The organism is Roseovarius sp. (assembly GCF_027019125.1).
Classification (GTDB): Bacteria; Pseudomonadota; Alphaproteobacteria; order Rhodobacterales; family Rhodobacteraceae; genus Roseovarius.
On record NZ_JALUXE010000027.1, the window covers coordinates 56,233 to 112,302 of the forward strand.

The following is a 56,070-nucleotide window of genomic DNA, read 5'->3' on the forward strand; positions in this document are numbered from 1 at the left end:
GTCTCATCCTGCGTGTCTATATGGCGCTGTTCTTTGTCTACATGTTCTTGCCGCTCGGGATTATGGTCGTGGCAGGGTTCAATGCCTATTCACCGCCGTCGGTCACGGTCTGGCAGGGGTTCAGCCTGCAGTGGTTTGGTGAATTATGGGCGGATGAGCGGATGCGGTCGGGCTTGCGCAATTCGCTGATCATCGCCGGGTCCGTGATCGCCCTTGCCCTGCCGATGGGATTGGCGGGCGCGCTGCTGCTGGGGCGGTTGGGGGCACGGGCTGCGGGGTTGCTTTACACGTTGATGGTGTCGCCGCTTTTGACGCCGGGGATCATTCTGGGCATCTCAACGGTCATTTTCTGGCGCAACTTCGATGTCGCCGGGGGGCTGTTTACCGCGATCCTTGCACAGACGACATTTGTCGCCTCTTACGCGATGCTCATGTTCATGGCGCGGTTGCAGCGGCAGGATGCAACGCTGGAAGAGGCGGCGCGGGATCTGGGGGCCACGCCCCTGCAGGCGTTTCGCCGGATCACCTTGCCGTTCCTGCGGCCAACCATTGCCACGGCGGCGGTGATCGCGTTCCTGCAGAGTTTCGAGAATTACAATACCACCATGTTTGCCATCGGTGGTCAGCATACGCTGGTGACGGAAATCGGATCACGCATGCGGTTTGGTCTCTCGCCGGTGGTCAATGTCATCGGTATCCTCTTCATCATTGCCACGATCACCTGCGCGGTGGTCTGGGCCATCCTCAAAGAGCGCGAACGCGGCGCCGCAAACGGAGCATCGGCATGATCGACGTATTCTCTGCCCCAGGACGGTTCTGGCGCGGCAATCTGCATACACATTCGACCCGTTCGGACGGGGTGCTGCCCCCCGAGGAAGTCTGTCGTCGCTATGCCGCCGAGGGCTATGATTTCATGGCGTTGACCGATCATTTCGTCGGGCGCTATGACTATCCGATCACCGACACTCGCGCCTATCGCAGCAACCGCTTTACCACACTGCTAGGGGCCGAGTTGCATTCGGGCGCGCTTTCCAACGGGGAGCTTTGGCATATCCTCGCGGTGGGTCTGCCCGATGATTTTACCCCCTCGAATTCCCCCGAGTTCAAGCCGGTGCCGGATCAGGAAACCGGCCCCGAGATTGCTGCGCGGGCGGTCGCCGCCGGGGCGTTTGTCGCTGTGGCACATCCGCAATGGTCTGGATTGACGCTGGCGGATGCGCGTAGCCTCAGCGCAGCGCATGCGGTCGAAATCTACAATCACGGCTGCCATATGGGCTGTGACCGGGGTGACGGATTCGGCATTGCCGATCTCTTGCTCAGTGAGGGGCGGCGCCTGTCGCTGATTGCCACCGATGACGCACATTTTTCTGAGCCCGATCATTTCGGCGGTTGGGTCATGGTCAAGTCCGAGGAAAACTCTCCCGAAGCGTTGCTTGCGGCGCTCAAGGCCGGCCTCTTTTACTCCAGTCAGGGGCCGGAAATTCGCGCGCTCCACGTGGAAGACGGGGCGATCGAGGTGCAATGTTCTGCCGCATCGGCGGTCATGGTGCTGGGCCACGGATCGGCCGGGGTGGCCGTGCATGGCCACTCGATGACACGCGCGCGCATCCCGTTTGATCCCCGTTGTGCCGCCTCACCGTGGCTGCGGGTCACGGTGGTGGATGCGGCTGGCAAACGCGCCTGGTCCAATCCGATCTGGAAGGGCTGAGCCGTGCTCAGCCCGCCGCGCGATCCTCAAGGATCATATCCGAGGCTTTCTCGCCGATCATGATGGCCGGGGCGTTGGTGTTGCCCGAAACGATCTCGGGCATGATCGAGCAATCCGCCACGCGCAGCCCGTCAATGCCATGCACGCGCAGCCGCGCATCCACCACGGTATCTGGTCCCTGTCCCATCTTGCAGGTGCCGGTCGGATGATAGATCGTCGTCGAATAGCGCCGCGCCCAATCCAGTGTGCCCTCGTAATCCTCAAGGTCAAGCGTGCGGTCGGGGCGGAACTCCTCTGAGATCTTTGACGTTAACGGCGCGCAGCGCGCGATGCGTCGGGCGATCTTGATCCCTTCCACGATGGTTCGGCAATCGGTTTCGGTCGAGAGGTAGTTGGGGATAATCTTCGGATATTGGCGCGGATCTCCCGACGCGAGCCGGATTTCTCCTCGGCTTTCTGGCCGCAACTGACAGACCGACATGGTAAAAGCCGAGAAGCGATGCACGCCCTCGCCGGGGCTGTCGGCGGACCAGGGTTGCACATGGAACTGCACATCGGGCGTTTCGACATGGTCGCCGGTGCGCATGAATCCCGTCGCGAGGCTGGCCGCCATGGCCATGGGGCCCGAGCGCGACAGCGCGTATTTCAGCGCGATCCGCGCCTGATTGGTCAGGCTGCGCACCTCGTCGTTCATCGTCGGTTCATGGCATTTGAACACGAGCCGCGCTTGCAGATGGTCCTGCATGTGACGCCCTACCGCCCGCAGGTCATGGCGCACCTTGATTCCGTGGTCCTGCAAATGCGCTGCTTCGCCAATGCCCGAAAGCATCAAGATCTGGGGCGAGCCGATGGCACCAGAGGACAGGATCACCTCGCGCCCCGCCCGGACCACCTGATCTAACCCCGCCCGGTCGCGGTAGGCCACGCCGGTCGCGCGCCGCCCCTCAAGGATGATGTGGCTGGCCTGCGCATGGGTGATGATGGTCAGGTTCGGTCGTTTGCGCGCCGGGTTGAGAAAGGCCACAGCCGCAGAGCACCGCCGCCCGTTGCGCGTGGTCAGTTGGAAATATCCCACGCCCTCTTGCGTGGCCCCGTTGTAATCGGGATTGAACGGATAGCCCGCCTCCTGTGCGGCGGCCACCCAGGCGTCACAGATCGGGCGTTTGAGGCGCATGTCAGAGACCCAAAGCGTGCCCTGATCGCCGTGATACTCATCGGCACCGCGTTCTTGATTTTCAGAGCGTTTGAAGAGCGGCAGCACATCCTTCCACCCCCAGCCCGGATTGCCCATCTGCGCCCAGCGGTCGTAATCCTGCGGTTGACCGCGCACATAGAGCAAGCCGTTGAGCGAGGAAGAACCGCCCAACACCTTGCCGCGTGGCCAGTCGAGCGCACGACCATTCAGCCCCGGATCAGGCTCCGTGCGATAGCACCAATCCACTGCCGGATTGTGCATCGTCTTGAAGTATCCGACGGGAATATGGATCCAAGGGTTCCAGTCTCGGCCACCGGCTTCGAGCAGAACCACCTTGATCGCGGGGTTCGCCGAGAGACGATTCGCCAGGACACATCCGGCAGAGCCCGCGCCGACGATCACGTAATCCGCTGAAATCTCCGACATTCCGGGCCTCCATTTGGTCATTCTTGGTGCAAGAAAAAAATATCCTTGCCAGAATAAGGATAATTCGATCAATATTGAGACTGCAAGTATCAAAATTGCACAATGGGGAGGAGACCATGAAAGTATCGAAAGCCCTGAGCGGAATTTCCCGCCGGGACCTGTTCCGCCTGTCAGGTCAGTTCGGCCTGTCATCCGTGGTATTGGGTGCGGGGGCGCTGACGGGGGCAGTCTCGCTTCCGTCCTTGGCGCGCGCCGCCGAGAGCACCTATGAAAAGCGCTTTGGCAAAGAGCCCAAGCACACGCTGAAATTGGGGGCTGCGGGTTTCAACGCACGCAACCTGTTGATCGAACGCGCCGGCGTTCTGGAATTCGCCCGCGATCTGGAGGAGCGGACCGAGGGTGAAATTCGCGTGGAATTCATCGGCGACAACCAGATCTGTGGTCAGCTCAACTGTGTGGAAAAGACACAGACGGGCGTGGTCGACATGTATGCCGCCTCGACACAGAATTCAGCCGGCGGTGCGCCCTACCTGAACGTCCTCGACTACGCGTATATGTTCCCCAGCCGGGCCGCGCAGTATCACTTCCTCTATAGCCCCGCCTCGCAAAAGATCTTGCGCGAGCCGCTGGAAAAGCGGCATGGCCTCAAATTCCTGTTCTCGCATTGCGAATTGCGCGGCCTTCAGATGGGCAAATCTTTTGCTGACAAGCCCACCGTGACCAAGCTTGAGGAACTGTTCGGCACCAAGAACCGTGTGACCGGCACGCAGTTGGGCCGTATCGCCATGCAATTGCTCAACCTCAACCCGGTGCCGGTGGCCTGGGAGGAAACGCTCGACGGGCTCAAGCAGGGATTGATCGACGGGGCCGAAACCTGGGCCTCTGCCGTGGCTTATGCGAACATGGCCCCCGTCGTCAGCCAGTCGGTTGACCTCAAGTTCTTCTGTGGCACCGAACACACCTCGATGTCGGCCAAGGTGTTCGACGCGATGGAGGCGCATTTGCAGGATGCAATCATGGAGTCCGCCTATCTGGCGCAGGTCCATGTGCAGGCGGCCAACGAGGCGGCGCTTGTCAAGACGGTGGGCTTTTCAGACCCGCAACTGCCCGGCACCATTTTTGCCCAGAACGGCGTGCGCCCCGCGTTTCTCGCCGACGATCAGATCAAGATGGCCGAGGAAATGTGCTCGCCCGAGTTCAATCCGGAGCCTTGGGCGCAGTGGCGTGAGCGGCTCAATGGCTGGGCCGATGGCATCGACACCTATCAGGAAATCTACAACGTCGCGCGCGAGATTCCTGTGGATACGCTGCCCGAGAATGTCGAGCCGCGCCGCTGGTGGCGGTCAGCCTAAGACGATAGGCTCTGATCGGGTCGCGCAATCCGCGTGGCCCGATACCCCAAGCCGCCGACACGTGCGGCACGGACATACGGCAACCCAAAGGGAGGAACGGGCATGACCGGCTGGTTTCAGGGCACAGGCGAGATCCTGAGCGCCCTCATGGCAGGCGATTCCTGGATGTTGAGTCAGGCGATGAACGCCCCGGCGGCCTGGCCGTTGGGCCTGGCTGCAATGCTGGTGCTGGCGTTGGTCATTCTTCTGTTCTATCGCCTCAGCCCTTGGGCAGAGCGCAATCTGGAAAAGACGATCATGGTCGTGTCCTATCTGGCCATCGGCGGGATCATCTTTGTCGAGGTCTTTCGCCGCTTCGTGCTGTCGCAACAGGTGCCATGGTCCACCACGCTGCCGCCGTTTCTGTTTCTCATAATGACCTATTTCGGCTGTAGCTATAACGTGAAATTGCGCACCCACCTGGCCTTTGCCGAATTCCGAAACGCAATGTCGCGGTCGGGGCAGATGGGGTGCCTCATGCTCGACGCGGTGCTGTGGGTCGGGTTCTCTTGGGTCGTGGTTGTGACGTCCACCAAGGTGGCTGTCAATTCGGCCGCGAATTTCCAGATCATGCTGGGCACCGACAATGTCATGCAATGGTGGTTCCTCTTGTCCGTGCCTCTGGCCTTTACCACGCTGGTGGCACGGGTGATAGAGAATGCCGTGACGGATATTGCCAATTTCCGCAGTGGCGAGACCCTGATCTCCCAAGCCGTGATCGGAGGCGACTGACATGAGCGACCCAACTCTCATCACCGCGATCTCCATCGGTGTAACGTTTCTCTTCATGCTGGGTGTGCCGGTGTTTCTGGTCATTGGCTATTGGGTGATCGGCGTTTCCTTCGTTCTCGGTATGCCGCTCCAGAATATCGGCGGGGCGCTCGGGGATGTGTTCACCGACGGCTTTGCGCTTCTGGCGATGCCGCTCTTTATTCTGACCGGCGATCTCATCAACCGATCCGGGATCGCGCGGCGCTTGAGCGATTTCGCCTATGCCTGCCTTGGCTGGATACGGGGCGGGTTGGCCATGGCGGCGCTTGGCGCTTGCGGGCTGTTCGCGGCAATCTCGGGGTCCAACTCGGCCACGACGGCGACCATCGGCTCGATGCTGCACCCCGAGATGGTCAAGGGTGGCTATGATGCGCGCTTTTCGGCTGCGACAGCGGCGGCGGGCGGCACGGTGGGCATCATCATCCCGCCCTCGATCATCTTCATCGTCTATGGTTTCTTGCTCAACCTGCCGATTTCCGAACTCTTTGTCGCGGGCATCATTCCGGGCACACTGATGGTGTTGGCCATGATGCTGGCGGCCTTCCTGATCTGCTGGCGCAATGGCTGGGGTTTCCTCATCCCGCTCAGCCCGCTGCGCGTCTTCAAGACCGCCATCGGCGCTTGGTTGGGCTTTTTTGCCATCGGCCTCGTGCTCTGGGGCATCTACACCGGCAAATTCTCACCTACTGAGGCGGCGGGTGTGACGGTGGGGTTTTGCGTTATTGTGGGCTTTCTTAGCCTGCCGCTCTACAAGCTGATGGGCGGTGCCAAGGGGCGGGACGTCAGCGAAAAGAAGATCTCGGAAATGCTGGTGGTCGAAGGTTTCAGCCCGCTGGAGTTACCCTCGATCACGATGCGCTCGGCGCAGATCACGGGCATTCTCGCGCCGCTCATCGCGGTCTCGGTGGTGATGCAGCAAATCCTGTCGGTTCTGGGTGCGCAGGAAGTGATCGGAAATTTCGTGACCTCAATGGGTGGCTATTACGCGGTGCTCTTTACCTCGATGGCCATCGTCTTTGTCTGCGGCATGGTGCTCGAGAGCCTGCCGGTGACGATCATCCTCGCCCCCATTCTGGCCCCTATCGCCCATTCCGTCGGGGTCGAGCCGGTGCAGTTCGCGGTTATCTTCCTGGTCGGCGCCTCGATCGGGTTTGTCACGCCGCCCTATGGTCTCAACCTTTATGTGGCCTCCGGGGTGACGGGCGTTCCCTATTTCAAGCTGTTGCGCTACACCGTGCCCTATCTCGTGGCGCTCTTGTCGGTCTGGTTGCTCGTGGCTCTGGTGCCGGTCCTTTCAACGGCGCTGCTTCCGCAACGGTAGAAGGGGCTGATCATGGATGGCGACGACGCAGGAACGATCCCAACCAATCTGCGGCTTTTGCTCGTGCTTGAGGAAATTGCGCGTGTGGGCGTGCCGGTGACGCCCACAGAGATCAATGCAACGCTCGGGCTGCCCAAGCCAACCATCCATCGCCTCTTTTCCACGCTGGAAGGAGAAGGATTTCTCCAGCGCGACATGGATGGGCGCACCTATTCGCCGGGACCGCGCCTGCGCACGATGGCGGGCGGCATCCTTTCGTCGCTGCGCATTCGTACGGCGCGGCAGGCGATCCTCAAACGGTTGAGCGGAGAGATCGGCGAGACCTGCAACATCGCCCTGCCGGATCGGGACGCGATGATCTATCTCGAACGGGTCGAGACGCAATGGCCGCTGCGGATACAGCTGCCCATCGGTACGCGCGTGCCGTTCTATTGTACCGCAAGCGGCAAGATGTATCTCAGCACGCTGGCGCGCAGCCATCTTGTGCGCTACCTGTCGGCCACTGATCTTGTGGCCCGCACCCCGAATACTCTGACCGATCCCGACGCGCTCTTGGCAGAAATTCAGCTTGTGCGTGATCAGGGCTATTCGCTCGACCGAGAAGAGTTCATGGAGGATATGATTGCCCTCGCTGTGCCGATCCTCGATGTCAATGACCGGTTGATGGCGACGCTCGCCTTTCATGCGCCAACGCAACGCTTCAGCATCGCGCAGGCGCTGGAATTCTTGGATGCAATGCGCGCGGCGGCGGCGGATTTGTCGAAACTGGTCGCCTGAGACGCGCTCAGACCCATTTTGCCAGAGGTGGCAGGCTCATCAACACGGCGTTGGCATCGTGTCCCGTGGCCAGCCCGAATTTGGTGCCCCGGTCATAGACGAGGTTGTATTCGGCGTAGAGGCCGCGATGCAGAAGCTGCGTGTCCTTGTCCGCGTCCGACCACGGCTGACTCCTGCGCTTTTCCACCAGCGGCACATAGGCGGGCAGAAAGGCGCGCCCGATGTCCTGCGTCAGCGCAAAATCGGCTTCCCAATCGCCTGTGTTGCGGTCATCCATGAAAATTCCGCCCACGCCGCGCGCCCGGTTGCGATGCGGCACATAGAAATACTCATCAGCCCAGGCTTTGAGCTTGGGATAGAGATCCGACCCGTGCGGGTCGAGATGCGCCTGCTGCTGTGCATGGAAATGCGCCGTATCCTCGGGATACTCGATGCAAGGATTGAGATCAGAGCCACCACCGAACCACCACGCATGAGGGGTCCAGAACATGCGGGTGTTCATATGCACGGCCGGGCAGTGCGGATTTTGCATATGCGCAACAAGGCTGATGCCAGAAGCCCAGAACCGCGGGTCGCTGTCCATGCCTGGCACGCCCCGCGCGGCCATCGCACGCTGGGCCGCTTCGCCCAAGGTGCCGTACACTTCGGAGACATTGACGCCGACCTTTTCAAACACACGGCCGCCACGCATCACGCTCATGAGCCCACCGCCGGCGTCCGATCCGTCATCGCTGTGGCGGCGGGTCTCGCTGACCTCGAACCGTCCGGGCGCCGCCTCTGACATCGGTCCGGTGGCATGGCTGTCTTCCAACCCCTCGAAAGCGGCGACGATGTCGTTGCGCAATTGGCGGAACCATGCGGCGGCGCGGGTCTTCTGCTGGGTGAAATCGTCGGTCATTCGTTTAGTCCTAGGGCCATGATGCCTATTAGTGCGCCGGGGCCGCACAGGGGTCAAGCAGGGTGCGTCCGCCATCCACCGTCATGATTTGCCCGGTCATGAATGCCGACCCATCGCAGGCCAGATAATGCACCGCCTCGGCTAGTTCCGCCGCCGAGGCAATCCGCCCCAGAGGAGTGTGACACTCGATGTCAGAGCGGTAATCGCTGTGTTCCCTCAGCGTCTCCTTGAGCGATGCGCTCATGACCGAGCCAAAGGCCAGAGCGTTGACGCGAATACGGTGCGGTGCCAGAGCAAGGGCGAGGCTACGTGTCATCTGATCGAGGGCGGCTGAGGAAACCGAATACGCCAAGAGATCCGGATGCGTGCAGCGCGCGGCGATGGATGAGAGATTGACGATGGTTCCCGCGCTGCCCTCGGTCTGACCCTCGGATTGCTTGATCATTCGGCGCGCGACTTGCTGGCTCATGCGCAGGGCGGTCAAGAGGTTCTGTTCCAGCAGCATCTCGACCGCATCGTCATCCGGGTTGAGCGCGTCTGACGGTACGATCTGGCGGCAGGCGTTGACAAGGATATCCACCTGTTCGAAAGCGTCGATCGTCGCTGACAGGAGATTGGCCTGCGTCAGCTTTTGCCGCAGGTCGCCCGCAAAATATCTGATGTTGCTGCTGTCGTCATTCTCGCCCAATTCCTTGACCAGGCGTGCCTCATCCATATCGGCAAAGACGACATTGGCGCCCTTGTCCGCGAAATGGCGCCCGATGGCGAGCCCGATACCATTGGCTCCCCCGGTGACGATGGCGGTTTTTCCGGTGATCGAGAAGGACATGTCTGGCCTTTCAAGCTGGGTCCATGGCGTACGGGCGGTGCTATCTGCCCTGTCGCATCGGACGGCTGGCGTGGAGGATCTTGAAGCGCGTATCGCCCGCAACCTCGAGGACCGAGGTAAAGGCCTGCGCAAGCGTGGTTTCATAAGGCAGGTGGCGGTTCGCGACCATCCAAACGCTGCCCGAGGGTTTGAGCATGCCCGCTGCCGCGCGGATGAAGGCGCGGCCAAGATCGGGATCGGCACTGCGGCTTTCGTGAAAGGGCGGATTCATGATGACGGTGTCGGCACGCGTCTCGGGCTGCCAGACGGTTGCATCGGCCCAGTGGAACTGTGCGCGTGGATCCGTCACATTCTGCCGTGCGCAGGCGAGTGCGGCGTGATCCGCCTCGACCAGATCAAGGCGCGTGATGCTTGCGCGCTCCAGTGCGCGTGCACTCAGATAGCCCCAACCCGCGCCCAGATCGACCACATGCGCGCCAAGCGCCTGCGGCAGGGTTTCGGCCAAAAGCTGCGAGGCCGGATCGACGGCATCGGCGGAAAAAACGCCCGGTGCGGTGACATAACTGCCTGAAATGGGCTGCGGTGCGGTGGCGGCCCAATCGGCAAACTCCGGGCCTGCGGCAAAACTGAAAATCTTGCCATGCGCCTTGGACAGTGGCGCGCTGACCGTCACGCGGCGACGGCAATCGCGTAGCACCGATTCGATCCCATCGGTCTTGAGCCCATCCACGATGACCACGCCATCGGTGACAGCGGCCGCCTCTGCCAGGAGCGCGTGCGCCCGCGCCTTGGCGCGGGGCAGACAGAGAATGGCAACACCATACCGCCCCTCGGGGGCTATGGCACAGTCATATCCCAAGCCGGCAAAGTGATCGTAGTCGGGCTTGAACGCTGTGATCACTTGCACGCGCTCTTTTGGCAGAGCCGACAGATCAGCGCCTGCGCGCGGGGTGAATACGGCAACGCGTCCTGTCTCGGGCAGGGTCGCAACCCCGTCGGCGAGGGCAAGTGTCAGGCGAGTGGCAAGGGCCAAGCTATTCTTTTTCCATGGTGCATTGCAGCGGATGTTGGTGACGACGGGCAAAGTCCATCACCTGAGCCACTTTGGTTTCGGCGATTTCGTGGCTGAACACACCAACAACCGCCAGCCCCTTCTTGTGCACGGTCAGCATGATTTCAAAGGCCTGAGCATGTGACATGCCGAAAAATCGCTCGAGCACGGCGACGACGAATTCCATCGGTGTGTAATCGTCATTCAGTAGCAGAACCTTGTAAAGCGGTGGGCGTTTGGTCTTGGGGCGTGTTGCAACGACCACCGCGGGATCGCCCGCGTCTTCCTTGGGCCCGGTCAGTGTCATCGGATGCTGGATCATTTCAGTCGCACACTCGGATCATTGCCATGTGACAGGGTCTCTTTCATGACGTCTATATATCGTTTGACCGGGGTTAGAAAAGGGTCCCAGTGAAAGAAGCCATTCAATCCGCCGTGTCGGGGATCGGCGCGATCAGGTCCGGGCCGTGCGCACGGTTGGAATTTACCGCAGGGGTGACGCGCCACATCTCCAGACAGTCCTCGGGCGCAGGGCGCATCAGCCGCGCCGCGCCATGCCCCGCCTCGCCCAGCCAGAGCGGCCAGTCCTTTGGCTCGAGTATCACGGGCATGCGATGATGCAGCCGCGCCATGGTGTCATTGGCGGCGCAGGTCACAATCGCGCAGGTCTCGATCCGCTCGGTGCCGCGCGTCCAGCTTTGCCAGATTCCGGCCATGACCAGCGGTGCGCCATCCCGCCGCCGTATGAACCACGGCAGGCGGCTGTCGCCGTTGCGGGTCCATTCGTAGAAACCCGTGCATGGGATCAGGCAGCGGCGCGTGCGCGCCGCCTCGCGAAAGGCGGGCTTGTCGGCGATGGTTTCGGCGCGGGCATTGATCAAGAGCGGTCCGGCAGTCAGGCTGTCATACCAGGAGGGCAGGAATCCCCACCGCAGGGCCGACAGCCGCCGAGCGCTGCTCTCTCCCATGCGGACGGCGGCAATCCGCGCTGTAGGACAGACGTTGTAATCAGGGGGCTGAGGCAGGTCATTGTCGGGAGCCGCGCCAAAGAGTTGCGCCATCGCGTCATTGGGCAGGGTGATGACAAAGCGCCCGCACATGCCTGTCGTCGGGTCAGGGTTGACGGGGCAGGCCGGTGCCGATCATCGAATCGCGCGTGACGAGACTGGCCAATTGCGCCTCGTCCAGACCCTCTGTGCCTTCGGGGCGTGCCGGTAGCACGATATAGCGCATGTCGGCGGTGCTGTCGTGGACGCGCACTGTGACATCATCGGGCAGATCGAGGCCGAATTCGCGCAGGACCGCGCGCGGTTCGCGCACTGCGCGGCTGCGATATTCCCGCGTCTTGTACCAATCGGGTGGCAGGCCCAAGAGATTGCGCGGATAGCAGGAGCAGAGCGTGCAGACGATGAGATTATGGGTCTGCGCGGTATTCTCGACCGCGATCAAATGGAGTGGACCGATATCGAACCCCATCTCGCGGCTCGCCGCAGAGGCATCGGCCAAGAGCCGCGTCTTGAAGTCGGGATCAACCCAAGCGCGCGCCACCACCGCCGCGCCATTGGCCGGGGAGCGGGCATCCATCGCCTCGATCTGTGCGGCAATCTCGGTGGGGGTAAGATGGCCCTTTTCCAGCAGCAACTCGCGCACCGCGATTTCCATGCGCTGCCAATAGGTCAGTGGGCCATCATTATCGGTGCGGTAAGGGTGTCCAGAGGGGCTCATTCCCTCGTGGTGGAAATGGTCGTGATCGTGGTGGTCATGAGGCATGGTGATCCACCTTTTCGAGCCAATGCGCGTAGAGTTCGGCATCGAGCGTGTCGTCAGGGTTCTCGGCCGCCTCACCCCAGATGTCGCGCATCGAAAAACGCACGCGAAAAAGCGGTTTTTCCTCGGCGGGCAGGCCATAGGCCAATTGCTCGGGATTGCGGAACGCCCCCAAGGGCCGCTCGATCACGCCCACCTTGCCGCGCAGATACCACGGCGCGCGAACATGGCCCGGCGGCGTGAGAGCCTTGACCCGCACCCGCTCAGCCATCTTGCGCCTCGGCATAGGTGGGGCCGCGGGCCGCGACCGCGTCCATCCGGGCGGCCAGTTCTTCCAGCGAATAGACTCCGGCTTCCAGCAGGTTCTGGTTCACGGCGGCGATCCAGCGTTCGTAATAGGAGTATTTCTCGAAGGCGTCCTCGCCCATATCCTCGAGCGCGCGGCGCAGCCCGTCGACGGTAAACAGTCCCTTTTGCCCGCAGAGCACCATCAGCGCGTCGATACGCTTCTCCCAAAGGGCGAAGTCATGCCCTTCCATCGGCACAGGCCCGGCAGCCTGTCCGCCCATGTCATGCCAACGGCGTCCATTCCAATCGCTCATGACAAGAAGCGTAGGAGGGAAGGCAGGGCTTGTCCAGAGGTCACGCGCCATCGTCCTCAGGGGCGGTGACATAGGCGATCTCGCCTGCCGCCTCGAGGGTGCGCACGGCGTTGACCACCGCGGTCATTGCCTCTTCGGCATCGCGCAGGCGTACGCGGCCGCGCTCTTGGATCTCCTCTCGCATGGCCTCGGCCATACGTTTACCCATGTTGTTGAGGATGAACTCGGCCACCGGTGCCAGATCGCCCGAGGCAGCGCCGGCCAGCGCCGTGACCAGCACTGCCTGATCCACTTCGCGGGTGATACGGGGAATATCCGTTGGCTTCACGCGCTCGGGAATATGCACGAAGGTAAATATCGCGCGGCGCACAAGGGCCGCGAATTCCTGATCGGCTTCGTCCAGCCCGGTCAGCACGTCATCGCGCGTCGCGGCGGGGGAGAAGTTGAGGATTGCGCCGACACGCTCGACCGCCCCTTGGGCAAAGGCGGTCTCTGGAATGTCATGCAGTTCCGCCGCGAGCGCCAGACCGATCCTGTCCACCGCTTCCGGGCTGACCACGCCGGTTTGCGACACTGCATAGGTGATCCGCCGCGCCAGTTCACCGGGCAGTTTGCCCAAGAGATCCGCCGCGCGCGCCACGTCGAGCTTGGACAACAGCACCGCCGCGACCTCGGTGCTCTCGCGTTCGACAATCGGGATGAGCGCGTCGAGATCGGCCTTTTTGACCTGTTCCCAGGGATCGCCCTGCTGACGCACGCCTGCCTCTTTGCGCAGGCGCGCGGCGGTTTGAGGACTGATCCGACCATCAAGCGCGCTGAGCGCCCCCGCCACCCCGCGTGGAAAGGTCAGGCCCATGCCCTCCAACTCCTGCGCGAACTCCGCGACCACATCGGCGAGCGTGCCGCGATCGACATAGCGCATCGATCCCATCTGTGTGGTCAACCGAGCCTGGAGCACATCCGGCAGGTCGGTCAACGCGATGTCCGCCCCCTCATTGATCAGAAACCGGACGATGATCGCTGCCTTTTGTGACCGCGTGAGATGGGCCGTCACCCCGCCACGATGGGGCGGGGCCAGACGGGCCAGTGGAGTTGGTGCTTTCATCGTGCGCCTTTCTGCGGGTCAGGGCTGAGCTTAGAGGCCAAAGGGTGAAGAATTCTCTAAACATGACGCGGGATTTCAGTGGTTTCCCGGATGACGCCGCCCGTGCTTCGTGCTAGGGCCGATCCATGAGCCAGATGCCCAGCAAGATCGAAGTCCTGCAATGGATTTCGGAGAACCCGACCCTCACCGCGAAACGCGATATTGCCAAGGCCTTTGGCATCAAGGGGGCTGCGCGGATCGACCTCAAGCGCCTGCTCAAGGAACTGGAGGACGAGGGCCATCTGGAAAAGCGTAAAAAGACCTATCGCGATCCCGATCGCCTGCCACCGGTGAGCGTCTTGCAAGTGACGGGGCCAGCCTCGGACGGTGAATTGCTGGCGCGCCCGTTGGAGTGGGCGGGCGAGGGGCTGGAGCCTGTGGTGCTGCTGATCCCGCGCGCCACTGATCCCGCGATGGGGGCAGGCGACCGTATTCTGGCGCGTCTGCAAGAGGTCAAGGGCGAGACCCACCATTACGAGGCGCGACTGATCCGTCGCATCGGCACCAATCCACGCAAGGTCTTGGGGATTTTCCGCAAGGGGGCCGAGGGGGGGCGTATCCTGCCCATCGACAAGGGCGACGGCAAGGAATGGCTGGTGGCGGCGGATGCCACGGGCGGTGCGCATGATGGTGAGCTTGTCGAAGGGGAACAGGCGGGGCCGGTGGGACGCATGGGCCTGCCGCGGGCGCGGGTGCTCGACCGGCTGGGCGATCCCTCGGCACCCAAGGCCGTGTCGCTGATTGCGATCCATCAGCACGGAATCCCCGATACCTTTCCCGATGCGGTGATCGCCGAGGCGGATGCGATGAAACCTGCGGGCCTCAAGGGGCGCGAGGATCTGCGCGACATGCCGCTGATTACCATCGACCCATGGGATGCGCGCGATCATGACGATGCGGTCTGGGCCCATGCCGATGACGATCCCAAGAACCCAGGCGGGCATGTGATCTGGGTCGCGATTGCCGATGTGGCGCATTACGTGCGCCCCGGCACGGCGCTGGACCACGAAGCGCGCAAGCGCGGCAACTCGAGCTATTTTCCCGACCGTGTCGTGCCGATGTTGCCCGACCGGCTGTCGGGCGATCTGTGTTCGCTGCACGAAGGGGTGCCGCGCGCCTGTATCGCCGTGCGGATGCAGATCACCGAGACTGGCGACAAGATCGGGCATCGGTTTGTGCGCGGTCTCATGCGCTCTGCCGCCTCGCTGACCTATCAACAGGTGCAAGCGGCGCAGGATGGCGCGCCAGATGACAAATGCGCGCCACTCATGGAGGAGGTGATCAAGCCGCTTTATGCTGCCTATGCCGCCCTTGAAGAGGCGCGGCGGCGGCGTCAGCCGCTCGATCTCGACCTGCCCGAGCGCAAGGTTGTGCTGAGCGATGCGGGCAAGGTTCTGTCGGTGAATTTCACCGAACGACTGGAGGCCCACCGGCTGATCGAGGAGTGTATGGTGCTGGCCAATGTGGCCGCAGCTGAAACGCTGGTCGCGCGCAAATCGGCGCTCTTGTTTCGGGTGCATGAGGAACCAAGCCCCGAAAAACTCGATGCGCTGCGCGACGTGGCGGCGGCGGCGGGGATGGTGCTGGCCAAGGGGCAGGTGCTCAAGACCGCGCATCTCAACGCGCTTTTGCATGCCGCGCGCGATACGGATCATTCCGAGGTCATCAACATGTCCACCCTGCGGGCGATGACGCAGGCCTATTATGCGCCGCAGAATTTCGGGCATTTCGGATTGGCCCTGCAGGCCTATGCGCATTTCACCTCGCCCATTCGGCGCTATTCCGATCTGGTGGTCCACCGGGCACTGATTTCGGCGCATGGCTGGGGCAAAGATGGCCTCAGCCACGAAGAAGAAGCGCAGCTTGAGGCCACAGCGCAGCATATCTCCGACACCGAGCGCCGGTCGATGATGGCCGAGCGTGACACCAATGACCGCTATCTGGCGGCGTTTCTGTCGGAACGTCTGGGCGAGGAATTCACCGGACGGATCAGCGGCATCGCCAAGTTTGGCGTCTTTGTGAAACTGGACGAGACCGGGGCGGATGGCCTGATCCCTGTGCGCTCATTGGGGCGCGAGTATTTTCATTTCGACCGTGAAGCAGGGACACTGATGGGGTCTGACACCGGTCTTTTGATCGGGTTGGGGCAGCGCGTCACGGTCAAGCTGGCCGAGGCCGCGCCGGTGACAGGGGGCATCGCGCTGGAACTCGTGAGCCTTGATGGCGAGACTTTGCCCAAAGGTCCACGCGCCACCCGCGGCAAACCACCCAAACGCAAACTGGGCAGCGCCAAGCGCAAAGCGGCGGTTGAACGCCGCAAGGCGGAACGTAAGCGGCGGTAACGCAGGTCTATCGCAGCCCGTCGCGGGCGATTGCAACCGCAAGATCCCGCACCGCCTGGGAGCGCGCGGCTGCGATGGCGGTGGCCCCCGCTTCAAGCGGCACCGGCACGCTCAGATCAAAGAGTTGCGCCCTTGCCCGGCCGGTCTCGGACGACACGAAATATTGCCCGGCAAGGCGGAATACACCGCTCTCCTGTGCCAGCATGTCTTCGACCCGCACCTCGACCTGCGCCTCGGGAAATCCGCCAAATGGCCAAGGCTCTGCCGCGATCCTGGCACCCGTGATCTGCGCCAGATGGCGGCTGAGTTCCAGCGTGATGGCGCGGCTTGGGTCATCTGCCCAGAAGAGGCCCGGTTGGGTGCGCAATACGCCCGCCGCATCCGAGAGATAGATGTCCTCGCCCGCCGCGTAACCCGGCAAGGACACTTCGCGCAGCGCGACCGACGCAAAGGCGATCCGCTGCTTGGTCTCGACCGGCGCGCGCGGCACGGTCAGGCGCTGTTCGGGGACCGATGCACAAGCCGCGAGAGCGGCCAACATGAGAAGGGCGGAAAATCTCTTCATTCTTTCTATCGTCCCAACAGCAAGGAATTCGGATTGCGTTCAATCGCGCGGGCCAAGGATGACACGGCGCGGGCGGCACGTTCAACCTCGCGCATTGCCGCGCGGGCGTCGCGGCCCACGCCGTTGTCCGCAGCATAGCCTGCCAATGTGCCGCGCGCCTGTTCCAGCACCGCTTGGGCCTCGGCAATGAGGCCTGGCAGATCGCGACCGGCTTCGGCAAAGGTATCCGCCGCGTCGCGGGCCGAGCCGAGGGCCGCCGTGGCATTCTCGACTACGCCACCTTCGCGCAACTGCGCGAGCACATGACGCAACTCTTCAAGGGTCGTATTGAGCGTGCCGGGCAGCGCCTGCGCCCCCTCTCCCGCGATCAACGCGTCCGCGCTGCGAATGAGGGCGGTCAGCTCTGCGGCGAGGGCGTCAATCTCGACACTCTCGGCTTTTTGCGCCACGGCATCCAGCCGCGCGACAAGATCGGGTACGCCGCTGACCGCGTCGCTTACGCCCTGCGAGGCCGCGGAGGCATCGCTGAGCGCGGCACTCAGCTTGCTTGCCAGTGCCTCTTGCGCGATTTGCGCGACCAGCGTTTCCATTTCGGTCAACACCGCGTCAAGCCGCGCGGGCAGGGCCTGAACCTCTGGTGCACCGATCACGCCGCGTGTCTCATCCAAAAGCGCGTTGACGCTGCCCGGTATGTCGCGGGTCTCGCTACTCGAGACCAGAGCATTGGCGTTTTGCATGAGCGTGATCGCCTCGGCCATCACCTCTTCGATGGGCAGGGCGTTGATCCGCTCGAAGACGCCCGTCGCGGTGGCGGACACATCGGCGATCTCGCTTTCGGTGGTAGGCAGGAGCAGGTCGCCGCCCTCTATCGTTTCGATCTCGGCCGGGGGGGCATCGGGGACATCGACCAGTTCGATCTTGAGCCCGCCCGTCAGAAGCGAGGCCGAGGCGAGGCGCGCGCGCAGCCCCCGCGCGACGCTTTCGTGCAGATATTCCAATGCCGTGTCGCGCCCTGCGCCCCCCTCCAGCCCCAGCCGTCCGGGGCGTATCGCGAGATCAACCAAGAGCCGCACGCGCCCGTCGCCAAACCTGTCCTCGTCCACCACGCCGTTGAGAGCGCTCACCTGACCGATGCGCAGCCCGTTCCATTCCACCGGAGCATCGACGGTGAGGCCAGCAATATTGTCCTCGAACACGGCGGACAGCGTCAGGATCTCGCTATCGTCCCCGCGAAAGAGGCTGGCGCGGGCAGCGGATTCCTCGGGGTAGACCGTGTAGTCGTCCCCGGCGCGCGCGGCGGTGCCACCTGAAATCATCGTCTCGAACGTCACGCCACCCGACACAAGGGCTGCCACGGACGAAAAGTCGAGTTGCGCGCCAGCGGGCCCCAGAGAAAAGGAAAAGCCGGACGTGTCCCAAAACCGCGTGGCGCTGTTGATCAGCCGATCATGCGGGGCAAAGATCAGCGCCTCCGCTTCTGCCGAGGCCCCATCGGCAGTGATCCGCGGCCGCCCGATGCGCCCCACCTCGATACCGCGATAGACCACCGGCGCGCCCTCGACCAGCGAGGCACGTCCCTGCGCGCGCAGCATGAGGCGCAGACCGTCTTGTCCCACACGTTCCAGCGGCGCATCTGGCAGGCCGGTGATCTGCGTGACCGCGGCACCGGGGCTATTATCCCACAGACCCTCGATATACACGCCCGACAGCACCGTCCCGAGACCCGTCACCCCCCGCGCCGTGACTTGGGGGCGCACGACCCAGAATTGGGCATCCCCGTCGATATAGGGGGCTACCTCTTGATCCACGCGCACCTTGACCAGCACGCGGTCCAGCCCGGGCGCAAAGCTTACATCCTCAACCATCCCGACGGTGACATCGCGATAGCGCAATTCGGTCGTTCCCGCGCGCACGCCGGACGCGTTATCAAAAGCGATCTCGAGAAGTGGCCCACGTTCGGAATAGGCCTGCCATGCAACACCCAACACGACAAGCAGAGCCGCCAAGGGCACAAGCCAGATCACCGAGATGCGGTCGATCAGGTTGCGCCCTGCTGGGGTGACGGGGGGCTCTGGCGGCGGCGTGGCGGTTTGGGTCACGGTTGGCGGTCCTCTTGATCGTCAGGCGGGCGGGCGCTGTCCCAGATCATGCGGCTATCAAAACTCTGGGCTGAAAGCATGGTGAAAATCACCGAAAGGGCGAAAAACAGGCTGGCGCGCCCCGGCGTGATCGTGGCCAAGGCCTGCAATTGCACCAGAGATGACAGAATAGCCACAACGAAGACGTCGATCATGGACCAGCGGCCGATATATTCCACAATCTCGTAAAGCAGATGTTGCCGCGCCTGTGACAGGCGCGTGCCACGCCAGACGCCAAAGGCAAGGCCGGCCAACACGAGGAATTTGGCCACCGGGATCACCACACTGGCCACCAGAATGATCAGGGCCACGCCCCAGTTGCCATGCTGCGCCAATGTCACGGCACCGCCCACGATTGTGTCGGACTGCGTGCTGACCAATGTCCGCGTTTCTAGCATAGGGTAGAGGTTGGCGGGAATGTAACAGCCAAGACCCAACAACCACCATGCCCAGACCTTTTGCAGGGCCATGGGATCGCGGGAGTGCAAGATGCTGCCGCAGCGCGGACAAAGGGCCGTGCCGAGCGGGGCAACTCTCATACAACGGGTGCAGCCGACCAGGCCCATGTCGCGCGCGGTTCTCATTGATCCAGCGAGGCCCAGATCGAATAGCGGCACATCAGGCTGTCTGTCGCCACGACGAGCACCACAAGTATCGCGAACATCCACGCGGCCGGACCAAAGGCCACATCGGCCAAATCGCTCAGCTTGACCAAGGCAACCGCGCAGCCGATGGCGAAAATCTCGGCCATGGACCAAGGCACGAGCGCCTCGGAGAGGCGAAAGGCGGGGCGCGCAAGGGGCGCAGGCGGGCGGTCACGGATGATGGGGGCGAGCACATAGATCAACAAAAGCAGGCGCAGCGCCGGGATCACCACGATAAAGAAAAGCACGGCCACCGCCAGCACCGACAGCCCGCCCTCGAACACGAAAGCCGCCTGCAGGATGGATGCGTCATGATGCATCCCGCCCGCCCCGATGGACAGGAACGGAAAGAGCACCGCCGCCACGATGAGAATGAGCACCGTCAGCGCGAGGGAAATCAACTGTTTGCCCGCCTTGCGCCGGGGCGCGATCAGCACCGTATGGCAGCGTGCGCAAACTGCGCGTTGCCGCATCGCCACCTCTGGCGCTGTATAAACCAGATCGCAGGTCGGGCAGCAGATGAGGCCCGCCAGAGCGCCGCTGTCCGCCTCGCAGGCGCTCACGAGCGTTTCAGCAGCGCCAGCAGTTCCTGCGACGGCAGGCCATCTGGCGTCGCCCCCACGGATTGCTGAAAGGCGCGAATTGCGTTGATCGTGTTGGGGCCGATGATGCCGTCGATCTTTTCGATGGCGAAACCCTTGCGTTGCAGACGGCGCTGCATCTCCATCCTTTCCTCAAAGGACAGGGGGTTATAGCCGCGAGGCCAGGCCCCACGGATTTCAGGCCCTCCGCCGATCCGGTCCGACAGATGCCCGACGCCAAGCGCATAGGCATCAGAATTGTTGTAGCGCTTGATCACACCGAAGTTGTCAAAGACCATGAAGGCTGGCCCCTGAAGCCCCGCAGGCAAGAATATCGAGGCATTGCCGTAGTCGCGGACCGCGCGCCCATCCATGCCGACGACGCCTTGCGCCGCCCATTGCGACGGCAGGCGCTTGGCCTTGGCCGCCCCGGCGCTGAAGCCACGCGGCACTTGCACCTCGACACCCCAGGGCTGACCCTTGGTCCAGCCAAAGCGTTTGAGATAGGCTGCGGTCGAGGCGAGCGCATCGGTGGGGTTGTCCGACCATATGTCGCGCTTGCCGTCGCCCGTGAAATCCACCGCATAGGCAAGGTAAGAGGTGGGCATGAACTGCGTATGTCCCATGGCCCCGGCCCAAGAGCCCTTCATGTTCTCGGGCGTCACATCACCGGATTGCAGGATCTGCAAGGCGGCGATGAGCTGTTTTTCAAAGAATGCCCCGCGCCGCCCGTCATAGGCCAGCGTTGCCAACGATTGAATCAGCGGCAGATCGCCCAGCCGTTCGCCATAGGTGCTCTCCATGCCCCAGACGGCGGCAACAACCTCTTTTTCCACGCCGTAATGCGCCTCGATCCGTTCCAGCGCGCGACGTTGCTTGCGCAGCGCCTCTTGCCCGTTCTTGACCCGGACGGGTGAGATCGCGCTGTCGAGATAATCCCATATCTCGCGTTTGAACTCCGATTGGTTGCGGTCCTTGGACACGATCTCGGCATTGAAGGTCACGCCGCGAAAGGCGCGGTCAAACACCTGACCGCTGATCCCCTGCGACAGGGCGCGATTCCGGAAACCGGCAACCCAACTGTCGAAACGGGGATTCGCGTTGACCGGCACGATGGCGCTCTCTGACACGCCAGGGGGACGGATCTGGGGACGGAGGCTGCGTATCGGCACGTCACTGGCAACAATCACCGCCGCCGTGATGAGACCTGAACCGGGCCGCATCTGGGGGCGCAACGATTGCTCAACGGCCTGGGCCAACCCTGGGGATGCCCCGATCAGAACGCTCAGTAATCCTAGATATGCTGCTCGCATGGCCCGGCCTCTTTGTTGTGTGGCTCTGGTCTCAAGATAGCTCGATTGTTTCCGAATCAAAAGCGATCTCAGGATGTGCGCGCGCCGGATTGCCGATGACCCGGGTGCGAAACGAAAAGGCGCGGCGATGCCTCGCCGCGCCGTTCTATTTTCATCAAGGGAAGCGATCAGACCAGATCGAAGCGGTCTGCGTTCATCACCTTGGTCCACGCGGCGACGAAATCGCGCACGAATTTTTCGGGTGCGTCGTCCTGTGCATAGATTTCGGCATAGGCCCGCAGGATCGAATTCGACCCGAACACCAGATCGACACGGGTTGCGGTGTGTTTCACCGCGCCCGACTTGCGATCCACGATGTTATAGGTGCCATCGCCATTCGGCTCCCACTTGTAGCTCATGTCAGTGAGCGTGGTGAAGAAGTCCGTCGTCAGCGCACCCACCTTGTCGGTAAAGACACCATGGGCCGTGCCGCCGTGGTTGGTCCCCAGAACCCGCATGCCGCCGATGAGGCAGGTCATCTCATGCGCGCTGAGACCCATGAGCTGTGCCCGGTCGAGCAGCATTTCCTCGGGGGACACGACGTAGTCCTTCTTGAGCCAGTTGCGGAAGCCATCGGCCAGCGGTTCCAACGGGCCAAAGGACTCGGCATCGGTCATCTCTGCGGTCGCGTCGCCGCGACCGGGAGCAAAGGGCACCTCGATCTCGAAACCTGCGGCTTTGGCCGCCTGTTCGATGCCGACATTCCCTGCCAGAACGATCACATCCGCCACACTTGCGCCGGTCTCTGCCGCGATGGGCTCGAGCGAGGCCAGCACTCGCGCCAGACGGGCAGGTTCATTACCTTCCCAGTCCTTTTGCGGGGCCAGACGGATGCGCGCGCCATTGGCACCGCCACGCAGGTCCGAGCCGCGGAACGTGCGCGCGCTATCCCATGCGGTGGCAACCATGTCCGACAGGCTCAGACCGCTTGCGGCGATCTTGGCCTTGACGGCGGCGACGTCGTAGCCGGTCGTGCCTGCGGGGATCGGGTCTTGCCAGATCAGATCCTCTTGCGGGGCGTCCGGGCCGATGTAGCGGGTCCGGGGGCCCAGATCACGGTGGGTCAGCTTGAACCACGCGCGGGCAAAGCAATCCTCGAAATAGGCCTGATCGGCCATGAACTTTTCGCAGATGGCGCGATAGGTCGGGTCCATCTTCATTGCCATGTCCGCATCGGTCATCATCGGCATCACGCGCTTGGTCTCGTCGGTCGGGTCGACCGGCATGTCCTCTTCGCGAATGTCGATGGGCCGCCATTGCTGCGCGCCCGCCGGGGATTTGGTGAGTTCCCACTCATAGCCGAACAGAAGTTTGAAATAGCCCATGTCCCATTTGGTCGGGTGGGTGGTCCATGCGCCCTCGATACCCGAGGTCACGGCATTGGTAGCCTTGCCGCCAAGGTTGGGGTTGACCCAGCCAAAGCCCTGATTTTCCACATCTGCCGCTTCCGGCTCTGCGCCCAACGCGGACGCATCACCGTTGCCATGCGCCTTGCCGACCGTGTGGCCGCCGCAGGTCAGGGCCGCGGTTTCCTCGTCATTCATGGCCATGCGGGCGAAGGTTTCACGCACCTGACCGGCGGTTGCCAGAGGATCGGGTTTGCCGTTCACGCCTTCGGGATTCACATAGATCAGGCCCATCTGCACGGCGGCAAGAGGGTTCTCCATGGTGGCCGGGTTCTCGACGCTCTCATAGCGGCTGTCAGAGGGGGCCAGCCATTCTTTTTCCGCGCCCCAGTAGGTGTCTTTCTCGGGGTGCCAGATGTCTTCGCGACCGAAGGAGAAGCCAAAGGTTTTCAGCCCCATCGACTCATAGGCCATGTTGCCCGCGAGCAGGATCAGGTCGGCCCAGCTCAGCTTGTTGCCGTATTTCTTCTTGACCGGCCAGAGCAGGCGGCGGGCCTTGTCGAGGTTGCCATTGTCCGGCCAGCTGTTCAGGGGCGCAAATCGGATGTTGCCATGACCGCCGCCGCCACGCCCATCGGCCAGACGGTAGGAGCCGGCGGAATGCCATGCGAGACGGATCATCAGGCCGCCGTAATGGCCCCAGTCAGCCGGCCACCACTCCTGACTGTCGGTCAGGAGCGCCTTGACATCGGCCTTGACCGCCTCGAAGTCGAGCGTCTTGACCTCTTCGGCATAGTTGAAGTCTGCGCCGAGCGGATTGGTTTTCTGGTCATGCTGATGCAGGATGTCGAGATTGAGGGATTTGGGCCACCAATCGATGACGGTGGTGCCGGTTTCGGTCACGCTGCCATGCATGACCGGGCATTTGCCGATGTTGTTGCCGTCCATTTTTGTCTCCTACCTGGTGCGTTGTCGTTGGTGGGTGGTCTGGATGCGCCGCTGAGAGTGCGACCGATTTCATGGGCCACGCGCGTTATCCTCGGGCGGTGTAACAGATGCTTTTAATAATTAATAATTGGATTTGCTAAACGTAATCATAATTCAAGATTATTGTGTGTGGTCTCGCCGCAGTCGAAATACGCCAGAACCAGTGGCGATGAGAGTGCCGTCATCATCCCACACCTTGCCTTCAGCGAAATAGGTGGATTTGCCGCCGCCCGTCCGCCGTGCCTCGGCCATCAGCTTTGTTCCGGTGGCCTGACCCAGATAGCTGACCGTCAGCGACAGGGTGAGCGCCATCTGCTGCCGCGCGGGATCGCCGGTATAGCACCCTGAAAACCCCATCGCGGTATCGAGCAGCGTGGCGTGAATGCCGCCATGGGGCAAGCCTTGGCGGTTCATCAGGAACGGTTCCAGCGGCAATTCCAGCCGCGCAAAGTCCTTGGACCAGGCAATCAGGCGATATCCAAGATGGGTTTGCAGCGCCGAGGGCGGTTCGAGCAGGTTCGGGTCGAGGTCTTGGGTCATGACTTGTCCTTGGTGGCGCTCAGGCCCGCGCGGGCGAATTCCGGCACATAGTCCCCAAGCCGCAGGCCGCGTGCGGGGTCAGAGGCATTGCCATCCAACGCGCGTTTCTTGACGCCTTGCAGAATGGCCGCCATGCGGAAATAGCTGAAGGCGAGGTAGAAATGGAACCCCTCGATGGGTGCAATCCCGCGCCGTTCGCAATAGCGGGCGATAAATTCCGCATCCGACCAGAGACCAAGTGCTGCGCGGTCCACACCTGATAGGCCGCGCCCCTCTGCGGTGGCGGGCATCGACCATTGCATGATCACGGCAGCAAGGTCGGCGTAGGGGTGGCCGAGCGTGGATAACTCCCAGTCCAACACAGCAACACAGCCAGTGCCCTCGGGTTCAAAGAGCAGATTGTCGAGCCGGTAGTCGCCATGCACCAGAGTGCGTTGCCCGTCGTCGTCGGGAATATGCGCATCGAGCCATGCCATGAGGGCGGTCATGTCGGGCAGGTCTTCGGTGGCGGTCGCAGTATATTGCGCGCACCAGCGATCCACCTGACGGCGATAGTAATTACCGGAGGGGCCATAATCCGTGAGGCCCGTCGCCAGGAGGTCCACCTCGTGTATGGCGGCCAGAACGCGGTTCATCTCGTCGATGATGGCGTGGCGTTCGGGCGGGTTGAGGCCGGGCATCGATGGGGCGTCAAAGGTGCGGCCCTTGACCTCGTCCATGATGTAAAAGGGTGTGCCGATGACACGCTCATCCTCGCAAAGAATATGCATGTGCGCCACGGGAACCGATGTGCCTTGGAGCGCCCGCTGCACGCGGAATTCCCGCTCGACCGCATGGGCGGATTTCAAGAGCACGCCGGGCGGTTTGCGGCGCAGGACGTAGCTGCATTTGGGCGTGGTCAGGCGGTAGGTCGGGTTGGATTGTCCGCCGCTGAATTTCTGTGCCGTCAGCGGCCCTTCGAAGCCGGGCAGATGCGCGGCAAGCCATGTCGCGACGGCATCGGTATCAAGCGTGCTCATGCACCGTCCCCGCGTAGGTCGGGGTGGATGTAGTCCCCAAACTGCTCGCGCAACGTGAGCTTCGAGACCTTGCCCGTGGCGGTCAACGGCAGCGCCTCGACCCAAAGCAGATCGTCAGGCAATTGCCATTTGGCGAAATGCGTTTCCATATGGGTGCAGACCTCTGCCAGCGTCGGGCGCTCTGCCCCTGCGGCCACCGCCACAAGCACCGGGCGTTCATCCCATTTCGGATGCGGCACGGCGATCACCGCGCAGGCGGCAATGCCGGGATGCGAGAGGGCGGCGTTTTCCAGATCAATCGAGCTGATCCATTCGCCCCCTGATTTCACCAGATCCTTGGAACGGTCTCGGATCGTGAGCCGGCCTTCGGGGCTGACCGAGGCGACATCGCCAGTGCCAAACCAGCCCTCGGCATCCATCGCGGCGCGCGTGGCCTCGGGGTTCTCGAAATATCCGCTGATGACGGTATTGCCGCGAATGAAGAGTTCGCCCGCCGACTGTCCGTCATGCGGCAGGCGTTGGCCCGCGTCATCGACGATCTTGTACTCCACTCCAAAGAGGCGTCGCCCGGCGCAGCATTTGGCGGCGATACGCTCTGCCAGCGGTGCCGCCTGCAGCTCTGGCGAAAGAACGCCATAAGCGCCGATCGGACTGGTTTCGGTCATGCCCCAGGCCTGCGAAACCACGACGCCGCGCGTCTCATAGGCCTCTATCATCACGCGCGGCATGGCCGAGCCGCCGACCACCAGATCGGCAAATCCTGATGGAACGCGCCCCTGTGCCTTGATTTCCGCCAGCAGCCCCGCCCAGACCGTGGGCACGCCCCAGGCGGAATAGACCCCCTCCGCGTCCATCAGACGAAAGAGGCTTGTCCCGTCAAGATTGGGCCCTGGCATCACCAGCGTCATTCCGGTGAGCGGCGCGACATAGGGCAGTCCCCACGCGTTGACGTGAAAAAGCGGCACCACGGGCAGCGCTCGCGCCCCGGCGCGAAAGCTCGAGGTCTGGCAGAGCGGCACTTGCAGCGCATGCAAGAGCGTGGAGCGGTGGGTGTAGAGCGCGCCCTTGGGGTTGCCGGTCGTGCCGGAGGTGTAGCAAAGACCAGCGGCGGTATCTTCGGGAAAGCTGGGCCAGTCAAAATCGGGGGACTGCGCCGCCAGCAACTCTTCGTAGCAGAGCGCGTCAAAGGCGCAGTCGGGCATGTGCCCGCGGTCGGTCAGGATGACAAAGCGCAGGTCGGGTGGCAAGTCGGACAAGAGCGCCTCGATCAGCGGCACAAAGGTGAGATCGAGAAACAAGATCCGGTCGCCGGCATGGGCGATGATATAGAGCAATTGCTCGCGTGACAGCCGCGGATTGAGAGTGTGGCACACCGCACCGATGCCCGAAATCCCGTAATACAGCTCGAAATGCCGGTGTCCGTTCCATGCCAGCGTGCCGATCCGGTCGCCCGGTTCTACACCCAGTGATGTAAGCGCCTGCGCCAGCTGCGCCGCCCGCGCCAGCGTTTGCGGGTAGGTCTGGCGGTGCAGATCGCCCTCGACCCGCGCGGACACGATGCCTTCGGTGGCATGTGCCTCGGCGGCGTGCAACAGGATGTCGATGATCCTGAGCGGCCGATGCATCATCTGGCCCTGCATGGTGTTTCCCTCCCTCGTGCCTCGACCGCGACGGTGGCATGAAAGTGGAGGGGGATCAATCGGGGTGGAGGAGGCCTTGACTTGTTGCGAATAATTCTCATATTCATTCTCATGTTACATCGCATCGCAACTTCTTCCCCTCTGACCCGTCGCCGTGCGCTTGGCCTTGCGCTGGGTGCCGTGGCCCTTACCTCGCGGCCATCCCTTGCCCAAACCGCCCCGTTAGAGGTGGTCGCCACCACCGGCATGATTGCGGATGCGGCCCGCGTTGTGGGCGGCGACCACGTGCAGGTGCGCGCCCTCATGGGGCCGGGGATTGATCCGCACTCCTATCGTCAGACCCGCAGCGACATTGCAGCGCTTGCGCGAGCCGATCTGGTGCTCTGGCACGGGCTCTATCTCGAGGCGCAGATGGAGGAGTTTCTCCTCAAGCTGGCGGCGCGGTCGCCGGTCGTTGCCGTTGGCGAGGCGGTGCCGGAGAGCGCGCGCATCGCGCATGAGGATTACGAGGGGCGGTATGATCCTCACGTCTGGATGGTGCCGGAGCTATGGGGCGCGGTGGTGGACCGCATCACCGAAGCGCTGAGTGCCGCAAGACCGGAGAGTGCGCAGCTCTTTGTCGCCAATGCCGCGCGCTACAAGGACGATTTGGCGCGGCTGAACATCTATGCAAAGGATGTTTTGGCCTCTGTGCCTGAACCGGCCCGCGTGCTGGTCACGGCGCATGATGCCTTTGGCTATTTTGGCCGTGCTTATGGCTACCGCGTCGAGGGTATCCAGGGGTTGTCCACGGAATCCGAGGCCGGTCTCGCGCGTATCCGTGATCTCGTTGATCTGTTGGTCAGCCGTCAAATCAAGGCGGTTTTTGTCGAAAGCACCGTTTCGGATCGCAATATCCGCGCGCTGATCGAGGGGGCGGCAGCACAGGGCCATGAGGTGATCGTCGGCGGCGAGCTGTTCTCGGATGCCATGGGCACGCCCGGCACCTATGAGGGTAGCTATCTGGGCATGATCGACCATAATGTAACCACCATCGCCGCTGCATTGGGCGGCACCGCCCCGTCGCGGGGCATGGATGGCAACCTGTCAGCAGGGGGATGAGAATGCCATTGGAACTGGTCGGATCACGGCCCGCACCCGACACCGACAGTCCCCTGTCGATCCGGGGTCTGACAGTGTCCTATGGTGAAAAGCCAGCGGTTTTTTCCGTTGATGTCAGCTTTCGCCCCGGTCAGATGACGGCCATTGTCGGCCCGAATGGCGCGGGCAAATCGACGCTTCTCAAGGCCGCACTCGGGATCATCCGGCCCCTGTCCGGGCAGGTCACAAGCCTGGGCCGTCCGCTGAACGAGCGGCGCGCGCGGATTGCCTATGTGCCACAGCGCGCCAGTGTGGATTGGGATTTCCCGGCTCGCGTGCTCGATGTCGTGATGATGGGTCTCTCCCGCGAATTGGGCCTCTTGGGGCGGATCCGGGCGAGCCACCGCGCCCGCGCCGTGGCCAGTCTCGAGCGGGTCGGGATGGCGGGCTTCGCCCATCGCCAGATCGGGCAGCTTTCGGGCGGGCAGCAACAGCGCGTGTTTCTGGCGCGGGCCTTGGCGCAAGAGGCGGATCTGTATCTCTTGGACGAGCCCTTTGCCGGGGTCGATGCGGCCACGGAAAAGGCAATCATCGCGGTGCTGCACGAGCTTCGGGCCGAGGGCAAGACGGTGATTGCCGTGCATCACGATCTGGCCACGGTGGCAGATTATTTCGACCGTGTGTTTCTCATCAACACCACCGCAATTGCCGAAGGACCGGTGGCCGAGGTGTTTACCCCGGACCATTTGCAAACCGCCTATGGCGGTCGGCTGGCGCTCGCGCAAATGGGTGGCGCGGCGGCGGGCTGAGCATGCTTTGGGACGCGCTCACCCTGCAACTGGGATACAACGCCACGCTGGTCACGCTGGGGGCCATGATGCTGGGCGTGGGCGCAGGGGCCACGGGCACTTATCTCTATCTGGGCAAGCGTGCGCTGGTGTCGGATGCCATCAGCCATGCCACTCTGCCGGGCGTCGTTCTGGGATTCATGCTGATGGTAGCGCTTGGCGGCGAAGGTCGGTTTCTGCCCGGCCTCATGCTGGGGGCGGCGCTGTCGGCGGGGCTTGGCCTACTCGCCGTCACATGGCTGACAACGCGCACGCGGTTGCATGAAGATGCAGCGATTGGCGCGGTCCTGTCGGTATTCTTCGGCTTCGGCGTTGTCCTGCTGACAGTGGTGCAGGTCATGGATGCCGGGCGTCAGGCAGGGCTTGAGACCTTTCTTCTCGGGGCCACGGCGGGGATGCTGCGCGATGAGGCGCTGACCATTGCCTTGGGTGGCGCTGCGGTGCTCGCGCTGGTGCGTCTCTTGCATCGGCCCATGATCCTCGTGGCTTTTGACCCCGAATATGCGGTGGGGCAGGGGATGCGGCTGGCACGTGTCGATCTGGCGATGATGGGGTTGGCATTGGCCATCACCGTGACGGGGCTCAAGGTGGTGGGCCTCGTCCTTATCGTCGCGCTCTTGATCATCCCGCCGGTGGCGGCGCGGTTCTGGTCCGAACGTGCAGGCCATGTGGTGATGATCGCGGGCGCAATAGGCGGTGTCGCGGGCTATCTGGGGGCTGCGATTTCGGCCACGGCACCCGACCTGCCGACCGGGCCTCTAATCGTGCTGGCGGCCTTTGCGCTGTTCGTTCTGTCGCTTCTAATGGCGCCCGGTCGGGGTGTGCTGGCCGCGGCGGTGCGGCATCTGCGGTTTCAGCGACGGGTGCATCTGCGTCAGGGGCTGTTGGCATTGGCGGCAGGGCAACCGGTCTATGAGCCGCTGACCCTGCGCCTGATGCGCCACGCCGGTCTGGCGCGGGCGGATGGCGTCGCGACCGAGGCAGGGCGCGCCATGGCGGCACGTGCCCGACTGGACGAGCGGCGCTGGCAAATCCTGCGCTCGGACCCGGCGTTCGAGGCGGCGGCGGCGCGCTATGACGGGCTGACCCCCTTGGAGGAGGTGCTGACAGACGATCAGATTGCAGCCCTTGACCGGGGGCTTGGGCCGGAGGGAACGGTGTGATGGGACAGGATTTTGTCATGCTGTCGCTCACGCCGCTGCTGATTGGCATTGCAGCGGCGGTGGCCTGTGCGCTGCCGGGCAACTTCCTGCTGTTGCGGCGGCAGGCGTTGATCGGGGATGCGATCAGCCATGTGGTTCTGCCGGGTATCGTGGCGGGATTCCTTGTTACCGGTATGGTCGCCACCGGGCCGATGATGCTGGGGGCGGCAACGGCGGCGCTGATAGCCGTTATCCTGATCGAGGCAATCCGCCGTCTGGGCCGGATCGAGCCGGGGGCGGCGATGGGCGTGGTCTTTACCGCCATGTTTGCGGGTGGTGTGCTGCTCTTGGAACAAAGTGCTGCGTCCGGCGTGCATCTTGATGTGCAACATGCGCTGTATGGCAATCTTGAAAGCCTGATCTGGCTGGATGGTTACGGCTGGGGAGCGCTGACTGATCCGGCGGCCTTGGCGGGATTGCCGCCGGAATTGGGGCGCATGGGCGCTGTGCTGGCCTTCACCGCGCTCTTTGTTGTGTTGCTTTGGCGGCCGCTCGTGATGGCCACCTTTGACGAGGGGTTCGCCCGCGCCATGGGCATTCCAACGGCCATTTTAGGGTTGGCATTGGTGGCGGTGGCGGCTGTGTCGGCAGTGGCGGCCTTTGATGCGGTGGGGTCGATCATCGTGATCGCGATGTTCATCTGCCCGCCTGCAACTGCCCGGCTGATGACGGACCGCTTGGGGCGTCAGGTGGCGTGGAGCGTTGTTTTTGCCACGCTGTCGGCGGTCTTGGGCTATGTACTGGCGGGCTATGGTCCGCTCTGGCTGGGCTATGACAATGCAGTCAGCGCGGCCGGCATGATCGCTACGGTGTCAGGCGTGATCCTCGGCCTTGCGGCGCTGTTTGGTCTGCGTCGGCAGAGCGTCAGCCGCGCAGACGCCACGCCGCAATTATCAAGCCCGGCAGAATAACCGCACAGCGCGCATAGCGCGGCAGCATCCGACGCGGGCTTGTGAGCGCGCGCCAAAGCCATTCAAGCGCCAGACGTCGCATCCAAAGAGGTGCACGCGACTGTACCCCTGCGATGAAATCGAGCCCGGCCCCGATACTGGCAAAGCCCATTTGCGGGAGAGCGGTATGGGCGCGCGCGGCGAGAATCTCTTGCCTGGGCGCGCCAAGCGCCAAAAGGCAGAGCCCCGCGCCAGAGGCGCGCAGCGCGGCGATCACCTCGGCCCCCTGTTGGCTCGCCGGATCGAACCCCATGGGCGGCGCGACCCGCGCGGCGATCACCAGCCCCGGCACGCGGGCGCAGAGCCCCTCGCCTGCGGCGCGCAGGGCATCTTCGGTGCTCCCCACAAGGGCCACGCTGACCCCCGCCTCAGCCGCCAGGCGTGCAATTGGCACCACCATATCCGCCCCCGGCACCAGCCCCACTGGACGCCCGGCAATGCGCGAGAGCCAAACCACCGGGTTCCCATCCGCAACCACCAGATCATGCTGCATATAGGCCGCCAGAAACGCAGGATCGTGACGCAACTTCACCAGATGGTCGAGATTGAGCGTTGCCAAGGCAAAGCCACGCCGCGCGCGCAACCGCTCGCTCAGGACAGACAGCAGGCGTGGGGTATCGCGGGGTGCAACCCGTATCACCTGATCCTGAATGTGAAATTTCACCCGAACCCCCTGCGACAGTCGCGGCCTTTAATGCTATATCAACTGTGACCCGTGGTGACACTAGGGCGAAATTGCGCGGCTTTCACGGCACTGCGGCCAGTACCTGTGCCCGCGTTCCGTCGGGCGCGTGCAAAGGCTTGAAACTGTAGGGAAATGGTCAGATTCTCGCCATGATCCTGTGATTATCCAGAGGGCGAGACACAGGGGCAATGATGCAGGCAGAGGGCAAAGGGAACAGCAGCCGAGAGGCGAGGCTGGGGCGCGTGGCGCTGGTAGGCTGCGGATTCGTGGCCGATCTCTACATGCGGTCGCTCGCGGCCCATCCCGAGATTACCGTGATCGCCGCCCATGACCACGACCCGGCGCGACTGGCTGCCTTTGCGGCGCATTGGGGTCTTGTGGCAGAACCGACGCTTGCGGCGCTTTTGGCGCGGCTTGGCCCCGACGATGTCGTGCTGAACCTGACCAACCCCTCGGCGCATTATGCCGTGAGCCGCGCCTGTCTGGAGGCAGGGCATCATGTGTGGTGCGAAAAACCCCTGACGCTGGAGCTGTCGCAGGCCCGCGCCCTGCATGATCTGGCAGAGGTGCGCGGGTTGATGCTGGCGTCGGCGCCTTCATCTGTGTTGGGCGAGGCGGCGCAGGTGCTGATCGGTGCGGTGCGGCGCGGGGTGGCGGGCACGCCGCGGCTGATCTATGCCGAGATGGACGACGGGTTCATCCCCCAAGCCCCCTACGTCAAATGGCAGAGCGAGAGCGGAGCACCCTGGCCTCATGCCGACGAATTCGCGGTTGGCTGCACGCTGGAGCATGCGGGCTATGTGCTGAGCTGGCTCATTGCCATGTTTGGCAGCGTGACGCGGGTGGTGTCGGCCACTGCCGAGGTTATCCCGGACAAACCCGGTGACGCGCACGCGCCCGATGTTTCGGTGGCCGCGCTCTATTTCGAGGCAGGCCCGATGGCGCGGCTCACCTGCTCGATCGTGGCCTCTCATGACCACCGGCTGCGCGTGTTCGGCGACTCTGGCGTTTTGCAGGTGCGCGAGGTGTGGAACAATGCAGCCGCGGTGCGATTTCACCGCCGTTTCACGCTGCGGCGCAGGCTGATCGAGCACCCATTCGGGCGGCGCATCCGCGCGCGTGGTCCCTCGCATCCCAAGGTGGGGAGGTGGGGTGCGGCGTCGATGAATTTCGCGCTTGGTCCAGCCGAGATGTTGGCGGCACTGGCCGAAGGGCGCGCCTGTCGACTGACCAACGCCATGGCGCTGCACCTGACCGAGGTGACGCTGGCCCTTCAGGGCCCAAGTGGCGTGGTCGAGATCGAGAGCCGCTGCGACCCTATGGAGGTGGCAACATGGGCCTGAACCTACTTGTCACCGGGGCCGGTGGGTTTCTGGGCCGCGCTGTGGTTGCAGAAGCCCGCGCGCGCGGGCACACGGTGCGCCCAGTGACGCGCGCCGAAGTCGATCTGGCATCAGGGGATCTGAGTGGGCTTCTGGACGGGATAGAGTGCGTGATCCATTTGGCGGGGTCTCTTTCGGGGGATTGGGCCGTGCAGACGCGCGATACGCTTAGTGCCACGCGGCGCCTCATTGCCGCCATGCAGGCGCAGACCCTTCCGCCACGTCTGGTGCTGGCCAGCTCCATTGCCGTCTACAGCGCCGATGCATCGGGCGTTGTCACCGAGGCCACGCCGCTCGAGGATCGACCGGAGCGGCGCGATGCCTATGCCCGCGCCAAGCTCGCACAGGAAGACTTGATGCGTGACAGCGGCCTTCGCCATACGATCCTGCGTCCCGGCGCGATCCTTAGGCCGGATCGGGTGATGACCGCGCATCTGGGGCCGAGGATGGGTCGCACGCTTATCCTGATGGAGCGGGGGGGTGAGGTGCCGGTGGTGTCGCTCAGAGATTGCGCGCGTGCCTTTGTTCTGGGGGCAGAGGCATCGGGCGAGGGGCGGGCGTTGAATATTCTCGGGGCGGATCGGCCTTCGCGGGCGCGATACGTCGCGGCGCTGCGGCGCACAGGCTGGCCCCACCATGTACTTCCGCTCAACTGGCGGATGGTAGCACCCTTGGCATGGCTTCTCTCACCACTTGGCGCGCGTGTGCCGGGCCTCTTGCGCCCTGCCGTTTTGCGCGCACGGATGCGACCGGTTCGCTATGACATCACGGCGGCGGAGTTGGCGCTTGGCTGGGTGCCGCAGGATGATTTCGACACCGCCCTCGCGCGGGCGCAGGAGGGGGCGGCATGAGCCTGCGCATCGCGTATCTGACCGGCGAGTATCCGCGCGCCACCGATACCTTCATCCAGCGCGAGGTGGCGGCGCTGCGCGCGCGGGGGCTCATGGTCGAAACATGTTCGATCCGCCGCACCGGGGCCGAACATCACACCGGACCCGAGCAACGGGCCGAGGCGGCGGGGACATTTCACGTGTTGGAAACCGCCCTTTCGCCCCGCCACCTGATCGCGGCGCATCTGGCGGCGTGGCGCAGGCCGGGGGCGTGGCTGCGCGCCTTGCGTCTGGCGTGGCGCACCAGCCCCGGGGGTATCAAGGCGACGCTATACCAGTTCATCTATCTCGCCGAGGCTGCGGTTCTGGCGCAACACCTGCGCGCGAAGGGCCTGACCCATTTGCATAATCACATCGCCAAATCGAGCTGCACGGTGGCGATGCTCATGTCCGAAATGTCAGGTATTCCCTACAGCTTCACGCTGCACGGGCCGGATATCTTCTACGAACCCTATCGCTGGCGGTTGGATGAAAAGATTGCCCGCGCGCGCTTTGTCGCCTGTATCAGCCATTTTGCCCGCTCGCAGGCGATGGCCTTTTCCGATCCCCGGCATTGGCACAAGTTGCATATCGTGCATTGCGGGGTGGATCCTGCACGCTATGCCCCCCCTGCCACGCCCGCGCCCGCGCATCTGCTCTTTGTGGGCCGTCTGGCGGCGGTCAAGGGCGTGCCGATGCTCTTTGATGCCCTGCGCGACCTGAGCCCGAAGCATCCTGCGCTGCACCTGACACTGGTGGGCGATGGACCAGAGCGCGCCATGCTGGAGCGGCGTGCCGGTGAAATGGGCCTCGCGTCGCGGATCACCTTTGCGGGCTACAAATCTCAGGCCGAGGTGGCGGATCTGCTGCGCACGGCGACGGCTCTTGTCCTGCCAAGCTTTGCCGAAGGCGTGCCAGTCGTGCTGATGGAAGCGATGGCGGCGCGGGTGCCGGTCGTGACAACGCGTATCGCGGGCGTGCCGGAACTGGTCGAAGATGGGGTGAGCGGTCTCTTGGTGCCCCCCGGTGATGCCCATGCCCTCCAGGTGGCAATTGGGCGTTTGCTCTACGATAGGCATCTGTGCCGGGATATGGGCGAGGCGGGGCGGCTGCGGGTTGAGGCCGAATTTGCCTCGGATCACGAGGCGGCATGGCTTGCCGCGCTCTTTTCAGGATACTCTACCGGTGTTCCGCCTGAATCCCTCCGGCCAAAGGACAGCCCATGACCCTGCGCATTGCGGTTGTTCTGATCGGACGAAATGAGGGTGCGCGTCTCGTCGCAAGCTTGGACTCGCTCAACGGGCGGGGCGTGCGGGTGGTCTATGTCGATAGCGGATCGAGCGACGGCAGCGTGGCGGCGGCGCAGGCGGCGGGGGCCGAGGTGGTGGAGTTGGACACATCCACGCCCTTCACCGCCGCGCGCGCGCGCAACGCGGGTTTTGCCGCCCTGGCCCCGGATTGGCCCGATGCGGTGCAATTCATCGACGGTGATTGCATCGTGGTGCCAGACTGGATCGACCGGGCGGCGGCGGCGCTGATGGCGGATGATGGGATCGGCCTTGTGACCGGCTGGCGCTCGGAAATCTATCCCGCGGCGTCGGTCTACAATGCGCTCTGCGATCACGAGTGGCACCGGCCAGCGGGCGAGATCACGGCCTGTGGCGGCGACATGATGCTGCGGGTCGCAGCCTATCAAGAGGTCGGAGGCTTTGATGCGTCGGTCATCGCCGCCGAAGATGACGAGTTGTGTCAACGGCTGCGCAAGGCAGGCTGGCGCCTGATCCGTTTGCCGCATCCGATGACCCGGCACGATGCCGCGATGCGGACTTTTGGGCAATGGTGGCGGCGCGCGGTGCGGACGGGGCATGGGTTTGCACAAGTTGGGGATTTGCACCCCGGCTATTTTACGCGAGAGAGGGCGCGGGCCTGGCTCTATGGTCTGGTCTTGCCTCTGTTGGCTTTCGCGGGGTTCTTCTGGTTTCCGCTTTTGGTGGCCGTGGTGGCTACTTACGCGATGTCCTATGTCAAGACGGCGCAGGGATTGCGCAAGTCTGGAATGGGCACGCGGGCGGCGCTGCATCAGGCGGTCTTTCTCAGCCTGTCCAAATTTCCAAACCTGATTGGCATGCTGACCTATCGCTTGCGCAAGCGGCGGGGTGCGGCAATGCGGATCATCGAATACAAGTGAGCAATTTTCATGGTGGATAAACGGATCAACGTGGGTCTCATCGGTGCGGGCTATATCGCGGGCTGGCACGCGGGGGCGTTAAAGCTGACGCCGGGCGCGCGTTTGTCGGCGGTTTGCGATCTGTCGGCCTCTGCCGCCGAAGCGTTAGCGGTGGCGCATGGAGCACAGGCGTTCTCCGCGCTCGACGATATGATCGCGAGCGGCACGATCGAGGCGGTGCATATCCTGACGCCCCCAAATAGCCACGCGGTTTTGGCGCGTAAATGTCTGGCGGCGGGGCTTCATGTATTGGTGGAAAAGCCGGTGGCTCTCTCGGGGGACGAAACCGCCGGAATTGCCAATGCAGCGCGGGCGGCAGATCGCCATTTTGCCGCCGGTCACAATTTCCTCGGGCTGCCCAGCTATCAACGGCTCAAGCAGCAGATGGCGCGCGGTGATTTGGGGCGCATTTCCAGTGCCGAGATCACATGGGCCTTGCCCCTTTCCCCCTTGCGTTCCGGTCCCTATGGCCTCTGGCTTTTGCGTGAGTCGCGGAATCTTTTGTTGGAGCTTGGACCGCATCTTTTTGCCTTTGCCCATGACCTCTTTGGTCCTGTCACAGTGACCGGGCTCTATCTGGGCAAGCCGGTGGCGCTGCCGGGTGCGGGGACGCGGCCGCAAAGCTGGCGGATCACCGCAGAGGCGGGCGGCGTCGATATCGCATTCAACATGCAATTGGTCGAAACGATCGATGACCGCTCTGTTACGCTGCGCGGGTCCTCGGGGTTGGCACGGCTGGATTATGCCGCCGATGTGCTGAGCGTCAGCCATGAGAACACCGCTGATCTGGTCCTCAACCCTTTTCTGCGCCAAATGGGCGGGGCATGGGGGCATCTGCGCGATGGCATCGGCAATGCCGTGCGGCAAATTGGATCGCTGAACAGAAAATCGCCCTATGCCCTAGGCTTTGCCGGGACATTCGAAGCGTTTTATGGTGCCATTCGCGACGGCAAGCCGCTGGATACGCGGTTTGACGGGGCGGCCGCAGAGGGGGTGATGCGTGCGATTGACGCGGCGATTGCCCTTATGCCCGATCAGGGCCGCGAGACCTGGACCCCGCCCAAGCCCCGGCGCAGGCCCAATCCCACCGCCCTTGTCATCGGAGGCACCGGGTTTCTGGGTCGTGACCTCACGCGCAGGCTCGTCGCGCGGGGACAGGATGTGCGCGTTCTTTCGCGGGGGGCGCATGGCCCGTTTGACGACCTGCCCGAGAGCGTCGATACCTGCGCAGTCAGCCTGCGTGACGAGGAAGGGCTACGCCATGCGATGCAGGGCATAGAGGTTGTCTACAACCTTGCCCGTGCTTTGGGCACGACATGGGAGGATTGTCTGGAAAACGATGTGGCCGTGTCCGACCGCATCGCGCGGGCAGCACAGGCGGCCGGGGTCAAGCGTTTTGTCTATACCGGCACGATTGCGTCTTATGACATGTCCAACCCGCAAACGGTGATCACTGAATCGACGCCCTTCGCGCAGGATATGACCGACCGCAATCTCTACGCCCGCTCCAAGGCGGAATGCGAGCGGCGGCTCTGGCAGATGGCGCGTGACCATGGCCTGCCGCTGACCATCGCGCGGCCCGGCATTGTGGTCGGGCAAGGAGGGCCGTTGCAGCATTGGGGCATCGGGCGATGGCACGGGGCGGGGGCGGTGCGTCTTTGGGGGACAGGGGACAACCCGCTGCCCTTCGTGCTGATCGGGGATGTCTCCGACGGGCTTATCCGCATGGGCGAGAGCGGGGCCGCGCCGGGCCAATCCTTTAACCTTGTGGGCGATGTGCCCCTGACGGCGCGCAGTTACTTCAACGCGATCCACATGCGGTTGGGTGCAGGCATCCGCGTGAGTTCCGGCAACCTGACGGCAATGTGGGCGGCGGATGCGGTCAAATCCGTGCTCAAGACCCATGCCCTGCGCCGCTCCGGCGTGATCCGCGCCTCGCTCCGGGACTGGCAGTCGCGGGCGCATTACGCTCAGTTCGACAATACCAAACCCAAGGCCTTGTTGGGCTGGACGCCGGTGTCGAACCGTGAGGAATTCCTGCAAGAGGCCGTGGATCGCGCCGGGTTGCTTGGCTTTTGAGATATGGGTCGGCGGCATACAATCCCTAAGTTTTGGTCGCATTGTTGCCGGAATTGCCGGGCATATCTGTGCCAACAGGCAGGAGACCTTGCAATGGCAGGACAGGCCACCCCCGGCAGATCCACAGGCACGCGCCCCGGCGCGGGGCTGTGTCATGGGGTGCTGTCATGACCCTAAAACGCCATGAAGAATACATGCGCCGCCGCGCTGCCCGCCGGGCCGAAATGGACGCCGAGGCGGACGATGAGGTGGCGCAGTTTGTCGATACGCCCGAGCCTGAAGCGCCTGCGCATGGCGAGATTGCGCAAGAGGAAACGGCGCTTGCCGCCTCTCCCGAATCGTTAGAACCTCCTGAGCCTGAGCCTGAGCCTGAGCCTGAGCCTGAGCCTGAGCCTGAGCCTGAGCCTGAGCCTGAGCCTGAGCCTGCGCCTGAGCCTGAGCCTGAGCCTGAGCCACTGCTCTGGCCTGCGCTGCGCCGGGTCGTGCTTGACCCCAAACATCTGGCCAAGCATCGCCTCATTTCCGCTACGCGCGAGGACCCCGCGCATGTGGCGTTCGATGTGCTGCGCACCAAGCTCTTGGCAGCGCTGCGCACCCATGGATGGCACCGCGTGGCGATCACGTCGCCCACGCCCGATTGCGGTAAATCCTTTGTTGCGGCCAATCTCGCGATCAGCCTGTCACGGCAATCGAGCGTGCGCTCCGTGCTGATGGATATGGACCTGCGCCGCCCGTCACTGGCGCATACCCTGGGTCAGCCCGACCCCGGTCGCATGGCCGGGTTTCTGAGCGGTGACATTCCGCTCCAGCGGTTCCTGACCTGCCCCGAGGAGAATGCGCTCAATATCGGTCAGACCTTGGCCCTGGGCCTCAACGACCGGGCAGAACCCTATGCCGCTGAAATCCTGCACGCGCCCGAGACGGGCGAGGTGTTGCAGGATCTCTACCGCCGCCTTGCCCCGGATGTGGTGATTTTCGATATGCCGCCCGCGCTATATTACGACGATGTCCTTGGGTTCCGTCCTCAATTCGACGGGGTGTTGATCGTGGTGGGCGGCGGGCGCACGACCGCGCAGCATATCCGCGACGTCAAGGCGCGGTTCGGCACGGATACGCCGCTGTTGGGTGTGGTGATGAACCGGGCCGAGGGCGAGAGTATCGCCAAATACGGATACTGACGCGGATCACCTGACGCGCGCGTCATCCGCCCCCTTGCGGATGGGCGCGGGCATAGACCTCCATCAAGCGGGCGGTATCGACGCCCGTATAGGCCTGCGTTGTCGAAAGCGAAGCATGACCCAGAAGCTCCTGAATGGCGCGCAGGTCGCCGCCTGCGTTCAAGAGATGCGTGGCAAAGCTGTGGCGCATGGCATGGGGCGTTGCCGTCGCGGGCAGGCCAAGCTGTGCGCGGGTCTTTTCCATCACCTTCTGGATCAGACGCGGACTGAGCGCACCGCCGCGTGCCCCCAGGAAAAGCGGACTGTTGCGGGATATGTCATAGGGGCAAAGACGGACATAGTGCGCCACCGCTGCGCGGGCCGGCTCGATCACCGGCACCAGCCGTTCCTTGCCACCCTTGCCGATGATGCGCAACGCCGGACCAAGCGGAAGATCGGCGCCAGTCAGGCTGAGCGCCTCGGAAATGCGCAGCCCGCACCCATAGAGCAGGGTGACGACCGCTTGATCCCGCGCAGCGATCCAGGGCGTGAGGCTCTGTGCGTCGAGCGTCTCGATCATCTCCGATGCCGCTTCGGGCGACAGGGGGCGGGGCAGCTTGCGCTGAAACTTGGGGGACCGGGTGGAGAGCACGGCAGTCGGCTCGAAGCCTTCGCGCTCGGACAGCCAGCGGTAGAAACTTTTGACCGCCGAGAGTTTGCGCGCAAGCGACCGGGGGCCGACATCGCCGCCTCGGGTATGGGCCATCCAGGCACGCATATCCGCGGTGGTGATGCGTGACAGCGCGCCCAGGCCCTGGGTCTCGCCGTAGTGCTGCGTGATGAAGCGGAGGAAATCACCGACATCGCGGGCGTAGGCGTCGATCGTGTTTGCGGCGGCCCCCTTGAGGGCCTTCTGCGTGGCCAGCCACGCCGACAGGGCGTCGCGGGCGGCCTCTGAAATCATGACAGCCAGCGGCGCATGGTGCGCTCGAAGACTCCTGCGAAAAAGGCCAAAAGATCAGTCCCCTGTTGCGGGCTGAACTGATGCGGGTCTTCGGCCCCCATGGCCAGCATGCCGGGCAGTCGATCCGAGCCGAAATCGAGCAAAAGACACGCCTCGGAGCGCAGATAGGGCGCTTCGCGGCCATAGACGCGCATGTCGCCTTCGTCGATCTGGCGCAGGGTAACTTGGCGGGCGGGCACATCGCGTGTGCCGGTGAGATAGGATTTGATGAAACCGGGCTCCGCGACCGAGAGCACGTCGCCCAGGCGGCGCACGGCCGGATCACTATCGTTCTGCACTGATTCAAGCACCAATCGCACGGCATCCACCCGCAGGATATGCGCCACCTCGCCCCCCAGATCCCGCAGGAAGGTCTCGAACTCGATGGGATCGAGCATGCGCAAAATCGCACGATGCACCTGATTGGTGCCTGCAAGGTTTTCATAGGCCGCCGCGATCACCGAGCGATGCGTGTCCTCGAGCCGGTCCAGACGCGCCTCGAGCCGGTCCATGGCGATGCCGCGCAGGTCCACGATATTGCCGCCCATGGCGCGCTCGTTGGCCGCGATCAGCGCGCGCATCAGGTCTTGATCTTCAAGGATCAGATCGGGTTGCGCGATGATATGTTCGCGCAGCGCATCGTTCATTTCAGGCTTGCTGCTCATTCCGACCTCTTTCGGGTTTGCGGCACCTTAGCAGATGCAAAAATATTATGCCGCAAGAAAATGCAGCCGTGTCGCTCAGCGAAGCGGCTGCGCGGTGTAGAGCACCTGACCGCGCGGTAGGCGCAGGGGGCTGCGCAGCGCCTGCCAGCCGGTTATCTGCGCCATGTGGTCCACATCCTCGGGAAGAATGTGATAAGGTGGGCGAATGTCGTGGGTGACAACCCCATCGGGCTGTCGATAGGCGGTGGTTGCCTCGGTAGCGTTTGGAGCGAGAAAGACGGTAAAGAAAAACGCCTCGAGGTGGTCGAAGCGGCGCAGGTTGGTCAGCGCGCGACGCAGATGCGCCATGGGCAGATGCGGAAAGACGGCAAAGGCGATCGCATGGGTGATGCAGTCCGGCACGCCGGTATAGTCGAACCGCGCATCCTCGATCAGGTGATCGGGGTTTAGGCGCGCAGGCTCTGACAGCTCAGCGGCATGACCTGCGAGCATGAGGGCCCGCGAGGCGTCGGTGGCCCAGTAATGCCCCGGCTCCAGATAGGCCACCGCCTTGCACCCCAGCCGCAATGAACCCGCGCCGATGTCCAGCAAGTGATGATGCGGCAAGAGTCCCGCCTCGCGCAGGAGGGCGATCTGAACCCGTCCGGTTTCTTCCCACCGCCCGCCCACGACGTCACGATGCCGTCCGGCGGCGATCGCCTCGGCGTGAAAGCCGTCCACCTCATAGGGGTTTTGCGGCGTTTTCATCAGCGTGAATCCGCACCGCGTCGCGCCTTCCGCCATTGCAAGAAGAGAATCGGCGACCAGAGCAAAAGGCCGATTGCCATCGTGGTCAGTCCAGGCGCGATGAAGAGAAGCGAGGTCAACCCCACCGCCCATCGCTCCCACCTGCGCATCGGGGCCAGAAGATAGCCGGAGAAGGCGGCACCCAGCCCGCCGATGCCCAGCATCGCGCCTGTGAGCGTGATGGTGAAGGCAGACCATGTGAACCCGTCCGTCACCAGCAGGAGGGACGGGGAATAGACAAAGACGAAGGGCACCAGCGCCTTGGCGATGCCGAGGCGAAAGGCGGTGTTCCCGGTGCGAAAGGGATTTGCCCCGGCGATGCCGGCTGCCGCATAGGCCGCAAGCGCCACTGGCGGCGTGATGTCGGCCAGAACGCCATAATAAAAGACGAAGAAATGCGCCACCAACGGCTCGACCTGCAACTGGGCAAGAGCAGGAGCTGCGACCGCGACAAGGATGATATAGGTCGCGGTCGTCGGAATACCTGCGCCCATGATGATGCAGGATACCGCAATCAGGCCGAGCGAGACAAAGAGCGCCCATTGTTGCAGGGCGAAATAACTCAGAAGCCACATTTCGCTGAGCATGCCACCCATGTCGGTCGCGGTCTGCACCACCACATAGCCCAGGCGAAAGCCCACCCCGGTCAGGGTGACAACGCCCACGACCACGCCCACCGTCGCAGCAGCGGCCCCCACTGCCAGCGTGTTGCGCGCACCGTCCGCCAAGGCCTGCCAGAGGTCGCCCAGAGTGAGACGATTCACCGGGTTGAGAAAACCGACGACGACACAAGCGATGATGCCGTAGACGGCGGCGAAATCGGGGGTCTTGCCGCTGAGGATGAGGTAGACGAGGATCACGAGCGGGATGATCGACAGCCAGTGCTGCCGCAAGACAAGCCCCGCGCGTGGCAGTTCATCCGCTCGGAGACCGCGCAGGCCCAGCTTGCGCGCCTCCAGATGCACCATGATGAAAATGCCGAAATAATGCAGCATGGCCGGGAAAAGCGCCGCCGCCAGAATGTCGCGCAGCGGGATTTCCAGATATTCCACCATGATGAAGGCCGCAGCACCCAAAATCGGCGGTGTGATCTGGCCGCCGGTCGAGGACGTTGCCTCGACCGCGCCGGCGAAATGCGGCGGATAACCGACCCGTTTCATCGCCGGGATGGTTAGCGCGCCGGTGGTCACGGTATTCGCGATGGACGAGCCCGAGATGGTCCCCATGAAGGCTGAGGAAAAGATCGCGACCTTGGCCGGGCCGCCTGCGTAGCGGCCCGCGATGACCATGGCGAGGTCGATGAAAAGCTGGCCAAGACCGATGCGGGTGGCCAATACGCCAAAGAGGATGAACAGAAACACATATTGCGCCATGACGCCGATGGCGATGCCGTAGATACCTTGGTTGGTCATGTAGAGATGATTGATCAGCCCGCCCCAACTGGCCCCGCCGTGCTTCAGGGCGCCGGGAGCGTAGGGGCCGAAAATGGCAAAAGCCACAAAAATGAGGGCAATGATCGGCAGCGTGGGACCGACCGAACGCCGCGTCGCTTCGAGTGTCAGCACAAAAAGCGCCGTGCCCATGAGGATGTCGAGTTCCGAAGGGTTGCCGACCCGGACCGAGAGTGCCGCAGGGGGCAGGAGCGGTAGATACATCGCGGCCGCCACCGCCATGATGGCAAAGACAAGGTCGAGAATAGGCACACCGGAGAGCCGAAACCAAGCCGGCGCGGGCAGGGAGGTGCTGGTGCTGCGCCGCCATGAAAAGAGCAGGAAGACGAGGCCCAGAACAAAGGAGAGGTGAATTCCTCGATGCAGCAGTTCGCGCACGAGGCCAAAGCCCGAGGCGTAGAAATGATAGGCCGACATGGCGACAAGGCAGATCGAGACCAGCACGGCAATACTGCGCCCGGTCGGACGAAAGGCCAGTTCGGGATCGTATTTCCGCTCGATCTCGTGCAGCTCTTCGGCGGTCAGTTCGGGATCGGCCATGGGGTTGTCCTGCGTGGAAATGATAAAAGCAAAACCCGGCCACCGGGGTGCGGCGGCCGGGATCAGATGTCAGGTGGAGCCGGTCACTTGATCAGCCCGGCCTCTTTGTAAAAGCGTTCGGCCCCCTCGTGCAGCGGCACGCCCACGCCACTCAGCGCCGTCTCGAGCGTGATCGTGGCACCCTTGGCATGGCCGACATCCAGCAGCTTGCGGGAGTTTTCGTTCCAGAGCGCTTTGGTGATCTCGTAGATCAGCTCGGCGTCCTCATCGGCTGAGGTGAACCACTGTGCGCCCACCGACACGGTTTCTGTGGCGCCAACCCCTTCGTAGACGCCTTCGGGGATCGCGCTTTGCGAGAAAAAGTTGTACTTCTCGGTCAGCGTTGCTGCGCCGTCGCCCGAGATGGGCACAAGCTTGATATCGGCGGCAGAGGCCAGTTCCACGAGGGAGCCTGCCGGATAGCCCGCGACAACAAAGAAGGCGTCGATCTTGCCATTGCGCAGCGCCTCTGAGGCGGCATCGCCCTTGAGCGCCTCGGCGGTCACGTCCTCAACAGAGAGGCCATTGGCCTCGAGGATGAGGCCTGCATCCACATAGGTGCCCGAGCCCGGCTCATCGAGCGAGACGCGCCTGCCCGCCAGATCCTTGACGCTTTCGATGCCGCTGTCGGCCAGAGCGACAAGGTGGATGTGTTCGTCAAAGAGTGCCGCGATGGTGCGCAATTTCTCGGCAGGGGGTTGGCCCGCCATCGTGCCTGTGCCGGTATAGGCCCAATAGGCCACGTCAGATTGCGCAAAGCCCGAGTTGCGCAGGCCCGACATAATTGCGTTGACGTTGTCGACCGATCCGCGAGACGACACGGCAGAAGCGATGAGGCCTGCGACGCCACAGCTTCCGCCCTCTTCGCACGGACGCGAGCCGGGCGGGTTGGAAATGGCGTTGGCGATCACCCCGCCCACCGGATAATAGGTATAGGCGGTGCCACCGGTCCCGATGGTAAAGAACTTGAGGTCCTGTGCGAGCGCGCCCGTGGCCATTCCGACCACCAGCGCCGCCCCGACGATGAGGCCGCGAGCACCCCTGACAAGCTGTTGCATCTGTTTCTCCCTGATTAGGCAAGGGTGCAGTCTTTCGAATGCCCCGTTTTTTGTCCGGCATCCCTGTGGGATACCCCCGCAGAGGCTATGCAAACCGCTCTGTCATGGCAAGACCGTTACCGGCAGAGATCAAGCGCCGCGATGGCGCGCAGCATCGGGCCGAGCACGGCGCGCAGCCGTGTGGCGCGGTCGGGAATATAGGCCCAAGGGGGTGTTTCCTGCATGTAGGTGGCTTGTGCCAGTTCCATCTGGATGGCGTGCAAGCCCTCTTGCGGGCGGCCATAGTGCCGGGTGGTCCAGCCGCCGCGAAACCGCCCGTTGGTGACGGTGCTATAGCCGCTTGCCGCGCGGCAATGGCGCTCTGTCAGGGCTGCGAGCGCCGGGGCGCAGGTAGTGCCGTCGTTTGTGCCGATGTTGAAATCCGGCAGCCGCCCGTCAAAGAGAAACGGGATTTCCGAGCGGATCGAGTGGCAATCATAGAGGATGGCAAAGCCGTGGCGGGCGCGTACCCGATCCAGTTCGGCGCTGAGTGCGGCGTGATAGGGGGCGTGATAGCGCGCAAGACGTTCTGTCGTGTCGGTCTCTGTCGGGGGTGTTGCCCAGAGAGGCACGCCGTCGAAATCCGTGAGAGGCACCAGCGTGGTGGTGTTTTGACCAGGATAGAGGCTAGCCCCCGAGGGATCGCGATTGGCGTCGATGACATAGCGATGAAACCGGGCCGCAACCACGCTCGCCCCCGGCACAAGACCATCGTAGAGCCGGTCGATATGCCAGTCGGTATCGCTGAGCCCGCGCCCGGTGTCGTTGAGCCGTGCGGCAATTTCGGGCGGCAGGTCGGTGCCTGCGTGCGGCATGGCCAGCACAAGGGGGCTCTCGCCCGACTGGACCGAGACAACGCTGTCGGCGGCGGCATCCTGCACTTGCGTCTTTCCTTTCAAACCGGGGCGTGGCAATAATATGCTTATACATAATAATCGAGTCAAGGCGATGAGAGCGATGCAAGGGACACTCTGGGCGCGGCAGGCACTCTTGCCGGGGGGATGGGCAAACGACGTGCGCGTGACGCTCGATGCGGCGGGGCGCATCGCCGCGGTGACGCCCGATACCGCCCCGCAGGGGCAGCAGGTCGACACGCTCTTGCCTGCGCCGGTCAACCTCCATTCCCACGCCTTTCAACGCGCCATGGCCGGGATGACCGAGGCGCGCGGCCCTGATCCACGCGACACGTTCTGGACATGGCGGCGGCTGATGTTCCGGTTTCTCGACTATCTGACGCCGGACCACGCGCGCGCCATCGCCGCCATGGTGCAGATGGAAATGCTCGAGGCCGGGTATGCCGCGGTTGCAGAGTTCCACTATTTGCATCACCAGCCCGACGGTACACCCTATGACGATCTCGCGGAAATGGCGCAGGGGCATTGCGCGGCGGCGGACGAAACCGGCATCGGTCTCACGCTCTTGCCGGTGCTCTATCGTTACGGCGGGCTTGACCGGCGCGCATTGGTGCCGGGGCAGCGGCGGTTTGGCAATGACCCGGATCGCTTTGCCGCGCTCTTTGATGCCTCTGCCAAGGTGATCGGAGCACTGCGCGCGGACAGCGCGATCGGGGTCGCGCCCCACTCCCTGCGCGCGGTGCAGCCCGAGGATCTGGCGTTTTGCGCGGATTTGGCAGGGAACCGGGTGATCCATATGCACCTGGCCGAGCAAGAGGAAGAGGTGATCGCGGTCGAGGCCGCGCTTGGCGCACGGCCCGTGACATGGCTCTTGGACAATGCGCCGGTGTCCGAGCGGTGGTGCCTGATCCATTGCACACAGATGACCCAGCAGGAAACGACGGCACTGGCGCAGAGCGGGGCTGTTGCGGGCCTCTGCCCGATCACCGAGGCCAGCCTGGGCGACGGGATTTTTGACGGGGCGCAGTATCTCGCGCAAGGCGGACGTTTCGGCGTGGGCAGTGATTCAAACATCCGCATTTCCCTGGTCCAGGAATTGCGCGGGTTTGAATATTCGCAACGCTTGCGGGACCGCGGGCGCGCCGTTCTGGCCTCGCCCACACGCTCGACGGGCCGGGTTCTCTGGGACGGGGCCGTAATCGGCGGCGCGCAGGCAGCAGGGCGTGCGAGCGGGGCGATTGCGCCGGGTTTATGGGCCGATCTGGTGGCCCTCGATGGCCAGCAGCCAGATCTGGCGGGGCGCATGGGCGACATGACCTTGGATACGTTGATCTTCGCCGGAGATCATCGCGCCATCTGCGATGTCTGGTCAGCGGGGCGGCATGTGGTCCGGGAGGGGGCGCATGTCAACCGTGCGGCGATTGTCGCGCGATTTGCAGCGGTTCAGCGGCAGTTGCTGGCGCTGATGTAGGCAATCAACCCGACTGGCGCGCAGGATACGGTGTCTTGACATCGCACTCTTGCGATTGCCCGCCTTGGCCCCGGCGTGCTAGCGTGCCGGAAATAAAGGCAGGCAGCCCCCGGGACATGAAAAAGACGGCACTGACCAGATATCAGCGGCTTGAGGCGGCAGGCCTTTGGCGGGCCAATCCGGACGCGCAGCGGGTGGATGTAATCGTCTCGGTTGGCGAGGCTACGCTGACCATCACCGATATGCGCGAGCGGGTGCAGGCCCATTGGTCGATCGCTGCGGTGGCGCGGGCCAATCCGGGGCAGTACCCCGCCATATATCACCCCGATGGCGATCCCGGCGAGACGCTGGAACTGGCAGAGGACGAGGCCGAGATGATCGCGGCCATCGAGACGCTGCGCGGCGCTGTCGCGCGGCAACGGCCCAAACCGGGACGGCTGAGGTTGGTTGGCATGCTGGCGAGTGTGGCGGCGGTCGCGGCACTGGTGCTCTTTTGGCTGCCGGGGGCGGCGCGGAAACACGCGCTGGAGGTGGTTCCCATGGTCAAGCGCGCCGAGATCGGTGGCGCGCTGCTGGGGCATCTGCAACGGGTGACAGGGCCGGTCTGCGACGGGCCGGGCGGTGCCACGGCTCTCGCGCAATTGGCGCGTCGCCTGCCGTTGCGTTCGGGCGGCACGCCAAGGTTTCTGGTGGTGCGCGGTGGTATCGAAGGGGCCTTGCGTCTGCCCGGTGGGGCCGTGTTGATCAATACCGATCTGGTCGAGGATCACGACGAGCCCGATGTCGTGGCAGGGCATATCATCGCGGCCTATCTGCGCGCAGAGGCGCATGACCCTCTGTCCAAGCTCCTGGAAGAGGGCGGGTTGTCGGCGACGCTGCGACTATTGGCAACCGGGCTCTTGCCCGATGACGTGTTGCGCGCGCATGCCGAGAGCCTGATGCGCGATCCGCCCGAGGCAGTGGCGCCCGAGACAATGTTGGCGGGGTTCGCCCACTGGCAGGTGCGCGCGCGGCCCTATGCCTATGCCGTCGATATCACCGGCGAAACCACTGTGGCATTGATCGAGGCCGATCCCTATGCCGACAAAGCCCCGCCGCCGCCCTTGCTGAGCGATGCCGACTGGCTGCGCCTCCAAGAGATTTGCGGCGGCTGATCCACAAGGTCACAATGAATGCTGTCCGGCTCAGGACAGCATGTCTTGCAGGCGCAACAGCGCGATACGCTCGACCTGTCGGCAGGCTTCATCCAGTTCCGTCAAGGTGTGGTTGTTCAGGCGGCGGGTGAACGCTGCCTTGATCCCCGCCTTGTCGTGATCCCGCACCGCGATGATAAAGGGAAAGCCATGGCGCGCGGTATAGGCGGCGTTGAGGCGCTCGAACGCCGCGCGCTCGGCATCGGTCAGCGCGTCAAGCCCGGCGCTTGCCTGCTCATGGGTCGAGTCGAGCGTCAGCCGCCGCGCCTGTGCCAGTTTGCCCGCAAGGTCGGGATGGGCGCGCAGCACCGTCAACCGCTCTGCATCTGACGCAGCGCGAAAGACACGGCAGAAGGCATCATGCAGGCCGGTGGCGCTGTCATGGGCGGGGGCTATGCCGAGATCGAAGGCGCGCTCTGCCACCCATGGTGAATGTTCGAACACCCCACCAAAGCGGGCGACGAACGGGTCACGATCCATTTGCGAGGGGCGGTCTTGGGCCACGGGCCGTTCCTTGGTCAATGGGGTTGTTGCATTTCTGGGGTTGATCTTGGTGCAGTTCCGTAAGGAGATACAGAAAACACCCGTCATGTCACGCAAGGAGCCCCGAAATGTCAGGCTATTTGACCACGCATGTGCTGGATACCGCGCGCGGCTGTCCGGCGGCGGGGCTTTTGATCCGCCTGAGCCGGATTACGGAGACAGGACCCCTGTCGTTGCGTGAGATGCGTACCAATGCGGACGGGCGCACCGATGGCCCAATTCTGCCCGAGGCAGAGTTTGCACCTGGCCACTACGAGTTGTTGTTCTACGCGGGCGATTACCTGCGCGGGGCGGGACAAGAGGCCGGCTTTCTCGACCTCATTCCGATCCGCTTCACCCTGGCGGAGAGAATGCATTACCACGTGCCGCTCTTGCTTTCGCCATATGGCTACACAACCTATCGCGGCAGCTGAGGGGCTGCATTGGGCCTTGCCCTTGGCGTGACAGGGGCCTAACACCGATACCCATGAAAATACTCTTTCTTGGCGATGTGATGGGGCGCGCAGGGCGTGCGGCGGTGGCGGAACGGCTTCCCAAACTGCGTGAGGCGTGGAAGCTCGATTTTGTCGTGGTCAATGGCGAAAATGCCTCGGGTGGGATGGGTCTTACGGCGGCGCATGCCAAGGGCCTGTTCGAGGCGGGGGCGGATTGCGTGACCTTGGGCGATCATGCCTTTGACCAGAAGGATATGATGCAGGCGGTCGAACGTGAAAGCCGCCTGATCCGCCCGCTCAACTATGCCAAGGCCGCGCCGGGGCGCGGGAACCGGGTGTTTACCGACCGGCGCGGGCGCAAGGTTCTTGTGGCGCAGGTGTTGGGCAATGTGTTCATGCGTCGCGCCTATGATGATCCGTTTTCGGCGATTGATGCGGTGTTGCGTGTGCATCCCTTGGGTGGCGCGGTGCAGGCAACGGTGGTCGATGTGCATTGCGAGGCGACGTCAGAGAAAATGGCGATGGGGCATTTCTGTGACGGGCGCGCGAGCCTTGTGGTGGGCACCCACACCCATATACCCACGGCGGATGCCCAGATTTTGCCCGGTGGCACGGCGTTCCAGGGGGATGCCGGCATGTGTGGCGATTACCTCAGTGTGATCGGCATGGACAAGGCCGAGCCGATGCGCCGCTTCGTCACCGGCATGACCAAGGATCGGTTTACCCCTGCCATAGGCGCGGTTACGGTTTCGGGTGTCTATATCGAGACCGACGATGCCACGGGTCGCGCCACGCGGATCGAAATGGTGCGTCAGGGCGGGCGGCTGGAACAGTCAGGGCCCTGAGGCACCTAAAGGTGGCACAAACCCCGCGACAGCCGGTTGGCGCGGCGCATCCTTTCCCTTCTTTGCGGGAGTGGGGCACATGGTGCTTGCTGCTCCTTGACGGATCGGGGAAACTGGCGCGGGGCCATGAAAGGGTGTGCTTACGTGATTGAGATGCTCGGGGTATCCCAGACTGGTCAGGCGCTGCTGACCCTTCTGGTCGTGGCGGCGATGTTCGTACTTTTCGTGCGTGAAATCTATCCGACCGAGGTGGTCGCGATTGCGGGTGTGGCGGTGTTGCTTGGGCTTGGCGTGCTGCCCTATGGCGCCGCGCTGGAAGTCTTTTCCAACCCGGCGCCCTGGACCATCGCCGCGATGTTCATCGTGATGGGGGCCTTGGTCCGCACTGGTGCGCTTGACGCCTTTACAACGCTGGCCGACCAGCAGGCCAAGCATAATCCGCGCGTTGCGATTGCGATGCTGCTCCTTTCGGTTGTGATCGGGTCTGCCTTCATGAACAATACGCCGGTGGTCGTCGTGATGATCCCCGTGTTCGTGCAACTGGCGCGGACGCTCAAGATTCCTGCCTCCAAACTGCTGATTCCGCTGAGTTATGCGGCGATCCTTGGGGGCACCACGACGCTGATCGGCACATCTACCAATCTCTTGGTTGATGGCGTGGCGCGTTCGGCGGGCATGGCGCCATTCACGATCTTTGAGGTGACGCCGCTTGGTATCATCTTGGTGATCTGGGGGGCGCTCTACCTGCGATTTTTCGGCCCGTTCTTGTTGCCCGCGCGTGACAGCATGGCGGACCTCTTGTCGGACCGCTCCAAGATGAAATTTTTTACCGAGGCGGTCATTCCACCCGAGAGCAACCTGATTGGTCGCGACGTGACCGGCGTGCAGCTCTTCAAGCGGGAAGGGGTGCGGTTGATCGATGTGATCCGGGGCGATCAATCGCTGCGGCGCAATCTGGCGGATGTCACCTTGCAGGTTGGCGACCGGGTGGTTCTGCGGACGCAGATGACCGAGTTGCTCAGCCTGCAACGCAACAAGAGCCTCAAGCGGGTCGATCAGGTCTCGGCGGTCGAGACGACAACGGTCGAGGTGCTGATCACGCCGGGCTGCAAGATGGTAGGCCGGTCGTTGGGCGCGCTGCGATTGCGGCGGCGCTACGGTGTCTATCCGTTGGCCGTGCATCGTCGCAACCAGAACATCGGGCGGCAACTGGACGAGCTGGTGGTGCGGGTGGGTGACACTCTGCTGCTGGAGGGGGCCCCCGAAGATATTCAGCGCCTCTCGCGCGAGATGGAGATGGTCGATGTCTCTCACCCCTCGGCACGGGCCTTTCGCCGTGGGCATGCGCCGCTGGCGGTCATGGCGCTTGCCGGGATCGTGGTGCTTGCAGCGCTCGGCGTGGCCCCCATTCTGGCGCTTGCGGTAATCGCGGTAGCGATGGTGCTCCTGGCGCGCTGCATTGATGCAGACGAGGCATTTTCCTTTGTCGACGGACAGTTGCTGGCGCTGATCTTTGCCATGCTGGCGATCGGTGCTGCCTTGCAGACCTCGGGCGCGGTCGAGTTGATGGTGGGCGGGATTGCGCCTGCCCTGTCGGTTTTGCCGGGGTTCGTGGTGGTCTGGGCGATCTACCTCATAACCTCGCTCCTGACAGAACTTATCAGCAACAACGCCGTTGCCGTGGTGGTCACGCCGATTGCCATCGGCTTGGCGGATGCCATGGGCATCGACGCGCGACCGCTGGTGGTGGCGGTGATGGTGTCAGCAAGCGCGAGCTTTGCCACGCCCATCGGCTATCAGACCAACACGCTCGTGTATGGCCCCGGCGGGTACAAGTTCACCGATTTTCTGCGGGTAGGTATTCCGCTTAACCTGAGCATCGGTCTGTTGGCGAGCGCTCTGATCCCGCTGCTCTGGCCGCTCTGAGACTAGTTCCGCCAGTCGATTTCGAACCGGCAGGCCGCGGCCCCGGCGGCGCAGCACGCCCTCTCGATTGCATGCGCGCGCGGGTGGACGAGCCGGGAAAAGAGGCGCTCGAACACCGCGGCGTGCCAATGACAGAGGGGCGCCGGAGCAAGCTCGCCGCGAATGATCGGATTGTCGGACAGGATAAAGATCACGGGAGGGCCGGATTTGGCAGTCAAAGCGCCCGTGCCGCAGAATGTCCAACCATGAGCCAGGATGGCACGTGTCAGGATCGGCGCTGCGACCCGCGCGGGCAGGGCACGCAGCAGGGTTTGTGCCGCGTGTGGAATGCGATGCGCGAGGATATAATCGCCTGTGCCCTGACCCGCGGCGACAAAGATTTCACGCGCATTTTCAGAATGTTGCCTGCGCAGCGCGCTGTGCAGCGCCGTGACGCGCGCCTCGTCGATCATCGTGCTCGGATCGGGCAGAGGATCAAACCCCAGGGGCGCAAAGAGCGTGCGGCGCGTCGGCTCGCCGGTCACACGGTCCATCGCCGGGGCCAGTTGCAGCACCGCGTTGGGGCCAACGCGGGCGGCTATGCGGCTGCCGTCAGGCATCCATCTGCTGCGTGCTGCCGCCACAGGCGCGGACTTTGGCCCCATTGGGCATCTTGAAGCCTGCGTTGCGGTCGTTGGCGCGGTCCTTCATCTGGGCGCGCACGGCCTCGCGGCGTTCCGCCGCGCGGGCGGCACGGTCGGCGCTGGCCTCCCAATCCTCCATCTGTGCCTCTGCGATGGTGCGGGTTGCGTCGAAATCGAAATGAACGCTGTTTTTTGTTTGTGGCCCCCAATATCCGGCCTTGCCCAGATCATAGAAGGTGCGGCTGACGCCCGCCTTGAGAAATGCCTTGAGACAGCCCAAGAGGTAACGCCGCCGATAGCCGGTGCCGCGCCACGGATAGTGAAACAGCGCCTTGCGCATGTAGAAACGGCGGTAGTTTTTCATCACCCCGTCAAGCAGTTCTCCGCGCGTCATGCTGGCAGGCTTCATGATCGGCGTGACAAAGTTATACTTCGAGAAATCATAGACTTCGACTTGATCTCGGAGCTCTTGAAAGAGTGGCGTGAAGGGCCAGGGCGTATACATCGACCAATTGGCGAGGTCCGGCTGCCAGTCCCAGGCCATCTGAAAGGTTTCTTCCAGTGTTTCGGGGGTCTCGTTGTCGAGACCGACGATGAACTGTGCCTCGGTGAAGATATCCGCCTCGCGCAGAAGCTGGATCGCCTCCTTGTTCTGGGCGACGGTGGTTTCCTTGTTGAACTGATCGAGCTTGAGTTGGGCCGCTGCCTCGGTGCCGAGACTGACATGCACGAGGCCCGCCTTGCGATAGAATTTCAGCAGGTCGCGGTCGCGGTAGATGTCGGTGACGCGGGTGTTGATGCCCCATTGCACGCGGCGCGGCAGGTCGCGGGCGATCAGTTCCTCGCAAAACTGCACGAATTTCTTTTTGTTTATAGTGGGTTCCTCGTCCGCGAGGATGAAGAAGCCGACGCCGTGGTCGTTGACGAGGGTTTCGATTTCATCCACCACCTTCTTGGGATCGCGCACGCGGTAGTCGCGCCAGAATTTCCACTGGCTACAGAAAGAGCAGGTGAACGGGCAGCCGCGCGCCATGTTGGGGATGGCCACGCGCTTGCCCAAGGGGACGTAGATGTATTTCTCCCATTCCAGGAGCGACCAGTCGGGGTTGATGGCGTCGAGGTCCTTGACGGTCGATGCTGCGGGCGTGGCGGTGATGGTTTCCCCGTCGATATAGGCCAAGCCTTTGATGGATTTACGCTTTTCGAGCCATTCACCGGTGTCGGCGGCGCGGATCAGGTTGAGGAATATTTCCTCGCCTTCGCCGCGCACGATGACATCGACCCAGGGTGCCTCGGACAGGACCTGCTTGTACATGAAGGTTGCATGCACGCCGCCCAGAACCCGCAGCGCGCCGGGCACCACCTCTTGCGCGCGTTTGAGGATAGTCTCCGCAACATAGATCGAGGGGGTGATGGCGGTGACGCCCACAACATCTGGGTTGAGATCGCGCAGGCGGTCGCGCAGGGCGTCATCATCGAGATTGTTGGTCATGGCGTCGATAAAGGTGACATCGGTATAGCCCGCATCGCGCAGGTGGCCCGCCAGATAGGCCACCCAAGCCGGTGGCCAGCTTCCGGCGATTTCGGCCCCGCCAGAGTGATAATTGGGATGGATCAAGACGATGCGCATGGCGGGACTCCCTGTGTATCGGTTTAGATTACATTTTAAAGTGTCCAAAAAACTTGACATAAATCAAACGACAGCGGGGCCGGGCGGGGCGTTGCCCTAGGTGCGGCAAGCGTATAAAAGGCGGCAGATTCCCGGATATGCAGGAGAAGGCACCATGGCCGGCCATTCCAAATGGGCAAACATTCAACACCGCAAAGGGCGCCAAGATGCCGTGCGGGCGAAACTTTTTTCCAAGTTTTCCAAAGAGATAACGGTCGCGGCCAAGATGGGCGACCCTGATCCGGACAAGAACCCGCGCCTGCGTCTGGCCATCAAGGAAGCCAAGGCGCAATCCATGCCCAAGGACAATATCGAACGCGCCATCAAGAAAGCGATGGGGGGCGATGCGGAGGATTATGAAGAAATCCGCTATGAAGGGTACGGTCCCAACGGGGTTGCGATCATCGTCGAGGCGATGACCGACAACCGCAATCGCACCGCATCGAACGTGCGTTCGACCTTTACCAAGAACGGCGGCAATCTGGGCGAGACCGGCAGCGTCGGTTTCATGTTTGAGCGCAAGGGCGAGGTTACCTATCCGGCGAGCGTGGGCGATGCGGACACGGTGCTGATGGCCGCGCTGGAAGCCGGGGCAGAGGATGTGGAGTCCGGGGACGAGGGCCACACCATCTGGTGTGCCGACACGGATTTGAGTGAGGTTGCGACGGCGCTGGAGGCGGCCTTGGGCGAGAGCACATCGACCAAGCTGGTGTGGAAGCCCACCACGACGACCGAGATGGACCTTGAGAGCATGCAGAAGCTGATGAAGCTGATCGAGGCGCTCGAGGATGATGACGACGTGCAGCGCGTCACCACCAATTTCGAGGCCTCGGACGCGGTGATGGAACAGCTCTGATCCGCAGCGACCTTATGTAAGGTTGGCACGCGCTGTACGCGGATTTCGTACGCCCTGCGCCAGACGGGATAAGGGGGGCTTTGACAGCCCCCCATTTCAATAGCCCAGGTCCTTGAGGCGTGCGCGCATCCAGGTGATTTCCGCCTCTTGCGCGGCGATCACGGCCTCGGCCAATTTGCGGACCTCCGGGTCCTTGCCATGCTCCAGCACGATCCGCGCCATGGCGACCGCGCCCTCGTGATGCGGGATCATGCCGCGCAGGAAATCTATGTCCGCGTCGCCGGTATAGTCCATGTCCATCCCGCCATGCATTTCGGACGCCGCCTCCATATAGGCGCGAGTCGAGGCGGGCAGGTCGTGGGACATGTGGGCGGAATGACCGCTATGGTCATGGTTCTCGGCGAGGGCGGGCGAGAGGGTGAGGGCCAGAAGCGTGGCGGTCAGGGGGGCAAGGCGCATGGGGGTATCCTCGGTTGTTGTCGCAATAGGGAAATAGGAGCTTCCCCCTGCTGGAAGGCAAGGGGGGATGTGCGTGGTTCAGCCCGGAGTGCGGGTGCCGAAA

53 protein-coding genes and 1 pseudogene (2 of these 54 cut by a window edge) are annotated in these 56,070 nt (G+C 63.3%); 23 read left to right on the forward strand and 31 right to left on the reverse strand.

Going from position 1 to position 56,070, the window contains the following annotated elements; all coding sequences use genetic code 11:
* Together MVC20_RS08515 and MVC20_RS08520 are read left to right on the forward strand one after the other, a co-directional pair.
* Nucleotides 1–788: the 3' portion of an ABC transporter permease gene (locus MVC20_RS08515; protein WP_297540345.1), read on the forward strand. 19 nt of this gene lie to the left of the window's left edge; only the last 788 of its 807 coding nucleotides appear in the window; its start codon lies off the left edge, out of view; it ends in the stop codon at nt 786–788.
* Complete coding sequence (locus MVC20_RS08520) at nt 785–1,708, forward strand: CehA/McbA family metallohydrolase (RefSeq protein WP_297540346.1); 924 nt, start codon at nt 785–787, stop codon at nt 1,706–1,708. Before MVC20_RS08515 ends, MVC20_RS08520 begins: the two co-directional genes overlap by 4 nt.
* A 7-nt stretch (nt 1,709–1,715) precedes the next feature.
* Here the strand turns inward: MVC20_RS08520 and MVC20_RS08525 are convergent, their stop codons facing one another.
* A complete protein-coding gene (locus tag MVC20_RS08525; protein ID WP_297540347.1) occupies nt 1,716–3,329 on the reverse strand; it encodes a choline dehydrogenase in 1,614 nt (537 codons plus the stop codon).
* Nucleotides 3,330–3,445: 116 nt separating this feature from the next.
* Between MVC20_RS08525 and MVC20_RS08530 the strand changes: the two genes are divergently transcribed.
* From MVC20_RS08530 to MVC20_RS08545, 4 genes are all read left to right on the forward strand, one after another.
* Nucleotides 3,446–4,681 (forward strand): TRAP transporter substrate-binding protein, encoded by a 1,236-nt coding sequence (locus MVC20_RS08530; protein ID WP_297540348.1) that lies wholly within the window; start codon nt 3,446–3,448, stop codon nt 4,679–4,681.
* A gap of 102 nt (nt 4,682–4,783) precedes the next feature.
* Nucleotides 4,784–5,452, forward strand: a complete 669-nt coding sequence (locus MVC20_RS08535; protein WP_297540349.1) for a TRAP transporter small permease subunit — start codon at nt 4,784–4,786, stop codon at nt 5,450–5,452.
* A gap of 1 nt (nt 5,453) precedes the next feature.
* Nucleotides 5,454–6,812 (forward strand): TRAP transporter large permease, encoded by a 1,359-nt coding sequence (locus MVC20_RS08540; RefSeq protein ID WP_297540350.1) that lies wholly within the window; start codon nt 5,454–5,456, stop codon nt 6,810–6,812.
* A gap of 12 nt (nt 6,813–6,824) precedes the next feature.
* On the forward strand, nt 6,825–7,589 hold the full coding sequence (locus MVC20_RS08545) for an IclR family transcriptional regulator (RefSeq protein ID WP_297540351.1): 765 nt from the start codon (nt 6,825–6,827) through the stop codon (nt 7,587–7,589).
* Between the two features lie 7 nt (nt 7,590–7,596).
* Here the strand turns inward: MVC20_RS08545 and hemF are convergent, their stop codons facing one another.
* From hemF to MVC20_RS08585, 9 genes are all read right to left on the reverse strand, one after another.
* Complete coding sequence (hemF, locus tag MVC20_RS08550) at nt 7,597–8,487, reverse strand: oxygen-dependent coproporphyrinogen oxidase (protein ID WP_297540352.1); 891 nt, start codon at nt 8,485–8,487, stop codon at nt 7,597–7,599.
* Nucleotides 8,488–8,515: 28 nt separating this feature from the next.
* Entirely contained in the window at nt 8,516–9,316 is an 801-nt protein-coding gene (locus MVC20_RS08555) for an SDR family oxidoreductase (protein WP_297540353.1), read from the reverse strand.
* Between the two features lie 40 nt (nt 9,317–9,356).
* On the reverse strand, nt 9,357–10,349 hold the full coding sequence (locus MVC20_RS08560) for a methyltransferase (RefSeq protein WP_297540354.1): 993 nt from the start codon (nt 10,347–10,349) through the stop codon (nt 9,357–9,359).
* A gap of 1 nt (nt 10,350) precedes the next feature.
* On the reverse strand, nt 10,351–10,689 hold the full coding sequence (gene clpS, locus MVC20_RS08565) for an ATP-dependent Clp protease adapter ClpS (protein WP_037274334.1): 339 nt from the start codon (nt 10,687–10,689) through the stop codon (nt 10,351–10,353).
* Nucleotides 10,690–10,792: 103 nt separating this feature from the next.
* Entirely contained in the window at nt 10,793–11,467 is a 675-nt protein-coding gene (locus tag MVC20_RS08570) for an SOS response-associated peptidase (protein ID WP_297540355.1), read from the reverse strand.
* Between the two features lie 13 nt (nt 11,468–11,480).
* Nucleotides 11,481–12,137, reverse strand: coding sequence for a nitrile hydratase subunit alpha (gene nthA / locus MVC20_RS08575; RefSeq protein ID WP_297540356.1), 657 nt, complete (start codon nt 12,135–12,137; stop codon nt 11,481–11,483).
* Nucleotides 12,127–12,405, reverse strand: coding sequence for an SH3-like domain-containing protein (locus MVC20_RS18920; RefSeq protein ID WP_363320740.1), 279 nt, complete (start codon nt 12,403–12,405; stop codon nt 12,127–12,129). Before MVC20_RS18920 ends, nthA begins: the two co-directional genes overlap by 11 nt.
* On the reverse strand, nt 12,398–12,736 hold the full coding sequence (locus MVC20_RS18925; RefSeq protein WP_363320741.1) for a ScnB-like protein: 339 nt from the start codon (nt 12,734–12,736) through the stop codon (nt 12,398–12,400). Before MVC20_RS18925 ends, MVC20_RS18920 begins: the two co-directional genes overlap by 8 nt.
* A 40-nt stretch (nt 12,737–12,776) precedes the next feature.
* A complete protein-coding gene (locus MVC20_RS08585) occupies nt 12,777–13,841 on the reverse strand; it encodes a FliG C-terminal domain-containing protein (protein WP_297540358.1) in 1,065 nt (354 codons plus the stop codon).
* A 125-nt stretch (nt 13,842–13,966) separates the two neighbouring features.
* Here MVC20_RS08585 and rnr point away from each other — a divergent pair, with 125 nt between their 5' ends.
* Nucleotides 13,967–16,222: a ribonuclease R gene (rnr, locus tag MVC20_RS08590; RefSeq protein WP_297540359.1), complete on the forward strand. Its 2,256-nt coding sequence runs from the start codon at nt 13,967–13,969 to the stop codon at nt 16,220–16,222.
* A 7-nt stretch (nt 16,223–16,229) separates the two neighbouring features.
* Here the strand turns inward: rnr and MVC20_RS08595 are convergent, their stop codons facing one another.
* The 9 genes from MVC20_RS08595 to MVC20_RS08635 form a co-directional block, all read right to left on the reverse strand.
* Nucleotides 16,230–16,763, reverse strand: coding sequence for an ABC-type transport auxiliary lipoprotein family protein (locus MVC20_RS08595; RefSeq protein WP_297540361.1), 534 nt, complete (start codon nt 16,761–16,763; stop codon nt 16,230–16,232).
* 29 nt (nt 16,764–16,792) lie between these two features.
* On the reverse strand, nt 16,793–18,886 hold the full coding sequence (locus MVC20_RS08600) for an MlaD family protein (protein WP_297540363.1): 2,094 nt from the start codon (nt 18,884–18,886) through the stop codon (nt 16,793–16,795).
* The gene (locus MVC20_RS08605; protein ID WP_297540381.1) at nt 18,883–19,509 is read right to left on the reverse strand and encodes a paraquat-inducible protein A; all 627 of its coding nucleotides are present in this window, start codon (nt 19,507–19,509) and stop codon (nt 18,883–18,885) included. Before MVC20_RS08605 ends, MVC20_RS08600 begins: the two co-directional genes overlap by 4 nt.
* A complete protein-coding gene (locus tag MVC20_RS08610) occupies nt 19,506–20,132 on the reverse strand; it encodes a paraquat-inducible protein A (RefSeq protein ID WP_297540383.1) in 627 nt (208 codons plus the stop codon). The genes MVC20_RS08605 and MVC20_RS08610 overlap by 4 nt, the downstream gene beginning before the upstream one ends.
* Nucleotides 20,129–21,373 (reverse strand): lytic murein transglycosylase, encoded by a 1,245-nt coding sequence (locus tag MVC20_RS08615; RefSeq protein WP_297540384.1) that lies wholly within the window; start codon nt 21,371–21,373, stop codon nt 20,129–20,131. The genes MVC20_RS08610 and MVC20_RS08615 overlap by 4 nt, the downstream gene beginning before the upstream one ends.
* 257 nt (nt 21,374–21,630) lie before the next feature.
* Nucleotides 21,631–23,796: a catalase/peroxidase HPI gene (gene katG / locus MVC20_RS08620; protein WP_297540386.1), complete on the reverse strand. Its 2,166-nt coding sequence runs from the start codon at nt 23,794–23,796 to the stop codon at nt 21,631–21,633.
* A gap of 159 nt (nt 23,797–23,955) precedes the next feature.
* Nucleotides 23,956–24,375, reverse strand: a complete 420-nt coding sequence (locus tag MVC20_RS08625) for a PaaI family thioesterase (RefSeq protein WP_297540388.1) — start codon at nt 24,373–24,375, stop codon at nt 23,956–23,958.
* A complete protein-coding gene (locus MVC20_RS08630; RefSeq protein ID WP_297540390.1) occupies nt 24,372–25,394 on the reverse strand; it encodes a phosphotransferase family protein in 1,023 nt (340 codons plus the stop codon). Before MVC20_RS08630 ends, MVC20_RS08625 begins: the two co-directional genes overlap by 4 nt.
* Nucleotides 25,391–27,034: a long-chain fatty acid--CoA ligase gene (locus MVC20_RS08635; protein WP_297540392.1), complete on the reverse strand. Its 1,644-nt coding sequence runs from the start codon at nt 27,032–27,034 to the stop codon at nt 25,391–25,393. Before MVC20_RS08635 ends, MVC20_RS08630 begins: the two co-directional genes overlap by 4 nt.
* Before the next feature lie 111 nt (nt 27,035–27,145).
* Between MVC20_RS08635 and MVC20_RS08640 the strand changes: the two genes are divergently transcribed.
* The 4 genes from MVC20_RS08640 to MVC20_RS08655 are packed head-to-tail and all read left to right on the forward strand — an operon-like array spanning nt 27,146 to nt 31,075.
* A complete protein-coding gene (locus MVC20_RS08640; protein ID WP_297540394.1) occupies nt 27,146–28,135 on the forward strand; it encodes a zinc ABC transporter substrate-binding protein in 990 nt (329 codons plus the stop codon).
* Entirely contained in the window at nt 28,132–28,923 is a 792-nt protein-coding gene (locus MVC20_RS08645) for a metal ABC transporter ATP-binding protein (protein ID WP_297540396.1), read from the forward strand. Before MVC20_RS08640 ends, MVC20_RS08645 begins: the two co-directional genes overlap by 4 nt.
* Before the next feature lie 2 nt (nt 28,924–28,925).
* Complete coding sequence (locus MVC20_RS08650) at nt 28,926–30,125, forward strand: metal ABC transporter permease (protein WP_297540398.1); 1,200 nt, start codon at nt 28,926–28,928, stop codon at nt 30,123–30,125.
* Nucleotides 30,125–31,075, forward strand: a complete 951-nt coding sequence (locus tag MVC20_RS08655) for a metal ABC transporter permease (protein ID WP_297540400.1) — start codon at nt 30,125–30,127, stop codon at nt 31,073–31,075. Before MVC20_RS08650 ends, MVC20_RS08655 begins: the two co-directional genes overlap by 1 nt.
* Here the strand turns inward: MVC20_RS08655 and MVC20_RS08660 are convergent.
* The gene (locus MVC20_RS08660) at nt 31,029–31,778 is read right to left on the reverse strand and encodes a WecB/TagA/CpsF family glycosyltransferase (RefSeq protein ID WP_297540403.1); all 750 of its coding nucleotides are present in this window, start codon (nt 31,776–31,778) and stop codon (nt 31,029–31,031) included. The genes MVC20_RS08655 and MVC20_RS08660 overlap by 47 nt on opposite strands.
* 209 nt (nt 31,779–31,987) lie before the next feature.
* Between MVC20_RS08660 and MVC20_RS08665 the strand changes: the two genes are divergently transcribed.
* From MVC20_RS08665 to MVC20_RS08690, 6 genes are all read left to right on the forward strand, one after another.
* Entirely contained in the window at nt 31,988–33,142 is a 1,155-nt protein-coding gene (locus MVC20_RS08665) for a Gfo/Idh/MocA family oxidoreductase (RefSeq protein WP_297540405.1), read from the forward strand.
* Complete coding sequence (locus MVC20_RS08670) at nt 33,133–34,032, forward strand: NAD-dependent epimerase/dehydratase family protein (RefSeq protein WP_297540407.1); 900 nt, start codon at nt 33,133–33,135, stop codon at nt 34,030–34,032. The genes MVC20_RS08665 and MVC20_RS08670 overlap by 10 nt, the downstream gene beginning before the upstream one ends.
* Nucleotides 34,029–35,276, forward strand: a complete 1,248-nt coding sequence (locus tag MVC20_RS08675) for a glycosyltransferase (protein WP_297540409.1) — start codon at nt 34,029–34,031, stop codon at nt 35,274–35,276. The genes MVC20_RS08670 and MVC20_RS08675 overlap by 4 nt, the downstream gene beginning before the upstream one ends.
* Entirely contained in the window at nt 35,273–36,238 is a 966-nt protein-coding gene (locus MVC20_RS08680; RefSeq protein ID WP_297540411.1) for a glycosyltransferase family 2 protein, read from the forward strand. Before MVC20_RS08675 ends, MVC20_RS08680 begins: the two co-directional genes overlap by 4 nt.
* Before the next feature lie 9 nt (nt 36,239–36,247).
* Nucleotides 36,248–38,356, forward strand: a complete 2,109-nt coding sequence (locus tag MVC20_RS08685; protein WP_297540413.1) for an NAD-dependent epimerase/dehydratase family protein — start codon at nt 36,248–36,250, stop codon at nt 38,354–38,356.
* Nucleotides 38,357–38,523: 167 nt separating this feature from the next.
* Nucleotides 38,524–39,534 carry a CpsD/CapB family tyrosine-protein kinase gene (locus MVC20_RS08690; protein ID WP_297540415.1) on the forward strand — a complete coding sequence of 337 codons (1,011 nt, stop codon included), beginning with the start codon at nt 38,524–38,526 and terminating at the stop codon, nt 39,532–39,534.
* Between the two features lie 22 nt (nt 39,535–39,556).
* Here MVC20_RS08690 and MVC20_RS08695 read toward each other — a convergent pair whose 3' ends face one another.
* From MVC20_RS08695 to hutG, 6 genes are all read right to left on the reverse strand, one after another.
* A complete protein-coding gene (locus tag MVC20_RS08695; protein WP_297540418.1) occupies nt 39,557–40,477 on the reverse strand; it encodes a tyrosine recombinase XerC in 921 nt (306 codons plus the stop codon).
* Nucleotides 40,474–41,181: a DUF484 family protein gene (locus MVC20_RS08700; RefSeq protein WP_297540420.1), complete on the reverse strand. Its 708-nt coding sequence runs from the start codon at nt 41,179–41,181 to the stop codon at nt 40,474–40,476. Before MVC20_RS08700 ends, MVC20_RS08695 begins: the two co-directional genes overlap by 4 nt.
* Before the next feature lie 75 nt (nt 41,182–41,256).
* A complete protein-coding gene (locus tag MVC20_RS08705) occupies nt 41,257–41,928 on the reverse strand; it encodes a class I SAM-dependent methyltransferase (protein WP_297540422.1) in 672 nt (223 codons plus the stop codon).
* Nucleotides 41,928–43,958 (reverse strand): TRAP transporter permease, encoded by a 2,031-nt coding sequence (locus MVC20_RS08710; protein ID WP_297540424.1) that lies wholly within the window; start codon nt 43,956–43,958, stop codon nt 41,928–41,930. Before MVC20_RS08710 ends, MVC20_RS08705 begins: the two co-directional genes overlap by 1 nt.
* A gap of 83 nt (nt 43,959–44,041) precedes the next feature.
* Nucleotides 44,042–45,055: a TAXI family TRAP transporter solute-binding subunit gene (locus MVC20_RS08715; protein WP_297540426.1), complete on the reverse strand. Its 1,014-nt coding sequence runs from the start codon at nt 45,053–45,055 to the stop codon at nt 44,042–44,044.
* Between the two features lie 116 nt (nt 45,056–45,171).
* Nucleotides 45,172–45,975, reverse strand: a complete 804-nt coding sequence (hutG, locus tag MVC20_RS08720; RefSeq protein ID WP_297540428.1) for an N-formylglutamate deformylase — start codon at nt 45,973–45,975, stop codon at nt 45,172–45,174.
* Between the two features lie 76 nt (nt 45,976–46,051).
* On the opposite strand from hutG, the gene MVC20_RS08725 reads away from it, so the two are divergent.
* Nucleotides 46,052–47,419 carry a formimidoylglutamate deiminase gene (locus MVC20_RS08725; RefSeq protein ID WP_297540430.1) on the forward strand — a complete coding sequence of 456 codons (1,368 nt, stop codon included), beginning with the start codon at nt 46,052–46,054 and terminating at the stop codon, nt 47,417–47,419.
* A 116-nt stretch (nt 47,420–47,535) separates the two neighbouring features.
* Nucleotides 47,536–48,573 (forward strand): hypothetical protein, encoded by a 1,038-nt coding sequence (locus tag MVC20_RS08730; RefSeq protein ID WP_297540432.1) that lies wholly within the window; start codon nt 47,536–47,538, stop codon nt 48,571–48,573.
* 30 nt (nt 48,574–48,603) lie between these two features.
* On the opposite strand, the pseudogene uraD reads toward MVC20_RS08730, so the two are convergent.
* Nucleotides 48,604–49,107: pseudogene (uraD, locus tag MVC20_RS08735) on the reverse strand (2-oxo-4-hydroxy-4-carboxy-5-ureidoimidazoline decarboxylase); the annotation flags it as partial.
* Nucleotides 49,108–49,223: 116 nt separating this feature from the next.
* Between uraD and uraH the strand changes: the two are divergent.
* From uraH to MVC20_RS08750, 3 genes are all read left to right on the forward strand, one after another.
* On the forward strand, nt 49,224–49,568 hold the full coding sequence (gene uraH, locus MVC20_RS08740; RefSeq protein WP_297540434.1) for a hydroxyisourate hydrolase: 345 nt from the start codon (nt 49,224–49,226) through the stop codon (nt 49,566–49,568).
* Nucleotides 49,569–49,621: 53 nt separating this feature from the next.
* On the forward strand, nt 49,622–50,434 hold the full coding sequence (locus MVC20_RS08745; protein ID WP_297540436.1) for a TIGR00282 family metallophosphoesterase: 813 nt from the start codon (nt 49,622–49,624) through the stop codon (nt 50,432–50,434).
* 153 nt (nt 50,435–50,587) lie between these two features.
* Complete coding sequence (locus MVC20_RS08750; RefSeq protein WP_297541424.1) at nt 50,588–52,360, forward strand: SLC13 family permease; 1,773 nt, start codon at nt 50,588–50,590, stop codon at nt 52,358–52,360.
* Nucleotides 52,361–52,362: 2 nt separating this feature from the next.
* Here MVC20_RS08750 and bchJ read toward each other — a convergent pair whose 3' ends face one another.
* Nucleotides 52,363–52,959 carry a bacteriochlorophyll 4-vinyl reductase gene (bchJ, locus tag MVC20_RS08755; RefSeq protein ID WP_297540438.1) on the reverse strand — a complete coding sequence of 199 codons (597 nt, stop codon included), beginning with the start codon at nt 52,957–52,959 and terminating at the stop codon, nt 52,363–52,365.
* On the reverse strand, nt 52,952–54,613 hold the full coding sequence (gene bchE, locus MVC20_RS08760; RefSeq protein ID WP_297540439.1) for a magnesium-protoporphyrin IX monomethyl ester anaerobic oxidative cyclase: 1,662 nt from the start codon (nt 54,611–54,613) through the stop codon (nt 52,952–52,954). The genes bchJ and bchE overlap by 8 nt, the downstream gene beginning before the upstream one ends.
* 154 nt (nt 54,614–54,767) lie before the next feature.
* Here bchE and MVC20_RS08765 point away from each other — a divergent pair, with 154 nt between their 5' ends.
* Entirely contained in the window at nt 54,768–55,508 is a 741-nt protein-coding gene (locus MVC20_RS08765) for a YebC/PmpR family DNA-binding transcriptional regulator (protein ID WP_297540441.1), read from the forward strand.
* A gap of 96 nt (nt 55,509–55,604) precedes the next feature.
* On the opposite strand, the gene MVC20_RS08770 is transcribed toward MVC20_RS08765, so the two are convergent.
* Together MVC20_RS08770 and MVC20_RS18930 are read right to left on the reverse strand one after the other, a co-directional pair.
* Entirely contained in the window at nt 55,605–55,967 is a 363-nt protein-coding gene (locus tag MVC20_RS08770; RefSeq protein WP_297540443.1) for a DUF305 domain-containing protein, read from the reverse strand.
* Nucleotides 55,968–56,045: 78 nt separating this feature from the next.
* Nucleotides 56,046–56,070, reverse strand: the end of a protein-coding gene (locus MVC20_RS18930) for a hypothetical protein (protein WP_363320742.1). The gene runs 197 nt beyond the window's last position; 25 of the gene's 222 nt are visible here — the last part of the coding sequence; the start codon falls outside the window, past its right edge; its stop codon occupies nt 56,046–56,048.

Coding starts and splice junctions, on each gene's coding strand:
- MVC20_RS08520 (WP_297540346.1), top strand. CDS start 785: ATGATCGACGTATTCTCTGCCCCAGGACGGTTCTGGCGCGGCAATCTG.
- MVC20_RS08525 (WP_297540347.1), bottom strand. CDS start 3,329: ATGTCGGAGATTTCAGCGGATTACGTGATCGTCGGCGCGGGCTCTGCC.
- MVC20_RS08530 (WP_297540348.1), top strand. CDS start 3,446: ATGAAAGTATCGAAAGCCCTGAGCGGAATTTCCCGCCGGGACCTGTTC.
- MVC20_RS08535 (WP_297540349.1), top strand. CDS start 4,784: ATGACCGGCTGGTTTCAGGGCACAGGCGAGATCCTGAGCGCCCTCATG.
- MVC20_RS08540 (WP_297540350.1), top strand. CDS start 5,454: ATGAGCGACCCAACTCTCATCACCGCGATCTCCATCGGTGTAACGTTT.
- MVC20_RS08545 (WP_297540351.1), top strand. CDS start 6,825: ATGGATGGCGACGACGCAGGAACGATCCCAACCAATCTGCGGCTTTTG.
- hemF (WP_297540352.1), bottom strand. CDS start 8,487: ATGACCGACGATTTCACCCAGCAGAAGACCCGCGCCGCCGCATGGTTC.
- MVC20_RS08555 (WP_297540353.1), bottom strand. CDS start 9,316: ATGTCCTTCTCGATCACCGGAAAAACCGCCATCGTCACCGGGGGAGCC.
- clpS (WP_037274334.1), bottom strand. CDS start 10,689: ATGATCCAGCATCCGATGACACTGACCGGGCCCAAGGAAGACGCGGGC.
- MVC20_RS08570 (WP_297540355.1), bottom strand. CDS start 11,467: ATGTGCGGGCGCTTTGTCATCACCCTGCCCAATGACGCGATGGCGCAA.
- nthA (WP_297540356.1), bottom strand. CDS start 12,137: ATGCCTCATGACCACCACGATCACGACCATTTCCACCACGAGGGAATG.
- MVC20_RS18920 (WP_363320740.1), bottom strand. CDS start 12,405: ATGGCTGAGCGGGTGCGGGTCAAGGCTCTCACGCCGCCGGGCCATGTT.
- MVC20_RS18925 (WP_363320741.1), bottom strand. CDS start 12,736: ATGAGCGATTGGAATGGACGCCGTTGGCATGACATGGGCGGACAGGCT.
- MVC20_RS08585 (WP_297540358.1), bottom strand. CDS start 13,841: ATGAAAGCACCAACTCCACTGGCCCGTCTGGCCCCGCCCCATCGTGGC.
- rnr (WP_297540359.1), top strand. CDS start 13,967: ATGAGCCAGATGCCCAGCAAGATCGAAGTCCTGCAATGGATTTCGGAG.
- MVC20_RS08595 (WP_297540361.1), bottom strand. CDS start 16,763: ATGTTGGCCGCTCTCGCGGCTTGTGCATCGGTCCCCGAACAGCGCCTG.
- MVC20_RS08605 (WP_297540381.1), bottom strand. CDS start 19,509: ATGAGAACCGCGCGCGACATGGGCCTGGTCGGCTGCACCCGTTGTATG.
- MVC20_RS08615 (WP_297540384.1), bottom strand. CDS start 21,373: ATGCGGCCCGGTTCAGGTCTCATCACGGCGGCGGTGATTGTTGCCAGT.
- katG (WP_297540386.1), bottom strand. CDS start 23,796: ATGGACGGCAACAACATCGGCAAATGCCCGGTCATGCATGGCAGCGTG.
- MVC20_RS08625 (WP_297540388.1), bottom strand. CDS start 24,375: ATGACCCAAGACCTCGACCCGAACCTGCTCGAACCGCCCTCGGCGCTG.
- MVC20_RS08630 (WP_297540390.1), bottom strand. CDS start 25,394: ATGAGCACGCTTGATACCGATGCCGTCGCGACATGGCTTGCCGCGCAT.
- MVC20_RS08635 (WP_297540392.1), bottom strand. CDS start 27,034: ATGCAGGGCCAGATGATGCATCGGCCGCTCAGGATCATCGACATCCTG.
- MVC20_RS08640 (WP_297540394.1), top strand. CDS start 27,146: ATGTTACATCGCATCGCAACTTCTTCCCCTCTGACCCGTCGCCGTGCG.
- MVC20_RS08645 (WP_297540396.1), top strand. CDS start 28,132: ATGAGAATGCCATTGGAACTGGTCGGATCACGGCCCGCACCCGACACC.
- MVC20_RS08650 (WP_297540398.1), top strand. CDS start 28,926: ATGCTTTGGGACGCGCTCACCCTGCAACTGGGATACAACGCCACGCTG.
- MVC20_RS08655 (WP_297540400.1), top strand. CDS start 30,125: ATGGGACAGGATTTTGTCATGCTGTCGCTCACGCCGCTGCTGATTGGC.
- MVC20_RS08665 (WP_297540405.1), top strand. CDS start 31,988: ATGATGCAGGCAGAGGGCAAAGGGAACAGCAGCCGAGAGGCGAGGCTG.
- MVC20_RS08670 (WP_297540407.1), top strand. CDS start 33,133: ATGGGCCTGAACCTACTTGTCACCGGGGCCGGTGGGTTTCTGGGCCGC.
- MVC20_RS08675 (WP_297540409.1), top strand. CDS start 34,029: ATGAGCCTGCGCATCGCGTATCTGACCGGCGAGTATCCGCGCGCCACC.
- MVC20_RS08680 (WP_297540411.1), top strand. CDS start 35,273: ATGACCCTGCGCATTGCGGTTGTTCTGATCGGACGAAATGAGGGTGCG.
- MVC20_RS08685 (WP_297540413.1), top strand. CDS start 36,248: ATGGTGGATAAACGGATCAACGTGGGTCTCATCGGTGCGGGCTATATC.
- MVC20_RS08690 (WP_297540415.1), top strand. CDS start 38,524: ATGACCCTAAAACGCCATGAAGAATACATGCGCCGCCGCGCTGCCCGC.
- MVC20_RS08695 (WP_297540418.1), bottom strand. CDS start 40,477: ATGATTTCAGAGGCCGCCCGCGACGCCCTGTCGGCGTGGCTGGCCACG.
- MVC20_RS08700 (WP_297540420.1), bottom strand. CDS start 41,181: ATGAGCAGCAAGCCTGAAATGAACGATGCGCTGCGCGAACATATCATC.
- MVC20_RS08705 (WP_297540422.1), bottom strand. CDS start 41,928: ATGAAAACGCCGCAAAACCCCTATGAGGTGGACGGCTTTCACGCCGAG.
- MVC20_RS08710 (WP_297540424.1), bottom strand. CDS start 43,958: ATGGCCGATCCCGAACTGACCGCCGAAGAGCTGCACGAGATCGAGCGG.
- MVC20_RS08715 (WP_297540426.1), bottom strand. CDS start 45,055: ATGCAACAGCTTGTCAGGGGTGCTCGCGGCCTCATCGTCGGGGCGGCG.
- MVC20_RS08725 (WP_297540430.1), top strand. CDS start 46,052: ATGCAAGGGACACTCTGGGCGCGGCAGGCACTCTTGCCGGGGGGATGG.
- MVC20_RS08730 (WP_297540432.1), top strand. CDS start 47,536: ATGAAAAAGACGGCACTGACCAGATATCAGCGGCTTGAGGCGGCAGGC.
- uraH (WP_297540434.1), top strand. CDS start 49,224: ATGTCAGGCTATTTGACCACGCATGTGCTGGATACCGCGCGCGGCTGT.
- MVC20_RS08745 (WP_297540436.1), top strand. CDS start 49,622: ATGAAAATACTCTTTCTTGGCGATGTGATGGGGCGCGCAGGGCGTGCG.
- MVC20_RS08750 (WP_297541424.1), top strand. CDS start 50,588: ATGCTCGGGGTATCCCAGACTGGTCAGGCGCTGCTGACCCTTCTGGTC.
- bchJ (WP_297540438.1), bottom strand. CDS start 52,959: ATGCCTGACGGCAGCCGCATAGCCGCCCGCGTTGGCCCCAACGCGGTG.
- bchE (WP_297540439.1), bottom strand. CDS start 54,613: ATGCGCATCGTCTTGATCCATCCCAATTATCACTCTGGCGGGGCCGAA.
- MVC20_RS08765 (WP_297540441.1), top strand. CDS start 54,768: ATGGCCGGCCATTCCAAATGGGCAAACATTCAACACCGCAAAGGGCGC.
- MVC20_RS08770 (WP_297540443.1), bottom strand. CDS start 55,967: ATGCGCCTTGCCCCCCTGACCGCCACGCTTCTGGCCCTCACCCTCTCG.